The 57,671-nt window shown below is 50.5% G+C and carries 54 protein-coding genes (1 of these 54 cut by a window edge); 36 read left to right on the forward strand and 18 right to left on the reverse strand.

The window, feature by feature from the left end:
- Window positions 1-148, forward strand: partial view of a hypothetical protein gene (locus ACQE3Y_RS18010; RefSeq protein WP_426974934.1) — the 3' portion only. 761 nt of this gene lie to the left of the window's left edge; the window shows 148 of its 909 coding nt (coding positions 762-909); its start codon lies off the left edge, out of view; it ends in the stop codon at window positions 146-148.
- Window positions 149-193: 45 nt separating this feature from the next.
- Here the strand turns inward: ACQE3Y_RS18010 and tdh are convergent, their stop codons facing one another.
- Both tdh and ACQE3Y_RS18020 read right to left on the reverse strand, forming a co-directional pair.
- Entirely contained in the window at window positions 194-1,222 is a 1,029-nt protein-coding gene (gene tdh, locus ACQE3Y_RS18015; protein ID WP_426974933.1) for an L-threonine 3-dehydrogenase, read from the reverse strand.
- 11 nt (window positions 1,223-1,233) lie between these two features.
- Window positions 1,234-2,430: a glycine C-acetyltransferase gene (locus tag ACQE3Y_RS18020; protein ID WP_426982189.1), complete on the reverse strand. Its 1,197-nt coding sequence runs from the start codon at window positions 2,428-2,430 to the stop codon at window positions 1,234-1,236.
- A gap of 228 nt (window positions 2,431-2,658) precedes the next feature.
- Between ACQE3Y_RS18020 and rfaD the strand changes: the two genes are divergently transcribed.
- The 6 genes from rfaD (at window position 2,659) to ACQE3Y_RS18050 (ending at window position 9,192) form a co-directional block, all read left to right on the forward strand.
- Window positions 2,659-3,591, forward strand: coding sequence for an ADP-glyceromanno-heptose 6-epimerase (rfaD, locus tag ACQE3Y_RS18025; protein ID WP_426974931.1), 933 nt, complete (start codon window positions 2,659-2,661; stop codon window positions 3,589-3,591).
- Between the two features lie 16 nt (window positions 3,592-3,607).
- A complete protein-coding gene (rfaF, locus tag ACQE3Y_RS18030; RefSeq protein WP_426982190.1) occupies window positions 3,608-4,657 on the forward strand; it encodes an ADP-heptose--LPS heptosyltransferase RfaF in 1,050 nt (349 codons plus the stop codon).
- Entirely contained in the window at window positions 4,654-5,622 is a 969-nt protein-coding gene (gene rfaC / locus ACQE3Y_RS18035; RefSeq protein WP_426974929.1) for a lipopolysaccharide heptosyltransferase RfaC, read from the forward strand. The genes rfaF and rfaC overlap by 4 nt, the downstream gene beginning before the upstream one ends.
- Window positions 5,615-6,793, forward strand: a complete 1,179-nt coding sequence (locus ACQE3Y_RS18040; RefSeq protein WP_426974928.1) for a glycosyltransferase — start codon at window positions 5,615-5,617, stop codon at window positions 6,791-6,793. Before rfaC ends, ACQE3Y_RS18040 begins: the two co-directional genes overlap by 8 nt.
- On the forward strand, window positions 6,771-8,036 hold the full coding sequence (locus ACQE3Y_RS18045) for an O-antigen ligase family protein (RefSeq protein ID WP_426974927.1): 1,266 nt from the start codon (window positions 6,771-6,773) through the stop codon (window positions 8,034-8,036). Before ACQE3Y_RS18040 ends, ACQE3Y_RS18045 begins: the two co-directional genes overlap by 23 nt.
- Before the next feature lie 79 nt (window positions 8,037-8,115).
- Window positions 8,116-9,192, forward strand: a complete 1,077-nt coding sequence (locus tag ACQE3Y_RS18050; protein ID WP_426974926.1) for a glycosyltransferase — start codon at window positions 8,116-8,118, stop codon at window positions 9,190-9,192.
- An 18-nt stretch (window positions 9,193-9,210) separates the two neighbouring features.
- Here ACQE3Y_RS18050 and ACQE3Y_RS18055 read toward each other — a convergent pair whose 3' ends face one another.
- Entirely contained in the window at window positions 9,211-10,167 is a 957-nt protein-coding gene (locus tag ACQE3Y_RS18055) for a polysaccharide deacetylase family protein (RefSeq protein WP_426974925.1), read from the reverse strand.
- 124 nt (window positions 10,168-10,291) lie between these two features.
- Between ACQE3Y_RS18055 and rfaQ the strand changes: the two genes are divergently transcribed.
- The 9 genes from rfaQ (at window position 10,292) to coaD (ending at window position 18,550) form a co-directional block, all read left to right on the forward strand.
- On the forward strand, window positions 10,292-11,368 hold the full coding sequence (gene rfaQ, locus ACQE3Y_RS18060) for a putative lipopolysaccharide heptosyltransferase III (protein WP_426982191.1): 1,077 nt from the start codon (window positions 10,292-10,294) through the stop codon (window positions 11,366-11,368).
- Window positions 11,365-12,492: a glycosyltransferase family 4 protein gene (locus ACQE3Y_RS18065; RefSeq protein ID WP_426974923.1), complete on the forward strand. Its 1,128-nt coding sequence runs from the start codon at window positions 11,365-11,367 to the stop codon at window positions 12,490-12,492. The genes rfaQ and ACQE3Y_RS18065 overlap by 4 nt, the downstream gene beginning before the upstream one ends.
- Before the next feature lie 2 nt (window positions 12,493-12,494).
- Entirely contained in the window at window positions 12,495-13,592 is a 1,098-nt protein-coding gene (locus tag ACQE3Y_RS18070) for a glycosyltransferase (RefSeq protein WP_426982192.1), read from the forward strand.
- Window positions 13,593-13,621: 29 nt separating this feature from the next.
- Window positions 13,622-14,608, forward strand: a complete 987-nt coding sequence (locus ACQE3Y_RS18075; RefSeq protein WP_426982193.1) for a glycosyltransferase — start codon at window positions 13,622-13,624, stop codon at window positions 14,606-14,608.
- 78 nt (window positions 14,609-14,686) lie between these two features.
- On the forward strand, window positions 14,687-15,787 hold the full coding sequence (locus ACQE3Y_RS18080) for a glycosyltransferase family 9 protein (protein ID WP_426974920.1): 1,101 nt from the start codon (window positions 14,687-14,689) through the stop codon (window positions 15,785-15,787).
- Entirely contained in the window at window positions 15,787-15,936 is a 150-nt protein-coding gene (locus tag ACQE3Y_RS18085) for a hypothetical protein (RefSeq protein WP_426974919.1), read from the forward strand. Before ACQE3Y_RS18080 ends, ACQE3Y_RS18085 begins: the two co-directional genes overlap by 1 nt.
- An 80-nt stretch (window positions 15,937-16,016) precedes the next feature.
- Window positions 16,017-17,291 (forward strand): lipid IV(A) 3-deoxy-D-manno-octulosonic acid transferase, encoded by a 1,275-nt coding sequence (waaA, locus tag ACQE3Y_RS18090; protein ID WP_426982194.1) that lies wholly within the window; start codon window positions 16,017-16,019, stop codon window positions 17,289-17,291.
- Window positions 17,292-18,071: a glycosyltransferase family 2 protein gene (locus ACQE3Y_RS18095; protein ID WP_426974917.1), complete on the forward strand. Its 780-nt coding sequence runs from the start codon at window positions 17,292-17,294 to the stop codon at window positions 18,069-18,071.
- Complete coding sequence (gene coaD, locus ACQE3Y_RS18100; RefSeq protein WP_250651213.1) at window positions 18,068-18,550, forward strand: pantetheine-phosphate adenylyltransferase; 483 nt, start codon at window positions 18,068-18,070, stop codon at window positions 18,548-18,550. The genes ACQE3Y_RS18095 and coaD overlap by 4 nt, the downstream gene beginning before the upstream one ends.
- 10 nt (window positions 18,551-18,560) lie before the next feature.
- Here the strand turns inward: coaD and mutM are convergent, their stop codons facing one another.
- From mutM to radC, 4 genes are all read right to left on the reverse strand, one after another.
- Window positions 18,561-19,370: a bifunctional DNA-formamidopyrimidine glycosylase/DNA-(apurinic or apyrimidinic site) lyase gene (gene mutM / locus ACQE3Y_RS18105; protein ID WP_426982195.1), complete on the reverse strand. Its 810-nt coding sequence runs from the start codon at window positions 19,368-19,370 to the stop codon at window positions 18,561-18,563.
- 75 nt (window positions 19,371-19,445) lie between these two features.
- Window positions 19,446-19,613, reverse strand: coding sequence for a 50S ribosomal protein L33 (gene rpmG, locus ACQE3Y_RS18110; RefSeq protein WP_013094893.1), 168 nt, complete (start codon window positions 19,611-19,613; stop codon window positions 19,446-19,448).
- Between the two features lie 11 nt (window positions 19,614-19,624).
- Complete coding sequence (gene rpmB, locus ACQE3Y_RS18115) at window positions 19,625-19,861, reverse strand: 50S ribosomal protein L28 (RefSeq protein WP_038629143.1); 237 nt, start codon at window positions 19,859-19,861, stop codon at window positions 19,625-19,627.
- A 239-nt stretch (window positions 19,862-20,100) separates the two neighbouring features.
- Window positions 20,101-20,751: a RadC family protein gene (gene radC, locus ACQE3Y_RS18120; protein WP_426974916.1), complete on the reverse strand. Its 651-nt coding sequence runs from the start codon at window positions 20,749-20,751 to the stop codon at window positions 20,101-20,103.
- 202 nt (window positions 20,752-20,953) lie between these two features.
- Here radC and coaBC point away from each other — a divergent pair, with 202 nt between their 5' ends.
- The 3 genes from coaBC to slmA all read left to right on the forward strand — a co-directional run bounded on the left by coaBC (window position 20,954) and on the right by slmA (window position 23,321).
- Entirely contained in the window at window positions 20,954-22,168 is a 1,215-nt protein-coding gene (gene coaBC, locus ACQE3Y_RS18125; RefSeq protein ID WP_426982196.1) for a bifunctional phosphopantothenoylcysteine decarboxylase/phosphopantothenate--cysteine ligase CoaBC, read from the forward strand.
- Entirely contained in the window at window positions 22,146-22,604 is a 459-nt protein-coding gene (gene dut, locus ACQE3Y_RS18130) for a dUTP diphosphatase (RefSeq protein WP_426974914.1), read from the forward strand. The genes coaBC and dut overlap by 23 nt, the downstream gene beginning before the upstream one ends.
- 120 nt (window positions 22,605-22,724) lie before the next feature.
- Complete coding sequence (gene slmA, locus ACQE3Y_RS18135) at window positions 22,725-23,321, forward strand: nucleoid occlusion factor SlmA (RefSeq protein ID WP_085069285.1); 597 nt, start codon at window positions 22,725-22,727, stop codon at window positions 23,319-23,321.
- 59 nt (window positions 23,322-23,380) lie between these two features.
- Here slmA and pyrE read toward each other — a convergent pair whose 3' ends face one another.
- The 6 genes from pyrE to ACQE3Y_RS18165 all read right to left on the reverse strand — a co-directional run bounded on the left by pyrE (window position 23,381) and on the right by ACQE3Y_RS18165 (window position 29,715).
- Complete coding sequence (gene pyrE, locus ACQE3Y_RS18140; protein WP_426974913.1) at window positions 23,381-24,022, reverse strand: orotate phosphoribosyltransferase; 642 nt, start codon at window positions 24,020-24,022, stop codon at window positions 23,381-23,383.
- Between the two features lie 58 nt (window positions 24,023-24,080).
- Window positions 24,081-24,797, reverse strand: coding sequence for a ribonuclease PH (gene rph, locus ACQE3Y_RS18145; protein ID WP_085069282.1), 717 nt, complete (start codon window positions 24,795-24,797; stop codon window positions 24,081-24,083).
- 108 nt (window positions 24,798-24,905) lie between these two features.
- Window positions 24,906-26,048 (reverse strand): ABC transporter permease, encoded by a 1,143-nt coding sequence (locus ACQE3Y_RS18150; protein WP_426982197.1) that lies wholly within the window; start codon window positions 26,046-26,048, stop codon window positions 24,906-24,908.
- Window positions 26,029-26,949, reverse strand: a complete 921-nt coding sequence (locus ACQE3Y_RS18155) for an ABC transporter ATP-binding protein (RefSeq protein WP_426982198.1) — start codon at window positions 26,947-26,949, stop codon at window positions 26,029-26,031. Before ACQE3Y_RS18155 ends, ACQE3Y_RS18150 begins: the two co-directional genes overlap by 20 nt.
- Window positions 26,942-27,904 carry an HlyD family secretion protein gene (locus tag ACQE3Y_RS18160; protein WP_426982199.1) on the reverse strand — a complete coding sequence of 321 codons (963 nt, stop codon included), beginning with the start codon at window positions 27,902-27,904 and terminating at the stop codon, window positions 26,942-26,944. The genes ACQE3Y_RS18155 and ACQE3Y_RS18160 overlap by 8 nt, the downstream gene beginning before the upstream one ends.
- Window positions 27,905-28,017: 113 nt before the next feature.
- A complete protein-coding gene (locus tag ACQE3Y_RS18165; protein ID WP_426982200.1) occupies window positions 28,018-29,715 on the reverse strand; it encodes a lysophospholipid acyltransferase family protein in 1,698 nt (565 codons plus the stop codon).
- Window positions 29,716-30,332: 617 nt separating this feature from the next.
- Between ACQE3Y_RS18165 and ACQE3Y_RS18170 the strand changes: the two genes are divergently transcribed.
- The 10 genes from ACQE3Y_RS18170 (at window position 30,333) to ACQE3Y_RS18215 (ending at window position 43,268) form a co-directional block, all read left to right on the forward strand.
- Window positions 30,333-31,196 carry a YicC/YloC family endoribonuclease gene (locus tag ACQE3Y_RS18170; protein ID WP_426982201.1) on the forward strand — a complete coding sequence of 288 codons (864 nt, stop codon included), beginning with the start codon at window positions 30,333-30,335 and terminating at the stop codon, window positions 31,194-31,196.
- Window positions 31,197-31,422: 226 nt separating this feature from the next.
- Window positions 31,423-31,824 (forward strand): polyketide cyclase, encoded by a 402-nt coding sequence (locus tag ACQE3Y_RS18175; RefSeq protein WP_426974907.1) that lies wholly within the window; start codon window positions 31,423-31,425, stop codon window positions 31,822-31,824.
- Window positions 31,825-32,428: 604 nt separating this feature from the next.
- Entirely contained in the window at window positions 32,429-32,704 is a 276-nt protein-coding gene (locus ACQE3Y_RS18180; protein WP_426974906.1) for a bacteriocin immunity protein, read from the forward strand.
- An 87-nt stretch (window positions 32,705-32,791) separates the two neighbouring features.
- The gene (locus ACQE3Y_RS18185; RefSeq protein ID WP_426982202.1) at window positions 32,792-33,991 is read left to right on the forward strand and encodes an MOP flippase family protein; all 1,200 of its coding nucleotides are present in this window, start codon (window positions 32,792-32,794) and stop codon (window positions 33,989-33,991) included.
- Window positions 33,992-34,102: 111 nt separating this feature from the next.
- Window positions 34,103-36,130, forward strand: coding sequence for a type I restriction-modification system subunit M (locus ACQE3Y_RS18190; protein WP_426982203.1), 2,028 nt, complete (start codon window positions 34,103-34,105; stop codon window positions 36,128-36,130).
- Window positions 36,127-37,440 carry a restriction endonuclease subunit S gene (locus ACQE3Y_RS18195; RefSeq protein ID WP_426982204.1) on the forward strand — a complete coding sequence of 438 codons (1,314 nt, stop codon included), beginning with the start codon at window positions 36,127-36,129 and terminating at the stop codon, window positions 37,438-37,440. The genes ACQE3Y_RS18190 and ACQE3Y_RS18195 overlap by 4 nt, the downstream gene beginning before the upstream one ends.
- Complete coding sequence (locus ACQE3Y_RS18200) at window positions 37,441-40,698, forward strand: type I restriction endonuclease subunit R (protein ID WP_426982205.1); 3,258 nt, start codon at window positions 37,441-37,443, stop codon at window positions 40,696-40,698.
- Between the two features lie 4 nt (window positions 40,699-40,702).
- A complete protein-coding gene (locus ACQE3Y_RS18205; RefSeq protein ID WP_426982206.1) occupies window positions 40,703-41,971 on the forward strand; it encodes an ISL3 family transposase in 1,269 nt (422 codons plus the stop codon).
- A gap of 32 nt (window positions 41,972-42,003) precedes the next feature.
- On the forward strand, window positions 42,004-42,441 hold the full coding sequence (locus ACQE3Y_RS18210; protein WP_426982207.1) for a hypothetical protein: 438 nt from the start codon (window positions 42,004-42,006) through the stop codon (window positions 42,439-42,441).
- A 209-nt stretch (window positions 42,442-42,650) separates the two neighbouring features.
- Window positions 42,651-43,268 carry a trimeric intracellular cation channel family protein gene (locus ACQE3Y_RS18215; RefSeq protein WP_085069264.1) on the forward strand — a complete coding sequence of 206 codons (618 nt, stop codon included), beginning with the start codon at window positions 42,651-42,653 and terminating at the stop codon, window positions 43,266-43,268.
- Here the strand turns inward: ACQE3Y_RS18215 and ligB are convergent.
- Entirely contained in the window at window positions 43,243-45,006 is a 1,764-nt protein-coding gene (ligB, locus tag ACQE3Y_RS18220) for an NAD-dependent DNA ligase LigB (protein ID WP_426982208.1), read from the reverse strand. The two genes, ACQE3Y_RS18215 and ligB, sit on opposite strands and share 26 nt — an antisense overlap.
- Before the next feature lie 251 nt (window positions 45,007-45,257).
- Between ligB and gmk the strand changes: the two genes are divergently transcribed.
- The 7 genes from gmk (at window position 45,258) to ACQE3Y_RS18255 (ending at window position 54,445) form a co-directional block, all read left to right on the forward strand.
- Window positions 45,258-45,881: a guanylate kinase gene (gene gmk, locus ACQE3Y_RS18225; protein WP_250651225.1), complete on the forward strand. Its 624-nt coding sequence runs from the start codon at window positions 45,258-45,260 to the stop codon at window positions 45,879-45,881.
- Window positions 45,882-45,935: 54 nt separating this feature from the next.
- Window positions 45,936-46,211 (forward strand): DNA-directed RNA polymerase subunit omega, encoded by a 276-nt coding sequence (gene rpoZ, locus ACQE3Y_RS18230; RefSeq protein ID WP_085069262.1) that lies wholly within the window; start codon window positions 45,936-45,938, stop codon window positions 46,209-46,211.
- A gap of 19 nt (window positions 46,212-46,230) precedes the next feature.
- On the forward strand, window positions 46,231-48,339 hold the full coding sequence (spoT, locus tag ACQE3Y_RS18235) for a bifunctional GTP diphosphokinase/guanosine-3',5'-bis pyrophosphate 3'-pyrophosphohydrolase (RefSeq protein WP_250651226.1): 2,109 nt from the start codon (window positions 46,231-46,233) through the stop codon (window positions 48,337-48,339).
- Window positions 48,340-48,342: 3 nt separating this feature from the next.
- Window positions 48,343-49,038 carry a tRNA (guanosine(18)-2'-O)-methyltransferase TrmH gene (gene trmH / locus ACQE3Y_RS18240; RefSeq protein WP_426982209.1) on the forward strand — a complete coding sequence of 232 codons (696 nt, stop codon included), beginning with the start codon at window positions 48,343-48,345 and terminating at the stop codon, window positions 49,036-49,038.
- On the forward strand, window positions 49,035-51,116 hold the full coding sequence (gene recG, locus ACQE3Y_RS18245) for an ATP-dependent DNA helicase RecG (RefSeq protein ID WP_426982210.1): 2,082 nt from the start codon (window positions 49,035-49,037) through the stop codon (window positions 51,114-51,116). Before trmH ends, recG begins: the two co-directional genes overlap by 4 nt.
- A 132-nt stretch (window positions 51,117-51,248) precedes the next feature.
- Window positions 51,249-52,634 carry a nucleobase:cation symporter-2 family protein gene (locus tag ACQE3Y_RS18250; RefSeq protein ID WP_426974901.1) on the forward strand — a complete coding sequence of 462 codons (1,386 nt, stop codon included), beginning with the start codon at window positions 51,249-51,251 and terminating at the stop codon, window positions 52,632-52,634.
- 128 nt (window positions 52,635-52,762) lie between these two features.
- Window positions 52,763-54,445 carry an AsmA family protein gene (locus ACQE3Y_RS18255; protein ID WP_426974900.1) on the forward strand — a complete coding sequence of 561 codons (1,683 nt, stop codon included), beginning with the start codon at window positions 52,763-52,765 and terminating at the stop codon, window positions 54,443-54,445.
- On the opposite strand, the gene fabY is transcribed toward ACQE3Y_RS18255, so the two are convergent.
- The 4 genes from fabY to yihX are packed head-to-tail and all read right to left on the reverse strand — an operon-like array spanning window position 54,436 to window position 57,322.
- Window positions 54,436-55,365 carry a fatty acid biosynthesis protein FabY gene (gene fabY / locus ACQE3Y_RS18260; RefSeq protein ID WP_085069251.1) on the reverse strand — a complete coding sequence of 310 codons (930 nt, stop codon included), beginning with the start codon at window positions 55,363-55,365 and terminating at the stop codon, window positions 54,436-54,438. The two genes, ACQE3Y_RS18255 and fabY, sit on opposite strands and share 10 nt — an antisense overlap.
- 59 nt (window positions 55,366-55,424) lie before the next feature.
- Complete coding sequence (dtd, locus tag ACQE3Y_RS18265; protein WP_426974899.1) at window positions 55,425-55,862, reverse strand: D-aminoacyl-tRNA deacylase; 438 nt, start codon at window positions 55,860-55,862, stop codon at window positions 55,425-55,427.
- Complete coding sequence (locus ACQE3Y_RS18270; RefSeq protein WP_250651231.1) at window positions 55,859-56,722, reverse strand: virulence factor BrkB family protein; 864 nt, start codon at window positions 56,720-56,722, stop codon at window positions 55,859-55,861. The genes dtd and ACQE3Y_RS18270 overlap by 4 nt, the downstream gene beginning before the upstream one ends.
- A gap of 3 nt (window positions 56,723-56,725) precedes the next feature.
- Complete coding sequence (gene yihX / locus ACQE3Y_RS18275) at window positions 56,726-57,322, reverse strand: glucose-1-phosphatase (RefSeq protein ID WP_426982211.1); 597 nt, start codon at window positions 57,320-57,322, stop codon at window positions 56,726-56,728.
- Window positions 57,323-57,671: the final 349 nt, after the last annotated feature.

Here is a 57,671-nt window from a genome sequence, read left to right on the forward strand (position 1 = left end):
TCCGAAAGAAGTGATTGGCGCGCATGGCGGATTTCCGCTGAGCGAATGGCAGAAATATCTTCAGTCTGCGGATGCGCCGCTGCTGTTTAAAGGTCAGGACTATACGCGTAAAGTGCGTTACCTGACCGATGCAGAAAAGAAACAGTAAGCGTGCGGCTGCCCGTAGCGTGCTGATGCGGGCAGCCGATCATCATTAATCCCAGCTCAGCACCACTTTGCCTGAGCGCCCCGAACGCATTTCGTCAAATCCCTGCTGGAACTCATCAATGCTATAGCGATGGGTAATTATCGGTGTCAGGTCAAGTCCAGACTGGATCAGCGCGGCCATTTTATACCAGGTTTCAAACATCTCACGGCCATAGATCCCTTTAATAAACAGCCCTTTAAATATCACCTGATTCCAGTCGATCGCCATATCCGATGGAGGAATGCCCAGCAGCGCAATACGCCCACCGTGATTCATTGCCTCCAGCATGGTGCGGAACGCAGGCGGCGCGCCTGACATCTCCAGCCCGACATCAAAGCCCTCGGTCATGCCCAGCTCGCTCATTACCTGCTTGAGTGATTCACTGCTGACGTTAACCGCACGCGTGACGCCCATCTGACGCGCCAGCCCCAGACGATACTCATTCACATCGGTAATCACTACGTGACGCGCGCCAACGTGCTTACATACCGCCGCCGCCATAATCCCGATCGGCCCGGCACCGGTAATCAATACATCCTCTCCGACCAAATCAAAGGAGAGCGCGGTATGCACCGCGTTGCCAAAGGGATCGAAAATCGCTGCCAGCTCATCAGAGATGTTATTGGGGATCTTAAAAGCGTTAAACGCTGGAATGACCAGATATTCCGCGAAACAGCCCTGACGATTAACCCCGACGCCAACGGTATTACGGCAGAGATGCGTGCGCCCAGCGCGACAGTTACGACAGTGGCCGCAGGTGATATGCCCTTCTCCCGAGACGCGATCGCCAACAGCGAAGCCTTTAACCTCCTGCCCAATCGCAACCACTTCACCCACATACTCATGGCCGACAATCATCGGTACCGGAATGGTTTTTTGCGACCATTCATCCCAGTTATAAATATGAATATCGGTGCCGCAGATAGCGGTTTTACGGATTTTAATCAGAAGGTCGTTGTGGCCGGGTTTCGGGATCGGCGCATCGGTTACCATCCAGATCCCTTCTGTTGCTTTTAGTTTTGCCAGTGCTTTCATAGCGACTTTCCTCAGGCGATAACGCCAAGCTGTTTACCAATGCGCGTAAAGGCTTCCACCGCACGTTCAAGCTGCTGATGCGTATGCCCGGCTGAAATTTGCGTACGGATACGCGCCTGCCCCTGCGGCACTACCGGATAAAAAAATCCGGTTACGTAGATGCCTTCATCCTGCAGCAAACGCGCAAATTCCTGCGCCACCTTTGCTTCACCCAGCATCACCGGAATGATGGCGTGATCGGCACCGGCCAGGGTAAAACCTGCATCGGTTAACGCCTGACGGAAGTAGCGGGCGTTATCCCACAGGCGTTGCCGCAGGCCATCGCCGTCGCTCAGCATATCCAGTACCCGCAACGAGGCGCTAACGATCGCCGGCGCCAGCGAATTAGAAAACAGATAGGGCCGTGAGCGCTGGCGCAACCACTCTACTACCTCTTTTTTTGCCGCCGTATAGCCGCCGGAAGCGCCTCCAAGCGCTTTGCCCAGCGTGCCGGTAATAATATCGACGCGCCCCATCACCTCGCAGTATTCATGCGTTCCGCGACCACCCGCGCCCACAAAACCTACCGCGTGCGAATCATCCACCATCACTAACGCATCAAACTCATCGGCCAGATCGCAAATACCGCGCAGATTGGCGATAACGCCATCCATAGAGAAGACGCCATCCGTAGCGATAAGAATATGACGTGCGCCTGATGTACGTGCCTCTTCAAGGCGCGCGCGCAGCTCTGTCATATCGTTGTTGGCATAGCGATAGCGCCGCGCCTTGCACAGGCGCACACCGTCAATGATCGAAGCATGATTCAGCGCATCGGAAATCACCGCATCTTCCGGCCCCAGCAGAGTTTCAAACAGCCCGCCATTGGCGTCAAAACAGGAGGAGTAGAGGATCGCATCTTCCATACCGAGGAATTCAGCCAGTCGCTGCTCCAGTTGCTTATGGATATCCTGCGTGCCACAGATAAAGCGCACCGATGCCATGCCAAAACCGTGACTCTCCATCCCTTCCTGGGCCGCCAGGATTAATGCCGGGTGGTTAGCCAGCCCAAGATAGTTATTGGCGCAAAAGTTAACGACCTCCTGACCCGCCGCAAGGCGAATCTCAGCCTGCTGCGCCGAAGTAATAATCCGCTCCTGCTTAAACAAACCTTCCTGTTGCGTTACTGCCAGCTGTTGCTCAATTTGACGATAAAAATCCGCAGGCATTTTTATTCTCCGTGACCGGCTTATAGTCGGCACATCATACTGAACGCTGTCTCGCCAAACGATAATCGACGCAACAGAATGTGAATTTTGCAGCATATATCACGCCTGATGCTGGGGTTACATTTCGTTACGGACTCCTCTGGCTGCCTGTCTGCCAATGAAATGTTATGATGAACGTTATTTAGGTGTGGAACCTCCCGTTCCGCCTCACTGTTTAAGGTTAAGCACATGATTATTGTGACTGGCGGCGCCGGTATGATCGGCAGCAATATTGTTAAAGCGCTCAATGATGAAGGTATTACCGATATTCTGGTGGTGGATAACCTGAAAGACGGCACCAAATTCGTTAATCTGGTTGACCTTGATATCACTGATTACATGGATAAAGAGGATTTCATTGCCAGCGCAATGGCCGGTGATGACCTGGGTGATATTGAAGCGGTTTTCCATGAAGGCGCCTGTTCCTCCACCACCGAGTGGGACGGCAAGTACATGATGGATAACAACTATCAGTACTCGAAAGAGCTGTTGCACTTCTGTCTGGAGCGCCAGATCCCCTTCCTGTACGCTTCCTCGGCGGCCACTTACGGCGGACGCAACGACAACTTTATTGAAGAGCGCCAGTATGAGCAGCCGCTGAACGTTTACGGCTACTCGAAAATGCTGTTCGATCACTATGTGCGTCAAATTCTGCCGGAAGCGGATTCTCAGGTGTGTGGCTTCCGCTATTTCAACGTTTACGGACCGCGTGAAGGTCATAAAGGCAGCATGGCAAGCGTTGCCTTCCATCTCAATACGCAGTTGAACAACGGCGAGAATCCCAAATTGTTTGAAGGCAGCGATAACTTCAAGCGCGACTTTATTCACGTCAGCGATGTGGCTGCGGTGAATCTGTGGTTCTGGAAAAAAGGCGTTTCCGGCATTTTTAACTGCGGAACCGGCCGTGCCGAATCTTTCCAGGCCGTAGCGGATGCCGCGCTGGCTTACCATCAAAAAGGGGCGATCGAGTACATTCCTTTCCCGGAAAAACTCAAAGGGCGCTATCAGGCTTATACCAAAGCGGATCTGACTAATCTGCGGGCAGCGGGCTATGACAAACCGTTTAAAACTGTGGCCGAAGGCGTAGCTGATTATATGGCCTGGCTGAACCGCGACGCATAAGGAAGGCGCACCCGGCATGAAAATACTGGTAATCGGCCCCTCATGGGTCGGCGATATGATGATGTCGCAAAGTCTCTATCGTACGCTGAAGGCCGAGCATCCTGATGCCGAGATTGATGTGATGGCGCCAGCCTGGTGCCGTCCATTACTGTCGCGCATGCCGGAAGTCAACGAGGCGCTGGCGATGCCGCTGGGTCACGGCGCGTTAGCGCTGGGCGAGCGCTATCGTCTTGGCAAAGCGCTGCGCCATAAAAAATATCAGCGCGCCTATGTGTTACCCGGATCGTTTAAATCGGCGCTGGTGCCTTTTTTTGCCGGTATCCCACAGCGTGTGGGCTGGCGTGGCGAAATGCGCTATGGCCTGTTAAACGATCTGCGCGTGCTGGATAAACCCGCTTTCCCGCTGATGGTAGAGCGCTATGTGGCGCTGGCCTATGACGCGTCGCGCATTAAAAGCGCCCGCGACCTGCCACAGCCGTTGCTGTGGCCGCGCCTGCAGGTAGAAGAGCAGGAAAAAATCGAAACCGCAGCGCAGTTTTCTCTGAACGCTGAAAGGCCAATCATTGGTTTCTGCCCAGGCGCGGAGTTTGGCCCGGCCAAACGCTGGCCGCACTATCACTATGCCACGCTGGCGCAGCAGCTCATTGCCGCTGGCTATCAGATTGTGCTGTTTGGCTCAGCAAAAGATCGCGAAACCGGTGAGCAGATCCGTCAAACGCTGGATGAAGCCGGACGTCACTACTGCCATAACCTGGCCGGTGAAACCAAACTGGAGCAGGCGGTTATTCTGCTGGCGCACTGCCATGCAGTAGTCACCAATGATTCAGGGCTGATGCATATCGCCGCCGCGCTAAATCGTCCGCTGGTAGCGCTATACGGGCCCAGCAGCCCCGATTTTACTCCGCCGCTCTCACAGCAGGCTCGCGTTATTCGCCTGATTACCGGCTATCATAAGGTGCGTAAAGGCGAGGCGGACCAGGGCTACCATCAGAGCCTAATCGATATCCAGCCTGCGCGCGTTATGGAAGAGCTTATGACGTTATTAAGTCAGCAGGAGCGTGCATGAAGGTGTTGATTGTTAAAACCTCTTCAATGGGGGATGTCCTTCATACGTTACCGGCGCTGACCGATGCCATGCGAGAAATCCCTGATATTCGCTTTGACTGGGTGGTTGAAGAAAACTTTGCACAGATTCCAGGCTGGCATCTGGCGGTAGACCGCGTATTGCCGGTGGCGATTCGCCGCTGGCGTAAACACTGGTTCGGCAGTCAACAGCGCGAAGAACGTGTCGCGTTCAAACGAGCACTGCAGGCGCGTGAATATGATGTGGTGATTGATGCTCAGGGTTTGATTAAAAGCGCAGCGCTGGTAACCCGCCTGGCAAAAGGCATTAAGCATGGTCAGGACAGCCGCAGCGCACGTGAGCCTTTCGCCAGCTGGTGGTATGACAAACGCCACGAAATTGATAAGCGACAGCATGCCGTAGAGCGCACTCGCGAGCTGTTTGCCAAAAGTCTTGGCTATGAGAAACCGCAAACGCAGGGCGATTATGCCATTGCCTCTCATTTTCTTGCTCACCCACCCGCTGATGCGGGGCGCTACCTGGTCTTTTTGCATGCCACCACGCGTGATAACAAACACTGGCCTGAAAGCCACTGGCGTGAGCTGATTACGTTAATCGAGCCGACCGGTTTGCGGATTAAACTCCCATGGGGAGCGGAGCATGAGCATCAGCGGGCACAGCGTCTGGCTGCTGGTTTTGATCATGTTGACGTGCTGCCGAAGCTAACGCTGGAGCAGGTGGCGCAAACGCTGGCGGGCGCAAAAGCGGTGGTTTCAGTGGATACCGGCCTGAGCCATCTCACTGCCGCCCTCGATCGTCCTAATATTACACTCTACGGCCCGACCGATCCCGGTCTGATTGGCGGCTATGGACTGAATCAGCAGGCGCTGCGTGCGCCGTCAGGCGATATGCAGGATATTAATGCTAAAAGCATCTTTGCTCTGCTACAGGAAAGATTTAATGCATAAACTTCATATAATTAATTTAGAAAAGATGGGTGGCGTCGAGCGGCTTTTCCTACAGTATATTCAGGATGATTCTGCGCAAAATGATGCCATCTTTTGTATAAGTAACCATATCGGGCCGGAGATAGTAAAGCATCTTTCTAATCGCAAGATTACCTTTGTTAATCGTATTTTTAACAAAGTGAGCATTAAATATCCTGCTTTTTTACGCAAATATGCTCTACAGCTAAAGCTGCTTCTGGCACAGCCGGATGCCATTATTGTCTGGGATCTGGTACCTAACCTGTTAGCGAAGCCTAACCGCAGCAAAATTATCTATTATGATCATGGTTGCTCATGGCGTTATCGACATAATAAAAAGACTCTGCGTTTTTTCTCAATGTTGAGTGGTGTGATTTCTGCTGCCTGGGCATCAAAGCGAGTCATGGAAATACGCTTTAATCTGCCATGTCCAGTTAACGTTGTTATAAATCGTATTCTTCCACCACGTGATATATTTATGGGTATGAAGACACCACTTACTTCAGTGCGTCTGGGCATTGCTGCCCGTCAAGTTGGCTTGAAGGGCATCAGCGTAGCGTTGCAGACACTCAGAGTACTGCTGGATCGAGGCATGAATGTTACACTCGATATTGCTGGTAAAGGGCCAGACGAGGAAAAATTCAAAGCTTTATCGCACAAGCTGGGCATTGCTGATCGAGTAAGATTTATAGGTTTCCAGCAGGACTTAAGCAATTTTTTCAACCATATTCATATCTATATCAGTACGCCTGTTACTGAACCATTTGGCCTTTCATGTATGGAAGCGCTGCATTATGGCGTGCCCGTGGTTTTTCCGCTGATTGATGGTCAACCTGAAGTTGTAAAAAATGGTTATTGCGGTATTGGCATAGTGCCTGATATTTTGCCTGAAACTCATTGGCAGCAAACCGGTATTGATGTCGATTTTCCTCACTATGTTTACTATCCAAAAGAAGATAAGCTTCTGCCGCCAAAGCTTCTCTCACCAGAAGCCTGCGCGGACGCTATTGAAAATATTGCCGGACCAGACTATGAGCGTTACCGGGCAAATGCCTTTACTCATGTCAGAACTCACTTCGATCACAAAAACTTTGTGAGCGATTTCAATAAAAATATTGATGGAATTATAAATGCTCAGACAAGAAACCATTAAAAAAGGTTCTTTTAAGCAAATCGTATTAACTACTGCAATTGCTATTATATTTTTATCTCTTTACGGTATGGTTTTTAATCCGATTTACGCTCGAAAGTTTTTTTATACGGCTGGTTACGCCATTATAATTCTTGCGGTAATCGATTTTAAAAAAATCACACGACCTTTCAGAAGATTAAATATCACTTTAGCCATTCTGGGTTATTGTCTCACTCTTCTGGTATGGTTTTTACTCTACCATAACAGTGGCGAATACTCTGACATTTATCACGCTTATGAAACGTCAGGGCGTGTTCTGTTTATGTCTGCAATATTAGTCTTTATTTTGTCAAATACGCACTTTTCTTTTCCTCGGACGCTATATAGTATTATATTAATTGGTGGTGGCGTAGCGACCGACCTTTTTGCTATTTATCAGTCAAATATCATCAATTTTAGCCGCGTTGAATTAGGCTTTGATCGAGCCACAATGGCCGCATATGCTATTAGCATAATCAATATACTCATGATCAACGCTATCCTGACCTTTAACGGTAAAACGCGTTATATCCTCTATATCACAGGAATGGCGTTAAGCCTGAGTGCAATTGTTTTTACCGGTACTCGAGCCGCTATCCTTGCTTATCCAATATTGTCTATTATTCTGACGTTCTTCCATCCCAATGTAAAAAAAGCCCACCTGATAAAACTTGTTGCTTGTGTGCTGGCATTACTTATCGTCATGATATTTGCTTTTCAAAAAGAATTAGAAGGAAGAGCGATTGCATTTAAAAACGATCTGGTTAACTTTGAGAAAAATAACAGTAAAACCTCGGTAGGCGCACGTTTGGCGATGAATTGGGCAGGTTTCCATGCTGGTATGGCAGCTTTAGCAGGTCAGTCAGCCGAAAGCAGGGCAATCAATATTGATCAACAAATTCAGCGAGATCCCGCTATGGCTGGTGCAGGCGTCTTCAAGCATGTGCATATGCACAATGAAGTGATCGATAATTTTTCCCTACGCGGCTTAGCTGGAGTCATTATGCTAACGCTCTTTTATGTTGCACTTATTTATAACGCCTGGCAAGAACGTAACCTGGTACAATTTGTCATTACGCTGAGTTTGATAACTTACGGGCTAAGCGATGTTATTTTCTTTAGCCGCGAAGGAACTATCAGTTATGCTATTGCTATTCTGGCTGCTCTAACATTCTCAAAATTCAAAACACCTAACGGCACGGATAGAGATAATATTTATGTTTAACTCCAATAAATAATTATGCATGGAATAACAATATTTCGTTAGCATATTTTTTTTCAAATTTATATATGGTAATAAAGAAATGCGAAACAAAAAAATTATTATTGCAGGTTACGATCTTAGTGGGTTTGGCGGTATGGAAACAGTATGCGATAGCTTTGTACGCCTACTACGGAGGAGTCATCCACATTTGACCGTAAATTTTGTTTTTTTCAAAGAGGGCAATACTCAAGTAGATGATACCTGGTTGGCGCAGCATAACTTTACACGACTCTATTCAAGCGTTCATAACACAAAAATTCGTCGCCTTTGTTTTGCCTGGTCCTTCGCCAGGGTGTTACGTTATGAAAAAGCGGATATTGTGCTTTGTCTGGATTCCCTTTCCTGTTTTATTGCCCATAACGCGCGAAAGTTCATATTCAGAAAGTTCCCTGTTTATTCATGGGTACACTTTTCTACTCATAATATGTATAAAGCCAAATACATATGTAAAGCGGATGCGCATCTCTCTATTAGTACAATGATCTCACAACAGCTTAGAGATATGGGTATCTCATCGGAAAAAATTTTTACTGTTCATAACCCAGTTCGCAGCGTCGACAGGACGATACCACGCCCTACAAAAGTGACCCGCTTTCTCTATGTAGGCCGCATTATTGCCGACGAGCAAAAAAATATGCGTGGTCTTTTTCAGGCGCTTTCACAGATAAAGGGTTGCTGGAAACTGGAAATTATCGGGGCTGGTGAGGATATGGCTCTGCTGCAAGCATTAGCAGAATCATTAAATATTAGCGATCGTATTACCTGGCACGGTTGGCAAAAACAGCCGTGGCTCTATATACAAGAGGAGATAAAGTATATTACATGTTTATTATTGACTTCTCATTATGAAGGTTTTGGTATGGTGTTGGCAGAAGCTAGCGCAAACGGCGTCTACGCTATTAGCTCTGATTGCAAAACTGGGCCAGCTGATATTATTCAGCAAAATATTAATGGTAATCTGTATCCTGCTGGGCAGCCGGAGCAACTTGTAAAACTATTGCAGGAAATCGTAAATGGTAAATTATTACCTGACCATTTCACTATAAAGGCCGCTATTGCGGATTTTTATGAAGACAAATATATAGCGAAAATGCTTAAGGCATTAGAATTGAATTAATATACTTCTCCCAGAGGGCTATAATAGTCGGGTCTGATAGTAGTCTGCCAGGGTCATGCCCTGCACCTTTGGTTGCAACCACGAGAAAAATGCCTCTAAGTCCTCATATAATTTCTCAATGTCGCTGTCGGTTTTGAAAGTTGGACTGCCTCCCGGCATATATTCGGATGAATGTAGCATATACTCAACATAATCGCTGCCCTGAGCCAGACTTAGCTCCACGACTTTCTGCATAGCGCTGACATTTCCACCCATGGGTCTTAACCAATGAACGGAAGGTGAGCGCATTTTCCCTCTCAGTCGATCATAACCTTGCTTAATACTGTTCATCAGCGGTGAATGTTTATACTGAATACTCATTGGTACCTCCAGTAAAGGAGAGGAGCCAATGCGGCTGATATTATTTTCGTCCAGAAAATAAGCTTGAGAGGGGAAGTGACGATAATCACTGCCTCCCAAACCTTGCGGATCGCCTTTAGCGTATTGCCAGGTTATTTTTGGCGTTACCGAGCAATCAACCTGGTAACCCAGGTTGATTAAACAGCGCGCGTATAGTTCATTAAATGCCCAGCGTCCGGCACGATGACTACGCATTTTCACCTGGAAAGTATCCTCTAAAAGATTAGTCAAAAAGATAATCTTCTGGCGCATCAATTCAATCGGATATTCTATTAAATAGGGCTTATGCTTCCAGTCATCATTAGTCAGCGGTTTCAGAGGAGGACTGTTCCACGCATGCAAATGCATACCCACCTCTCCCGTGCCTCGTGCCAGAACATCCTTAGCAAACTCAATGAATACAGGATCGATGGCCATCTCATAATTGGTCAACCAGACTGGCTTGAAGCCATATTTCTCACACAACTGCTGGAAACGAGGTAGATAACGCGCGTTTTCAGTGGCGATACTGCTATGGTTTTGCCATAGGTTATCGCCTTCGGTATCAATAGTGATAAGAAATGCGGGTTTCTGCATGAAAATGTCCTCAACCGTTGAGAGCCGAACATGGTAAAGCAATTAGCTTTAAAGCTCCACAATGCTTCTCTCTTTCCATACGATCACTTAAAATCACAGATTGGTTCGCAGATTAAGAAATAAAATGGCTTTTAACCTCATCCCTTCAGCTGCTCTTAGACCAAGACGTGTTTTGATAGTCAAATTGCGTCATCATGGCGATATGTTGTTGATTACGCCAGTAATCAACGCTCTTAAGCAACAGGATGCCAGTACACTTGTTGACGTATTGTTGTATGAAGAGACACGCGATATGCTTGCTGCAAATGAGCAAATCAATTGTATCTATGGCATTGATAGAAAATGGAAAAATAAAGGGACATGCTATAAGCTACGTGAAGAAGCGAGACTGATCCGCACACTACGCCAGCAACGTTACGATACCGTTCTTAACCTCGCGGACCAATGGCGCAGCGCGCTGATTACACGCCTGACCGGTGCGAGCACCCGCATTGGATTCGATTTTCCTAAAAGGCGTCACCCCCTTTGGCGATATTGCCACACAATATTAGTGCCAACGAAAGATCATGATAATCAACATATTGTTGAACAAAATCTTTCAATTTTAACACCGCTGGGCCTGAATAATACGCCTGCCTTTGTGAAAATGGCGTATCGGCCAGAAGACTGGGAGAGAGCGCAGGCATTATTGCCCGTTTCAGTGCGTGATAATTACGTAGTGATTCAACCTACCTCTCGCTGGTTTTTTAAATGCTGGCGAGAGGATCGTATGGCAGCAGTTATTCGTGCTCTTTCCGCTGCCGGACAACATGTAGTATTGACCTCAGGTCCGGATTTACGGGAAAAAGCGATGACTGATGCCATTCTGGCGCAGTGTCAGGGTGAAAAAGTCATTTCTCTTGCGGGTCAGTTAACCTTACGACAACTCGCAGCACTTATCGATCATGCTCGTCTGTTCCTTGGGGTAGACTCTGTGCCAATGCATATGGCTGCGGCGTTAAACACGCCACTGGTGGCGCTTTTTGGCCCTTCTAAGTTAGTTTTCTGGCGCCCGTGGGGGGCGAAAGGCAAAGTTATCTGGGCGGGCGATTTTGGCGAACTACCGGATCCCGATACTATTGATACAAACACTCAAGTTCGTTACCTGGATTTAATTCCAACGGAAACTGTGATTACCGAGGCGGAGAAGTTGTTGTCGTGAACCCATTCAGACTAGCCCTGGTCAGACAAAAATATCGGCCCGATGGCGGAGCCGAACGTTTCGTATCACGGGCACTTGAAGCATTAGATAGCCATAATCTTGAACTGAATGTCATTACTCGTGATTGGCAGGGGCCAGTAATGCCTTCCTGGCATATCCATATCTGTGATCCCTTTAAGTATGGCAGAATTAGTCGGGAGCGGGGTTTTGCATGTGCTGCGCGCCAGCTTTGGCAGTCTGAAAAATTTGATTTGGTGCAGAGTCATGAGCGTATTCCTGGCTGCGATATTTATCGTGCTGGAGATGGTGTTCATCGACGTTGGCTTGAACAGCGTGCCAGGATATTACCCGGCTGGAAAGCGAAGCGCCTGTTTACCAACCGGTACCATCGTTATGTTATGGCTGCTGAACAGGAAATGTATCAGGCGCCTGAGTTGCAAGCAGTGATCTGTAATGCAGAGATGGTTAAGCGTGAAATTATGGAAGATTTTGGGCTACCTGCTAACAAAATCCAAGTGATATATAACGCCATAAATAGCCAGTTTTTTCAACCACCTACTTACGACTCCCTGTTAAAGCTACGTCAAAAATGGCAATTACCGCTGACAGCCACTTGCTTAATCTATGTCGGCTCCGGCTTTGAGCGTAAAGGACTGGAAAATGCTATTCGGGCAATTGCGGCCAGCGATCGGCACTTAATTGTCGTCGGCAAAGATAAGAAAGAACAACGTTATCGCTCGCTGACAAAAACACTTCACTGCGAAAATCGCGTTCATTTCTTTGGAATGCAGGCTGATACATTACCCTTTTATCAAATGGCAGATGGGCTACTGTTGCCGACACTTTATGATCCTTTTCCTAATGTAATTTTAGAAGCGATGGCATGTGGGCTTCCTGTCATTACCACTACAGGCTGTGGCGGCTCAGAATTCATTCATAGTGGTAAAAACGGCTTTGTCTGCGATGCTCTCGATATTAAGGCACTAAACGAGGCGATTATGACGCTGCCTACTCACGCTTTAGGATCATCTGAAGGCGAACAAGCCCGAGCGCAGGTTTTACCTTACGATGGCGAAAAGCTATCAACTCAGCTACTAACCCTTTATCAGACACTGCTGAGGTAACGATGCGTATTTTAATGATTATTGATGGACTACCTGGAGGCGGAGCCGAGAAGGTTGTTTTAACGCTGGCAGAACATTTTATTCGTCAAGGCGACAGCGTAACTCTGTTTTCATTACGTGATATTTGTCAGTATCCTTTGCCTGGAGGACTACATTATCAAGTTATTGCCGATAAATGTCGCGCTCCCTGGAGAAAGCTGACTGAATTAAAGCGTCGTGCACGTCATCTGGATCAGGCTATTGCTGAAGCCGAGCAGAGCGTACGCTTTAATCTTGTGCTTTCGCACTTACATAAAACTGACCGCATCGTGGCACACAGTAAAAAGCTGGCCCAGCATAATTTGTGGTTCTGTTTGCACGGTGTATTCTCCAAGTCCTATTTAGGGCATCGTACAGGCTTTAGCCGCTGGCTAAAGCAGCAAAAAGTTAAGCGCGTTTATCAGCATCGTAATATTATTTGCGTTTCAGACAGTGTCGGTCGTGATCTGGTGTCAGAGTTTTCAGTAACCCCTGCAAGACTAGAAACTATCTATAACCCATTTGATATTGAAGCAATCCGCAAAAGCGCTGATGAATCCTGCGAATTAGCAGGAACAGATTACCTGATTCACGTTGGTCGATTTCATCAAACAAAGCGTCATGACCGTCTGTTAGAAGCTTATGCTAAAAGTGGTCTTCAGTCTCCTCTGGTTTTACTCGGTCAGGGTAAACCCGAACAGGAAGCACAGCTTCGTCAACTGGCCGTCAGACTTGATATATCAGACCGAGTAATTTTTAAAGGCTTCCAGCTTAATCCGCTGCCCTGGATTCGTCATGCCAAACTGCTTGTTTTAAGTTCTGATAGTGAAGGCTTTGGTAATGTTCTGGTTGAAGCGCTTTTGTTGGATACACCGGTCGTCAGCACCCGCTGTCCTGGCGGCCCGGCCGAAATCCTGACTGGCGAACTAGCTCGAGGTTTATGTGAGATGAATGCTGATGCTCTGGCGTATGCAATTCGAGATATTTACCTATCACCTCCTGTTATCGATCAAGCCCTTCTGCAGCAGCGCTATAACGTCGAAAACATATGCGACCAGTATCGGCGCCAGGCACGTTTATAATCACCATAAAGTGATACCCGGCTATATATATGTCTAACAAACCATTGCTTAGCTTGATTATTGCCGTTTATAACGGCGAAAAATTTTTGGCTACTTTTTTCACCAGCATTGAGCAACAATCACTATCTAATTACGAATTAATTGTTGTCAATGATGGTTCTACCGACGTAAGCGCGAAAATTATTGCGACATGGCAATCAAAATTTGATGCTATGCAAGTTATTAATCAGTCTAACCAAGGCGTATCCGTGGCGCGCAACAGCGGAATGGCTGCAGCGACAGGGAAATATATCGTCTTTCCAGATATTGACGATAAGATTTATCCAGGCATTTATTTAACTCTACTGGATATGGCGGAAAAGGGGGCGTTAGATGTGGCTACCTGTAACGGACGTTACGTCTATCAGCATGGCAAAGCGAGACATTCGATATTTCCTCTTGAACGTCTGTATTCTACGCCAGTATTGCTTGGGCCCGTATGGCTAAAACAGGCGTTAGATCCGCGTAAATTTCTGCATGTTACCTGTCTTAATATCTATTGTCATGATTTTCTTACCGCGCATAATTTTATTTTTGAACCCGGGTTACGCCATCAGGATAACCTCTGGACCACAGGAATATTCCTGACATCAGCCTGCGTTCAGTATACCGATCAGATCTTTTATGATCATTATATTCATTCTGAATCTGTCTCGCACGAGCCTGATACTGATGAAACACTTATGTGCTCAGCTCGACCTTATATGAAAATCATTTATATGCTGGATCAGATAAACCGACGTCATATTGAGCAAACCCGCTCTATTCGCGCATGCCGCTGGCAAATTGCCAAAGAAGGTCCTGGGATTATCCATACCTTTGACAACATGCAAGAACACCACTATAAGCATTTGATTATTAAAGAATTTTTTGATAAAGGCAGCTGGAATCTTATTTGGCGTTATGCTCAGGACTTAAGATTGCGTTGGTGTCTGTCTCGCCGCTATCTTCGCCTGAGAAAGGCATTAATCCATTGAAAGATAAATACCAAAATTAACTTAAGACAGCAGCAACAAAAATAGTAGGCTACATGAAAGGAAAAATGAAGGACCCTTATGAAAAAGTTAGTTAAATGTATCTTTGCCGCGGCCTTCCTTGAAGCGTGGAAACTGACCGGCTTTCGCGTAAAGAAGATAAATAACGTTGCTGACTTCGGCAACCCTCAAAACATAGCCATTTTTTCAACCACAGCCTTGGGCGACTTTTTTTTCAATACCCCCGCCATCTATTTTATTAAATCCTACTGGCCACATGCGAAAATCACACTGGTTATCAACAAGCGCAATATGCAATTAGTTGATGGGAGTAGCTTGTTTGATAAAATTTTATTCTGGAACGGCAAAATTAATGGTCTGGCTCCCCTGATTTCAGAGTTAAAGAAACAGCATATTGATGCAACATTTCTTCTTCACTCCCGATCTCCTTACGATATTATCGCAGCTTCTCTGTCGCGCTCTCGTATTATTTTAAAAGATGTTTACTATAACGATTATCAAGGCAGGAAACATTTTTTCCTGGCTCGCTATCTGTCGTCCCATTTTGATAATCGACAGGAAGGAGCTATTCATTGCATTGAGCAGAAGACTAAACTGCTTGAATCTGTAGGCATTGAGGTGAAAAAACCTTATGAAATGCGTGTTCCATCTCCTTTCATTCCTTTCCCACGCGAAAAGATTACTATTGGTATACATGCTGGCGCTTCAGGCGAATCGCGCTGCTGGCCGACGGAAAAATTTGCACGCTTGATTGAATTGTTGCTGGAAAGTTACTCTCATATTGAGATAGAACTACTCGGTGGTCCAGGTGAAGCTGAACGCAACCAAAAAATTATTCAACAAGTTAATGTTCCCCATGATCGTATCACTAACCTGGCGGATAAAACCGGCTTGAAACAGTTAATAGAACGTATTGCTACTCAATCCTGTCTCATAGTAGGTGATACCGGTCCGCTACATATTGCGGTCGCATTAAAAACGCCTGTTGCTGCATTGTTTCCTGGCACGCTGTCAGCTATTGGTGGAAGACCATTGCAGGACCCAGAGCTGCATAGCGTATTGATTTCACCGGACGAAAACCAAGGTATTGCTGCTCTTACTGTCGACAGTGTTTTCTTAGCTGTACAGGAAAAGTTGCGTGATGATAATGATATGCGCTGATGAAAGTTTTAACGTTAAACAAGCCACAGCATTGCAACCTAGGCGATGCCGCACGTGCCAGAATAACGCCTTATACGCCACAGCGATTAGGTGCAGAACTGCACGCGCTTTATCTACAGCTGCTGGCGGGCGCGGCGGAAGAAAGATGAGTGCAGGCAAGTTATCTGCTAACATGCCGCATTCCGCATATTTTGCTTAAGTCTGACGCATCAGTGTCGTAAAGATCGGTATGACAACGATTTACACCGCCCTGCTTTACCTCATACAGCCTCTGATCTGGCTGCGCCTGTGGCTGCGCGGCCGCAAAGCACCTGCCTATCGCAAACGCTGGGCGGAGCGCTACGGCTTTTGTGAAGGCAAAGTGAGCCCTGGCGGCATCCTGCTGCATTCGGTTTCAGTGGGGGAAACGCTGGCTGCCGTACCGCTGGTGCGGGCGCTGCGTCATCGTTACCCAACGCTGCCCATCACCGTCACCACCATGACGCCCACCGGCTCGGAACGTGCCCAGTCCGCCTTTGGGAAAGATGTTCATCACGTCTATCTGCCTTACGATTTGCCCGACGCAATCAACCGTTTTCTCAATACTGTCGATCCCAGACTGGTCATCATTATGGAGACCGAACTGTGGCCCAACTTTATTAAAGCGCTGCATGAACGTCAGGTGCCGCTGGTTATCGCGAATGCGCGTCTGTCGGCCCGTTCAGCGAAGGGCTATAAAAAACTGGGGAAATTTATGCGCCAGCTGTTGCAGCGCATTACGCTTATCGCAGCGCAGAATGAAGAGGACGGCGCGCGCTTTGTCGAGCTGGGGCTGAAGCGGTCTCAGCTGGCAATTACCGGCAGCCTGAAATTTGATATTTCCGTTACGCCCGAACTGGCGGCACGCGCAGTTACGCTACGTCGCCAGTGGGCGCCCCGTCGCCCTGTGTGGATCGCCACCAGTACTCATGAAGGGGAAGAGGCGATCGTACTGGATGCACATCGTCGCCTGCTGGCACATTTTCCCGATCTGCTCTTGATTCTGGTTCCGCGTCATCCGGAACGCTTTGATACCGCGCGGGAAATGACGCAGAAAAGCGGCTTCAGCTATACCTTGCGCAGCAGCGGCGAAATTCCTTCCAGCGGCACACAGGTGGTTATCGGCGATACCATGGGCGAGCTGATGTTACTGTACGGTATTGCCGATCTGGCCTTTGTTGGCGGCAGCCTGGTAGAGCGCGGCGGCCATAATCCTCTGGAGCCTGCGGCACATGCTATTCCGGTGCTGATGGGCCCGCACACATTTAATTTCAAAGATATCTGCAGCAAGCTGAAGCAGGCGGATGGTCTGATTACGGTAACCGATACCGCTACGCTGGTGCATGAAGTGGGTAATTTGCTGATTGATGATGATTATCGACGCTATCATGGTCGTCACGCTGTTGATGTACTGCATCAGAACCAGGGCGCGCTGCAACGCCTGCTGCAGTTGCTTGAACCTTATTTGCCGCCACGGAATCATTAAATGACCGTACGCCAACGCCTGTCAGTGGTCATGATCGTGAAAAACGAAGCGGAGCTGCTGCCGGATTGCCTGGCTTCAGTGAGCTGGGCCGATGAAATTATCCTGCTGGATTCCGGCAGTCAGGACGCCACGCCTGCCGTAGCGGAACAGTATGGCGCTAAGGTTTTTCGCTCCCAGGAGTGGCCCGGTTATGGCCAGCAGCGCCAGCGCGCGCAGGCATACGCCAGTGGTGAAATGATTTTGATGATTGATGCGGATGAGCGTGTCACGCCGGAACTGCGCGCTGAGATAGAACAGGTGCTGCAGGCTGCGCCGCAGCCGGATAAGGTTTACAGCCTTGGGCGGCTGAACCTGTTTTTAGGACGCTTTATGCGTCACAGCGGCTGGTATCCCGATCGCGTGGTGCGTCTCTATCCACGCACCTATAGTTATAACGATCATCAGGTACATGAATCTCTGGAGACGGAGCAGGCGCAGGTTGTGCCGCTGGCGGGACATCTACAACATCTCACCTGTCGCGATTTTTGCGCCTTTCAGCGTAAACAACTCGCCTATGCGGAAGCCTGGGCACTGCAGCGTCATCAGCAGGGTAAACGCTGCGGCATTTTCTCTGTGTTCAGCCATACGCTGGGCGCATTCTGCAAAACGCTGCTGCTGCGCGCCGGTTTCCTTGACGGAAGCCAGGGCTGGCTGCTGGCGGTAGTGAATGCGCAATACACCTTTAATAAGTACGCGGCGCTGTGGGCGCTGGGTCAGTCGACTAGCGGAGACAACAAATGAGTACCAGGGCTATCTATCCCGGCACCTTTGATCCTTTTACTCTGGGTCATCTGGATATTCTGAGCCGCGCAGCGCTGATGTTTGATCATATTATTCTGGCTATCGCCGCCAGCCCAGGCAAGAAACCGCTATTCAGCCTGGAAGAGCGCGTTGCGCTGGCGCAGCAGGCCACGGCCCATTTACCCAATGTGGAAGTCACCGGCTTTAGCGATCTGATGGCGAATTTCGCCCGCGATCGCCAGGCCAATGTTCTGGTGCGCGGCCTGCGGGCGGTATCTGATTTTGAATATGAAATGCAGCTGGCGCATATGAACCGCCACCTTCTCCCGACCCTGGAAAGCGTTTTTCTGATGCCTGCGGAAGAGTACTCTTTCATCTCTTCTTCGCTGGTAAAAGAAGTGGCCCGGCACGGCGGCGAAGTAAAAGCTTTTCTGCCAGAGTCAGTCTGGCAGGCGCTACTGGCAAAACTGGCCAGCTAAGTCGCCAGCGTTATTTCTGGCAGCTACGGCAGAAAAAGGTGCTGCGCTGCCCATGTTTAGCGCTTTCGATCGGCGTACCACATACGCGGCAAGGCTCACCGGCGCGGCCATAAACCTGTAACTCCTGAGCAAAGTAACCTGGCTTGCCATCGCTCTGCAGAAAATCACGTAGCGTGGTGCCGCCCTGCTCAATTGAGCGCAGCAGTACTGCTTTAATCACCTTAACCAGCAGCACGATCTCTTCATGATTCAGCGACATGGCTGGTCGATCGGGCAAGATCCCGGCGGCAAACAGCGACTCGCTGGCATAAATATTACCTACGCCCACCACCAGCTTATTATCCATCAGCCAGGGTTTGATAGCGGTACGTTTCCCGCGTGACTTTTCCAACAGATAGTCGGTATTAAACTGCTCGCTTAACGGCTCAGGACCCAGATGCGCCAGCACATTGCTCGCCTGCAAATCCTTACTCCACAGCCAGGCGCCAAAGCGGCGAGGATCGGTATAGCGCAGCACTTTACCATTGCTCATCACCAAATCGACATGATCGTGCTTTGCCGCAGGAATTGCCTCTGGCAGTACGCGCAGGCTGCCCGACATGCCAAGGTGAATAATAATCCAGCCTTCAGGCAGCTCCAGCAGCAGGTATTTTGCGCGACGCTGTACGCTCAGCACCGGCTGATCGCTCAATGCATGAATCTCCTGCGACACAGGCCAGCGTAAACGCGGATTACGCACCACCGCGTGCAGAATGGTTTCGCCTACCAGGTGCGGTTCAATGCCGCGACGGCTGGTTTCTACCTCAGGTAATTCAGGCATGACAGCTCCTCACGTTTTACGGTTTCATAAAAACAAAAAACCCGGCCGAAGCCGGGTTTTTCATGGAAGCTGCAATTATTTAATTTTAGCTTCTTTGTACATCACGTGCTGACGTACAACCGGATCGAACTTTTTCAGTTCCAGTTTTTCCGGCTTAGTACGTTTGTTCTTCGTGGTGGTATAGAAGTGACCTGTACCAGCAGAGGAAACCAGCTTGATCTTCTCACGAATACCTTTAGCCATGATTCAGTTCCTTAGTACTTCTCACCACGGGCACGCAGATCGGCCAGAACCGTATCGATGCCCTTCTTATCAATTACACGCATACCTTTAGCAGATACACGCAGAGTAACGAAACGTTTCTCGCTCTCAACCCAGAAACGGTGAGAGTGCAGGTTCGGCAGGAAACGGCGTTTCGTCGCGTTCATTGCGTGGGAACGGTTGTTACCGGTCACCGGACGCTTGCCAGTTACTTGGCAGACTCGTGACATGTCAATTCTCCAAAAATCAAATCAGCTCGAGCTTTAAAAATTAGGTCTTGGCCGCCTCGTCAGGCTTGTAGCCCATCCAGGCGAGTTCCATGTGAACCCGCTGAGCAGGCCTAAACGCCAAACCCGAGATTCTCAAAGGTGGCGTAGTATACGCCTTGTATTGCCAGCGCTCAAGTCCCGAACAGATAAAGATCCCTCTGGATCGCCGAAATAGCACAGAAAACAGGCATTTTTTTCTCTTAAAGCCAGCCGCGCTCGGCGAAAGAAACGTATTCTCCCCTGCCAATCACTAAATGGTCGAGCACACGAATATTCATCAGCAGGCAGGCTTGCTTTATACGCTGGGTAATATCCCGATCGGCGGCGCTTGGCTCGGCATGGCCAGACGGGTGATTGTGCGCCAGAATCAGCGCCGCGGCATTAAGTTTTAGCGCCACACGCACAATTTCGCGTGGATGTACCTCTACGCTGGCGATGGTGCCGGTAAACATCTGCTGAGCCTGCAGCACCCGATGCTGATTATCGAGAAAGATAGCCATAAAAATTTCGCGCTCCTGATGTGCCAGCACGCTTTGCAGATACTGCTGCGTCAGTTGAGGATTCTCCAGTACGTTTTCCCGCGCCAGCTGCGCATGGAAAAAACGTCGACCCAGCTCTGCTACGGCATGCAGCTGTGCCAGTTTGGCATTTCCCACGCCTTTAATTGTATCGAATGCGCTTTTTTCAGCGCTCATTAGCAAATAGAGAGAGCCAAACGTCGCCAGCAATTCATGCGCCAGGGCCATAACCGGCTTGCCGCATGTGCCGGTACGTAAAAAAATAGCCAGCAACTCCGCATCGCTTAGTGCTGATGCACCCATCTGCTCTAACTTTTCCCGGGGTTTTAACACGCGCCTCTCCTGCTGGCTGTTGTTACTATCTGGCCACTACTCTGCGCCTGCCAAAGCGATGCAGCCAGCGGCAGGATTTAACTTTTCGGGACAACTCGCAAAGGTGGCTGGATGCTAAACAGCATGGTCAACAGAATGTGTTAAAATCGCGCCATTGTGGCAGGCCTGGTTCGTCAAGAGGTCAATAAGGGCAGAAGCGAATATGATGGGATTAACCGGTAAACATATTGTATTGGGCGTCAGCGGCGGCATTGCGGCGTATAAAACGCCTGAACTGGTGCGGCGCTTGCGCGCTCGCGGCGCGGAAGTTCGCGTGGTGATGACCGAGGCCGCTAAAGCCTTTATCACACCGCTGTCGCTTCAGGCGGTTTCCGGTTACCCGGTTTATGATGATCTGCTTGATCCGGCGGCAGAGGCCGCAATGGGTCATATTGAGCTGGGTAAATGGGCAGACCTGGTGATCCTGGCACCCGCTACGGCGGATTTAATTGCACGCGTAGCGGCAGGCATGGCTAACGATCTGGTTACCACGCTCTGCCTGGCCACCGCTGCACCCATTGCCGTGGTGCCCGCCATGAATCAGCAAATGTACCGCGCCCTGGCCACCCAGGAAAACTTGCAGCGCCTCGCGGGACGCGGTGTGTTGATCTGGGGGCCGGATAGCGGCAGCCAGGCGTGCGGCGATGTGGGGCCGGGCCGCATGCTCGACCCGCTGGCAATAGTTGACCGCGCGGTAGCCTGGTCAATGCCCGTCAACGATCTGCAACACCTTAATATTATGATTACCGCTGGCCCAACGCGCGAAGCGCTGGACCCGGTGCGTTATATCTCTAATCACAGCTCGGGTAAGATGGGCTTCGCTATTGCCGCCGCTGCGGCCGCGCGTGGCGCCAATGTTACCCTGGTCGCTGGTCCGGTCGCGATGGCGACGCCCGCAGGCGTAACGCGTATCGACGTTACCAGCGCGCTAGAGATGGAAAAGGCGGTAATGTTGCATATTACGCAGCAAGATATTTTCATTGGCAGCGCAGCCGTGGCAGACTACCGCGCAGCAGAGGTCGCGTCAGAAAAAATCAAAAAGCAGGGTGATGAAATTACGCTGAAAATGGTAAAAAACCCCGATATTGTCGCAGGCGTTGGCGCTATGCAGGAAGGACGCCCCTATGTTGTAGGGTTTGCTGCTGAAACCCGTAATGTGGAAGAATACGCTCAACAAAAACGTGCGCGGAAAAATCTGGACCTGATCTGCGCCAATGATGTATCCAAATCCGGGCAAGGTTTCAACAGCGATACTAATGCTCTTCACCTTTTCTGGCAGGAGGGAGAAAAAGTTTTGCCTCTCGCAGATAAAACTCTCCTTGGCCAGCAATTATTAGACGAGATTGTCAGCCGTTATGATGAAAAAAATCGACGTTAAGATTATTGATGCGCGCGTAGGTAAAGAATTCCCTCTGCCGACCTATGCCACTTCCGGCTCCGCAGGCCTGGATTTGCGCGCCTGTCTTGATGCCCCGCAGGAGTTGGCGCCCGGCGCCACAACGCTACTGCCAACCGGCCTGGCGATTCATATTGCCGATCCCTCTCTGGCCGCCGTTATTTTGCCGCGCTCAGGCCTGGGTCATAAGCATGGCATTGTACTGGGCAACCTGGTTGGGCTGATTGACTCTGATTATCAGGGGCAGCTAATGGTTTCCGTATGGAACCGCAGCCAGGAGAGCTTTACTGTCCAGCCTGGCGAGCGCATTGCTCAACTGGTTTTCGTGCCGGTCGTGCAGGCAGAATTTAATCTGGTTGAAGATTTTGATGCCAGCGCGCGTGGTGAAGGCGGTTTCGGTCACTCCGGCCGGAATTAAACGCACAGCAACACCCTCCGCAACCCGACTTGTTTATTTTTCAGCACCGTGAGATGCCTTCTCACGGATGTTGCGTGGGCCTTTGCCCGTTTATGATAAATCTCAGGGGTTTATAACGTCATGGCAGAAAAAAAGAGCGCGAAAAGGAATCGTCGCGATGAAATCCTGCAGGCTCTGGCGCAAATGCTGGAATCCAGCGACGGGAGTCAGCGTATTACTACCGCTAAGCTGGCCGCTACGGTAGGCGTCTCCGAAGCTGCGCTTTACCGTCATTTTCCCAGTAAAACGCGCATGTTTGATAGCCTGATCGAGTTTATTGAAGATAGCCTGATTACCCGCATCAACGCGATTCTGAAAGATGAAAAAGAGACCATGACGCGTTTGCGTATGATCGTGCAGCTAATTTTAGGTTTTGGCGAGCTTAACCCTGGTCTGACGCGTATTCTTACCGGTCATGCGCTGATGTTCGAACAGGATCGTTTGCAGGGCCGCATTAACCAGCTTTTCGAGCGTATCGAAGCGCAGTTGAGGCAGGTGATGCGCGAGCGCAAAATGCGTGAAGGGCAAGGCTTTGCCACCGACGAAACGCTGCTTGCCAGCCAACTGCTGGCTTTTTGTGAAGGTATGCTGTCGCGCTTTGTGCGCTCAGAGTTCCGCTATCTGCCTACACAGGAGTTTGACGTACGCTGGCCGCTGTTAGCAGCACAGCTGGTATAGCGCGAGTGCATAAATGTCGCCGGGTCAGCACAAGCCCGGCGACACAGTAGCATCTACGCTTAGATACCGTAGGTTTGACGATAGCTACGTACTGCAGCCAGATGGTCAGCCATTTCAGGCTTTTCTTCGAGATATTCGATCAAATCACTTAGGGTGATAATGGCGGTAACGTGGCATTGATAGTCGCGCTCTACTTCCTGAATCGCTGATATTTCACCACGCCCCCGCTCCTGACGATCCAGTGAAATCAACACGCCGGCCAGGCTGGCCCCGTTAGTCGCGATAATTTCCATTGATTCACGGATGGCAGTGCCAGCGGTGATGACATCATCGACCAGCATTACGCGTCCCTGTAACGGACTGCCTACTAACGTTCCGCCCTCGCCGTGATCTTTGGCTTCCTTACGGTTAAAGCAGTAAGGCACGTCGCGCTGGTGATGATCCGCGAGCGCAACGGCCGTGGTCGTGGCGATGGGAATGCCTTTGTAAGCCGGGCCAAACAGCAAATCGAAGTCGACGCCGGAATCAACCAGCGCCTGCGCGTAAAAGCGGCCCAACAGTGCCAAGTCGCGTCCGGTATTAAACAGGCCAGCATTAAAGAAGTAGGGGCTTTTACGTCCCGATTTCAGGGTAAATTCGCCAAACTTTAATACCTGCTTGTTTAATGCAAACTCAATAAACTCACGCTGCCAGGCTTTCATCTTTACTCTCCTCGAAATTTAACGATAAAAAAGGCGACTCTCTGGTCGCCTGAAATAATTAGTTGCTTAGCGCCGCCTTCTGCGCCTGAATCAAGGTATCGATGCCGTCTCGCGCTAACGCCAGCAGCGTCAGCAATTCTTCGTGGCTGAAAGGTTCGCCTTCGGCTGTGCCCTGAACTTCAATCATGCGGCCATCTTCCATCATCACCACATTCATATCGGTTTCAGCCGCAGAGTCTTCGACATATTCCAGATCGCACAGCGCTTCGCCGTTAACAATGCCAACGGAAATCGCCGCTACCATGCCTTTCATCGGATTTTTTGCCAGCTTGCCGGCAGCAACCAGTGCATTCAGCGCATCTGCTAACGCCACACAGGCACCGGTAATGGAAGCTGTACGGGTACCGCCATCAGCCTGCAGCACATCGCAATCAAGAGTAATGGTATATTCACCCAGTGCTTTGAGATCCACTGCGGCGCGCAGCGAGCGCGCAATCAGACGCTGGATCTCAAGCGTACGTCCACCCTGTTTACCTTTTGCGGCTTCACGCGCATTGCGGCTGTGGGTTGAACGCGGCAGCATGCCGTATTCGGCGGTAATCCAGCCCTGTCCCTGACCTTTAAGGAAGCGCGGCACGCCCTCTTCTACGGTCGCGTTACAAAGCACTTTGGTATCGCCGAATTCAACCAGTACAGAACCTTCTGCATGTTTGGTGTAGTGACGAGTCAGGGTAACGGGACGCACCTGCTGTGTGAGACGGCCTGCTGGACGCATGGTTTTTCTCCGGCTTGCTAATATTGGCTGCGCATTATACGGTTTTAGCGCTGCTCTGCCTACCGGCCCCGGGCAAGCTTCCGGCTTAATAATTATCACAGCCCGCTGTCAGTCCAGCGTTTTACGGAAGGATTTCAACGCAATTCCTACCACAATAAGCGTAAGCAGACCCAGCGGCAGCAGATCGGTAAGCAGATCGCTAAAGCCATAACCTTTCAACATAATTCCCTTAGTCAAACGAATAAAATAGGTTAAGGGAAGGCATGACCCTATCCATTGCGCCCAGAATGGCATGCTAATAAAAGGGCTAATGAAACCGGAAAGCATAACGGAAGGAATAAAATAGAAAGAGGACATCTGCAAAGCCTGAAGTTGGTTTTGCGCGAGGCTTGAGATAGTAATGCCAATCGACAGACAGAGAAAAACGTAGATAAAGAGCACAAAAAAAAGCAAAAGAACACTTCCCAGCAGCGGAATATCAAATATATAAACGGCAAAGAGAAGAATCAGCAATGACTGAAAAATGCCGATTAGAACATAGGGAATAATCTTACCGGTAATAATTTCAAAGCTGGTCAAAGGTGAAATAAGCAGGTTCTCAATAGCACCGTTTTCCCGCTCTCGGGTAATCGCCAGCGCGGTCATTAGCACCAGCGTTGTACTGAGTATCGAGCCGATGATACCGGGGATAGTATTATATTGCGTGATCCCTTCTGGATTAAACATACGATGAATAACTAATTCAATATCATCTGGCTTTAATTCATTACGCAGCGAAGGGGGAAGATCATGCTGAAACATTGTTATTGCCGCCTGCGTCACTGCACTTAACGCACTGCCGATGGTTAATGGATCGATAGCGTCGCCCTGTATCAGTATCTGCGGCTTTTCTCCCCGCAGCATTTTATGAGTGAATCCCTGTGGAATAGTGATTATAAATATAACATTGCCCCGAACAAATGCAGAACGCGCCTCTATCTCTGACTCAACCGGAATCATCGAAAAATAGCCTGTATTTTGTGCCGCAGAAACAAAAACCTGGCTCAATTGCTCTGTATCATAATTTAACAGTGCGGTGGGAATATTCCGCGCATCCATATTAACCGCATAGCCAAGAATGGTTAGCTGAAGCAGCGGTGTAATTACTACCATAGCCATACTGATTTTATCGCGTCGCAGCTCATGAATTTCTTTAATCACTACGCCTATCCAGCGTAAAAAGGAAAAATTATTACTTATTGTTTTTAGCATTGTTTTTCATTAACCAGGTAAAGGCATCTTCCAGCGTCGTTTGCACTTTGCAAAACTCATAATCAGAAGCAACAGCGTGTGACAGTATTAGGTTTAATACCTTTTCATCTTTCGCCGTAACAAAGAGGCTATTACCGAAAATAACCGTTTGTTCAATACCTGGCATTTTCAGCAGCTCATTCTCCAGTTCCGTCAACCTTTTCCCGCTTATTTTGACCGTGGTTAAATTTTTCTGATGGATAATTGACCCAACGCTACCGTTAGCTAACAGATGCCCATAAGAAAGGTAGGCGACTTTATGGCATCGTTCAGCCTCATCCATATAATGCGTACTGACAAGGGTTGAGATACCCCGATCGGAAAGCTGATGAAGAATTTGCCAGAACTCGCGGCGCGCTTTGGGATCGACGCCGGCGGTGGGCTCATCCAGAAAAAGCAAAGCGGGATGATGCAGCGTGCAGGCAGCAAGTGCCAAACGCTGCTTCCAGCCGCCGGACAGAAATTTTGCCAACTGATGCTGGCGCGAGGTAAGCCCCAGCTCCTCTAATGTTTGATCCACACGCGCTTTACCCCGGGCCAGATTATAAATGCGCGTGATAAACAAAAGATTTTCCCGGATTGTTAAGTTGCCCCACATGGAAAAATGCTGGGTCATATAGCCGATATGATGTTTAATCTGTTCCCGCTGGGTAAATATATCCATGCCAAGACAGTGGCCTTTCCCTGAATCAGGGGTAATCAGCCCGCACATCATACGTATTGATGTTGTTTTCCCGCTGCCGTTTGGCCCTAGAAAACCATATATTTCGCCTTTCCTGACCGTCAGTGAAAAATCTTTTACTACATGATTAGCGCCAAAATATTTGTTCAAATTACTGACTTCAATGCATACATCACTCATTAAAAACAACCTCTATATTTACAGGCTGTCCTGTTTTTATATAGGGAAGATCTTCTTTCACGGGAATGGCCTCAGCCATAAACAAAAGCGTCTCTCTGCGCTGAGTACTGTAAATAACGGGCGGGGAAAACTCTGCCTGAGAACTAATATAGTTGATATGAGCTGATAACGTTTTGCTGCAGCCGTCGCAGTAAATCTTTAATTTCGTTCCACTATTTAATTCGCCCAGTCGATTTTCCGGCACATAAAAGCGCACCTTAATACTCTCAGGCGAAAGTAAACTCATAACGGGCTTACCCGCTGCAGGACGCTCTCCCGGCTGATAAAGAATGTCATAAACGGTCGCATTCTGTGGAGCAAACAGCGTTCTTTGTTGCAGATCCCAGCGTGCCTTATCGCGTTGTAATTTAGCCGACTCAACGCGCGATTTTTGATTATTAATTTCAGCCTGACGAGCAGGTAGCGCTTTTGCTTCCAGCTGGTATAGCAGCTCCTTAACCTGCGCTTTTTTTTGAACATACTCCTCTTTCGCGCGTTCCCATTCAGCAGTAGATATCATCTCTTCCGTATAAAGCCTCTGCTGCCTGTTAAATTGCCTCCTGGCCAGGCTGGCAGCCGACTTTGCTTTCTCAAGCTGTGCATAGATGACTTTCAGGGCAGACTCCCGCTCGCCCGTTTCTAAATTGTGCAGCAGCGCCTCTTCAGCGCGGACCTTCTCTTGCGCTATGCGAAGCGCATTTTCTGCTGGAAAATCATCCAGATGCATTAATTTCTGACCTTTATTTACCGTTTGACCTTTACTAACGTACAGCTCTTTTACTTCGCCGCTGAAAGGAAAAGAGAGATAAGTAAATTCTCCATAGGTATAGCCTGCCTGAACAAAAGAGCCGGAATCCTTACATCCGGGTAACAAGAATAAATAACACAAAAAAACAACAAGCTTTTTCTTTATCATATTTATGATTCCGGACACGCTATCGGGATAGAATAGCAAGTCTGTCTTAATGAACTTTAAAAATTGGGGCAGAGTTTGATCGCATCCAAAACTTATCTTTACTAAAGATATATTTATTTTTGAATCAAATAACGCTTCCCATAGTTTTCCTTAAGCTTATTTATTTCACAGATATTTAGCCCAGCAATAGAATTAAAGCTTTCATCCTCAACAAAACATAATAATTTCGATCCGCCTGTGCTATACCACTTAGCCGCTTGCTTATAAGGCCAGGGAAGATCGCAACCCTGCTCGCGCAACGTTGTATTAAGCTTTTTCCACTCCTCATTAAAGTTCTCACCGCTAAAAAAGTTAGCAATCTCCTCATCATCAACATTACTGTATTTCCGGGAAGGCGAACAAAAATCCTCATCTGAAGAGAGATAGCGTTGAAAGAAAGCCATCATCAGTTTTTTGGCATATTCTGGGAAATCTTGAGGAATGGTGAGGACACCCAGAAGGTACTTATAGTTTTTATGCTTTAACGCAACATGGAAGATGCCTTTCCAAAGCGCATCAAGAACATGGGTTTTTTGATATTGTTTTTGAATGAAACCCCGGCCAATTTCAATACTCTGACTCGCTATTAGTAAGAAGCTCTCTTTATAATTAAATAGTTCGTTACTATAGAGCCCTTTGAGTCCTTTTTTGGAAAGCTGCTCACCCGCCAGTACAAACCGATATGACCCAGCAATTTCTTGCTGTTCAGGATCCCAAACTATAATATGTTGATAATCCTTATCATAAACATCATTGTCATAACTATTTCCTGTTCCAGCCCCTATGTCACGGAAAGATATTTCTCGCAGGCGGCCCAGCTCTCGCAGAACAGGGGAATATTCCTCCCCCTGATGGCGATACAGTAAAACACTTTTCCCATCACGCAATGTTTTTAACACCTCACACTCTGTCAGCATCGCATTTAATCGTTGTTTGTCTACCGGAGCGGCAATCGGGGCGAGAACCGGCAAAGTGCCGGGAAGATTTTTTCCTGCTTTTTCAATGTGCTCCGGAAAGGATGCAGCAATAACTGCTGCAGACTCTCTATTAATGTCGAGCCTGGATACGTTTATCGGCTGAAGGATCTTTATCTGCAATGACTTACCTTTATGACGCAAGCATTCTCTGATAATCATCAAGTTAGAAAAAGGACGCCAGATCTTTGCCGTAATATAGTAGCGCCAGCTATTTAAGCCTTTGATGTTTACCGGAACTAAAATTGCATTATTTTTTTTCGCCAGGTGAAGGAAGCCAGAGTTCCAGGGAGCTTCCTGTAGTCCTGATCTTTGTAAGCCAGCTAATCTGCCCGAAGGAAAAATAATCAGCACGCCGCCTTTTTTAAGATGCGTATTCATTTCGCGGTACTGACCTGCGCTCATTTTTCCCTGCATATTCCTGATGCCAATCGTAAAATCGCCTGTTTTTGGCAGCATATAGGTAAGCACATGATTAGCCACTATTTTAATATCGTGCCTTACGCTGGAAACAGCCACTATCAAACCCAGACCATCTATAACTGTAGGATGATTAGCCACGATAATAACAGGCCCTTTGCGGGGCAGGTTGTTATAGCCTTTCGGATCCACATCCAGATGAATACGTAGCCTCTCAGCTACGGCCACTAACCACTCGATGCCGTTTTTGCTTTCAGCCTCTTTTATGCAGCGATAAAGTATATCTTGACCCACGGCCCACTTTGCTAATTTACGCAGAATAAAAGATAATTTTTTCCCGGGGAAGAACTCCTTGAGAATACTATCAGTTACATCCATTGTATTGTTGTCTCCTTAACATCCCTTTCATTTATTCATCTAACTCCCTTCAATTCATTTAATAATAAATCTTTAACCTTATCTGCATCCAACAAATTATTAGCCATTACTTATTTATTATCAGAAAAATATCCTTGAAGAAAAATACTTCAATAAAAAATATTTTTAAATCATAAATTTATTAAATCTCATTTAAAAACCGAAAGCAGGATCACTATTTATCAAGTAATGATTTCAGGCATCTGCACGATAAAGAAACAAGTCATTAAATCATTACTGACGCTTTCTAATAATGGGAATTTGGCAATCCATTTCACTCTTCACTAAACATGAATTTATTCATGAGCTATAAAATATATTCTCACCATTGCCATCCATTTTATTAAAAAGCACTATATCAGATCACTTCTATTTATTATCTTTACCTGCTTGTCAGGCTTATCATGTTCTTTTATTTAAGTCATCGATTGGCCTTCCGGTAGTAACACAGAATATAAACGCTCTGCTTAACTTTACTGCCACTTTTCACTTACTGTTTATAATTCCTATTTTTACCTGTTAAGAAGGAAGAGGCGTCGCTATAATCTATTAAACTTTCTTTAATACGGGTATGCAAAATGATTCGCAGTATGACCGCCTACGCCCGGCGTGAAACCAAAGGCGCATGGGGCAGCGCAGCATGGGAGCTGCGTTCCGTGAACCAGCGCTATCTTGAAACGTATATTCGCCTGCCGGAGCAGTTCCGCAGCCTGGAGCCGGTAATTCGGGAGCGCCTGCGTAATCGTCTGACGCGCGGAAAAATTGAATGCAATCTTCGCTTCGATGCCGATCCAGGCGCGCAAAGCGCATTAATCCTGAATCAGCCGCTGGCAAAGCAGCTACTGGAAGCCGCACAGTGGGTGAAACAGCAAAATGTTGATGGTGAGATTAACCCGGTTGATATATTGCGCTGGCCTGGCGTGATGTCCGCTCAGGAACAGGATTTAGATGCGATTAATGCGGAACTGATAGCCACCCTGGAGCTGGCGATTGATGATTTTATCGCCGCGCGTGAAAGCGAAGGCGCCGCGCTGAAAGGCATGATTGAGCAGCGCCTTGAGGGCGTGAACACTGAAGTGAAGAAAGTACGCGCCTGGATGCCGGAGGTGCTGAAATGGCAGCGCGAGCGGCTGGTGACTAAGCTTGAAGAGGCGGAGTTACAGTTGGACAACAATCGCGTTGAACAGGAGCTGTTGATGATGGCTCAGCGCATTGATGTTGCCGAGGAGCTTGACCGCCTCGAAGCGCACGTTAAAGAAACTTTTAACATCCTGAAAAAGAAAGAGGCCGTTGGCCGCCGTCTCGACTTCATGATGCAAGAGTTCAACCGTGAATCGAACACGCTGGCATCAAAATCAATTAACGCTGATATTACTGCTTCAGCAATTGAACTGAAGGTGCTGATTGAGCAGATGCGTGAGCAGATTCAGAATATTGAATAACGCCGCCAGTTAGCGAACCTGGTAACAGCTACCTTCATTGCCCGCTTTAATCGCGGGCTTTTTTATTTTCAATGGTTACCGCGTTACTCGCTTCAATCTGCGTTTGCTGACAAATAACCAGCAAACGGGACGTGAATGATTTCTGCACAAGATTTTACGCCTTTGCCTCATTCCCTTACGCTTTACGCAATGCTTAAATCGTTTCAGGCCCAATTTCGGAGGTAACATGCTGCCATCACACACACTAAGTCTGACCATTACACGCCATTGGCTGGATCTCTATGAAACTATCTGGAAACCAGAATATTTCCCAAAATGGGTTTCCCAGTTAGGCGAAGCGCCGTTACAGGCAGAAGGCAGTTACTGGAAAGCCAAAGGCACTGATGGAGCGTTAAAGGTCCGCTTTTCCGAGCACAACACCTATGGGGTAATGGATTACTGGATTGATAATGGTTTTGGTAAGGAGATCTATATGCCGATGCGTATTGTCCCTAATCAGGAAGGTGCGCAGGTGCTGCTGACCCATTTTCGTCAACCTTTAACCTCCGATGAAAAATTCCAACAGGAATTAGCACTACTGGAGCAGAACCTGCAGCGGCTTTATCAAGGCGTAACGGCCAGTTCCTGATATCGAAGCGCCAGAAAGCGTCATCCTGTTGACGCTTTTCCGCGTTATTAAGAAAGCAGCCCTGACGTCGCGTTTCATAAATATAATCAGTCGCGATACCAGATGCTCTTATCCTGCTGATTTTATCCAGGGCTGGGTTGGTAAAGAGTAATGTCATGACTCTGTTATACCGCCCTTATCAGATGGCACAGACGGCATTCAGGCTGCTTTTTAACCACTCTTTTTAGCTACCTCCGGATCTGATAAAAACTTAGCATGGAATAACCGTGCAGAAAGATTACACATTTCCATGTAAAATACAGGGATTTTGTTAACTCAACTTATCTATGAAGAATGCGATAAATCTGAAGTCTCAACTAAAAAAAATCAAATAATCAATAAACTAAACTCAAAACCCATGAATTTCCTCTCAACTCATTAAAGACTACTTAAGCGTTACTATTCCTTTTCTTAGCTGTTTTTTTTAATACATTCATTTCTAACATCCATTTACTACTGGATCTTTAGTTTCAGATATTTCTCATGGTGATTCTTAACAGGAAAAAAGTTATAAATCTTCCTGCACACAGCAATTTCTAATAATCAGACATTCCAGGAATTTCCTATGGAACGCATATCGCTGCAAGACTTTACTGAGCAAGAATTTGTTAATATTGCACGTAAAATATTATCAGCTGATTTCGAAACTACCGAAGGACTATTGCAAGCAGTGACGGAATTTGTTCTGTTAGCAGGACATCCAGCTGGTACCGATCTTATTCTTTATCCTCAGGATTTTAATATCAGCACACCACAAAGCATGGTGGATGTGATAAAAAGCTGGCGGACTCAGCATGGACTGCCTGGTTTCAGGGATGATTACCTTGCTATAGCCTTATAATAAAAAGCATTTTCATTTCTATAAAATAAAAATAATTTTAGGGTGTTACCTTTCCAACACCGCTCTTTTTAGCACCACGGATATACGATGTCTTTGAAACAAAAAGCAATTAATGGCGCAAAATGGTCAGCCATTTCTTCAGTAATGACGATTGGGCTTGGCATTTTGCAGCTAGCTCTGCTTGCCAGAATGATTGATCCGAAACAATTTGGTTTATTAACTATTGCTTTGGTTATTTTGACGCTGGTCGATACGCTTTCCGACTTTGGTTTATCCAACTCAGTTATACAGCGGAAAAGTATGTCTGAAACGGAGCTATCAACTTTATACTGGCTAAATATTTTTATTGGTCTGGCCGTTTTCGCCATTATCTATTTGAGTAGCCATGCTATTAGCGTATTACTTCAGCAACCAGAACTGAATGAGCTTATTGAGACGCTATCTGTTGCCTTTCTTATCATTCCGCAGGGACAGCAGTTTCGGGCTTTATTGCAAAAAGAGCTGGCCTTTACACTTATAGGGCGTACCGAGGTTATAGCAGCAATATCAGGTTTTGCTGTGACGTTACTTTCTGCTGTATGGTCACCCTCGGCACTTTGCGCTATCTGGGGATACCTGACAATGGTTTCCATACGCATGCTGCTGTTTTGTTACTACGGTGGAAAAATATACCGCCCTCAATTTGTTTTTGAGTTGAAGAGCGTACGCAGTAATTTACGTTACGGCGGCTATCTGACGGCAGATAGTTTGATTAACCAGCTTGGTATGAATATGCCTACTATACTGCTGTCACGCCTGCTGGGTGCGGTTGCAACCGGAGGATATAACCTGGCTTATAACCTTGCCGTTATGCCGCCTGCAAAGATCAACCCTATTCTGTCACGCGTGTTATTTCCCGCCTTTGCGCAGATGCAGGATGACCAGCCACGTTTACGACATAACTTCTATAAGATGTTATCAATCATGAGCCTGCTGAATTTCGTTGCGCTGTTGGGTATGGCTGGCATCGCTCATAATTTAGTGCTGAGCTTGTTTGGCGAGCGCTGGTTGTTTATTGCTCCGGTCCTGCAGATATTGTGTATCGCAGGCATTATGCGAGCCATTAACAACCCTGTAGGCGCCCTGGTAATGGCAAAAGGTGCGGTTGATATCAGTTCAAAGCTTAATGCGCTTCGGTTGGCGCTTTCTGTACCGGTTATCTGGGTAGGCGCGCAGTGGGGCGGGCTGACAGGTGCCACTATCGGTTTTACTGCGTTACAAATTTTGGCTATTTGCATTCTGAGGTAGGATCGCAAATTTAGCCAAGAATTGAAATCCATCCCCTTTTGTGCAAAATCTGGTTGACATTCGCAGATTGACTACAGTACCGTTCCGTGCAAAAGGTGGTTGGAGTCCAGAATGAACGAATTTACGGGATTGGCAGCTTCACAGGCTGACTTTATTTGGAAGAATGCGGAAGACCTTTGGGGGGACTTCAAGCATACGGATTTTGGCAAGATCATTTTGCCGTTTACCTTGCTGCGCCGCCTGGAGTGTGCGCTGGAGCCGACCCGCGAGGCGGTGAGAAAAGCGCATGACGCTTTCAAGGATGCCGATGTTGAGCTGGATACCATTCTGCGCTCAACCGCTGAATACCCCTTCTACAACACCTCTGAATACTCCCTCGGCACCTTGGGTAGCACCAAGACGCGCCGCAATCTGGAAGACTACATCGCCCTGTTTTCGGATAACGCCCGCGCTATCTTCGAGGAGTTTGAGTTTGGCAATACGGTGATCCGGCTGGAGAAAGCAGGCTTGCTGTACAAGATTTGCCAGAACTTCGCCAAGATCGACTTGCACCCGGACGTGGTTCCGGATCGGGTGATGAGTAACATCTACGAACACCTAATTCGCCGCTTTGGTGCCGAGGTCAATGAAGGGGCCGAGGACTTCATGACGCCGCGCGACATCGTTCACCTGGCGACCGCAATGCTACTTGACCCGGATGATGCCCTGTTTGAGGCCAGCCCCGGTTTGATTCGTACTTTGTATGACCCGACCTGTGGCACGGGTGGCTTCCTCACCGATGCCATGAACCATGTGGGCGACTACGGTAACCGCGACAAGATCCCGCCAGTACTGGTGCCGCACGGGCAGGAGTTGGAGCCGGAAACCCATGCGGTTTGTGTGGCCGGTATGCTGATCCGCCGTTTGGAGTCCGACCCTGGCCGAGATCTGTCGAAGAACATTCGTCAGGGCAGCACGCTGTCAAACGACCAGTTTGCCGGTGAGCGTTTCCACTACTGCCTGTCCAATCCGCCTTTCGGCAAGAAATGGGAGAAGGACAAAACCGCCGTCGAAGCGGAACACAAAAAAGGCGAGCTGGGCCGGTTTGGTCCGGGCCTGCCGAAAATTAGCGATGGCTCCATGCTGTTTTTGATGCATCTGGCGAGCAAGCTAGAACTGCCGATCAACGGCGGTGGCCGCGCCGCTATCGTGCTGTCGGGTTCGCCACTGTTTAACGGCGGTGCTGCGTCTGGCGAATCGGAAATACGCCGTTGGTTGCTGGAAGACGACCTGATTGAAGCCATTGTAGCTCTGCCAACGGATCTGTTCTTCCGCACCAATATCGCCACCTACCTGTGGATTCTGTCCAACAAGAAGCCGCAGGAGCGCAAAGGCAAGGTGCAGTTGATCAACGCTACCGACCTGTGGACTGCAATCCGCAACGAGGGCAACAAGCGCCGTATTGTCAGCGATGAGCAGCGCCGCCAGATTCTGGACATCTACGCCGCAGGCGAAACCGGTGCGCTTTCCCGGATGCTGGACTACCGTACCTTTGGCTACCGCCGAATCAAGGTCCTGCGCCCGCTGCGCATGACCCTGGAGCTGGATAAGGTGGGCATGGAGCGGCTGGAAGCCGAAGCTGCCTGGGAAAAGCTCTCTGACGCGCATCAGACATTCTGGCGCGAAGCCCTCAAGCCGTTGATCGGGCAAACGCAGCCCTATAGCTGGGCAGAAACCTTTGTTAGGAACTCGATCAAGTCCGACGAAGCCAAGCAGCTCAAGGTCAAATCCAGCAAAACATTGATCATCGCGCTGATCAACGCCTTTGGTCACAAAGACCCGAAAGCCGAGCCAGTCACGGATTCCAACGGCGAGCTGGTGCCAGACACAGATTTAACTGATTACGAGAAGGTCCCCTATCTGGAGGACATCGACGACTACTTTGCTCGCGAAGTGCTTCCTCATGTGCCGGATGCCTGGATGGATGAGAGCTTTACCGATGCCAGAGATGGTCAATTGGGCCGCGTTGGCTACGAGATCAACTTCAACCGCTTCTTCTACCAGTACCAGCCGCCGCGCAAGCTGCAAGATATTGATGAAGACCTGAAGCAAGTAGAAGCCGAGATTGCCGCGCTACTGGCGGAGGTGGCCAGCGAATGAGCCAGTACAGAGCATATCCCGCGTATAAGGATTCCGGTATTGAGTGGATTGGGCAGGTGCCTGAGCATTGGAAGGTAGCGAGAGTCAAGCGACTGGCGTCATTGCGCAATGAACGACGAAATGATGTATCTACTGATACCATTTATATCGGACTTGAGGATGTAGAAGCAGGATCAGGGCAGTACAAGCCAACGAATGGAAGCTCTCGTCAATCAGAAGATTCAACTGTAGGCATCTTTTATGAAGGGGATGTCCTGTACGGTAAGCTGCGTCCATATTTGCGAAAAGCCATTATTTCAGAGATGGCAGGGTGCTGCTCAACAGAGTTTTTGGTTCTGAGGGCTGAAAAAACAGAACCCAGATGGCTGCAAGAATGGCTTTTAACTCCTGATGTAACGCATCAAATAGAGTCAGGATGCGAGGGAGCCAAAATGCCTCGTGCAGATTGGGGGCATATCGGTTCAATTGAAGTTGTATACCCAGATCAGCCTGAGCAAGCGCAAATACTAACCACCCTCGACCGCGAAACCGCCCGTATTGATGCGCTTGTCGAGAAGAAAACCCGCTTTATCGAGCTACTGAAGGAAAAGCGTCAGGCGCTGATTACCCATGCGGTCACCAAGGGGCTAGACCCCAACGTGAAGATGAAGGATTCCGGCGTTGAATGGATTGGGCAGGTGCCGGAACATTGGGCGGTCCCAGCGCTAAAATTTTTGCTATCAACTCCAATTACAGATGGCCCTCATGAGACGCCGGTTCCGGCAGAACCGCAGAATGGCATCGTGTTTATATCTGCCGAGGCAGTGTCATCCGGAAGAATCAATTTCAGCAAAGCTTGGGGATATATATCTCGAGCCGACCATAAGCGTTATTCACGAAAGTATAAGCCGCAACAAGGCGATATTTACATGGTCAAATCGGGTGCAACAACCGGAATCACAGCCATGGTTGAAGATAATCGCGAGTTCAACATATGGTCTCCTCTTGCTGCTATTCGCGCCAATTCCGAGACGGCACCAAAATTCTTGCTATATGCATTGCGCTCAACAGAGTTTCAAGCCGGTGTTACGCTGAACTGGAGCTATGGAACGCAACAAAACATAGGCATGAATGTTCTGGAGAATTTGCCATTGCCAATTCCTCCATATAAAGAACAAGCCACCATCGTGGCCACCCTCGACAGTGAAACAGCCCGCATTAATGCTCTGATTAGCAAGGCTGAACAAAGTATCACCCTGCTCAAAGAACGCCGCGCCGCCTTTATCACCGCCGCTGTCACCGGCCAGATTGATTTGCGAGGAAAACAATAAATGCAATCAGCAGCACATCAGGAAAAACACTTCCAGCAATACATCATCGACCGGTTGGTAGAGCAGGGCTGGAAGCTGGGTGATTCCAAGTTCTACGACACCGCGCGGGCGGTGTACCCCGAAGACCTGGAAAACTGGATCAAAACCAGCGGCCAGCAGGAAAAATGGGACAAGCTGGAACGGCTCAACGGGGCCAAAACCCTTGAAGTGCTGATGGACCGCTTGGATAAAGCACTGGAGAAACAAGGCACCATGCAGGTGTTGCGCCAGGGCTTTTCTATTGCCGGTTGCGGCCTGATCGAGATGACCGAGGCCGCACCGGAAGACAAGCGCAATGCAGCAGTCATTGAGCGCTACCAGGCCAATATCCTGCGCGTGGTGCCGGAGCTGAAGTATCACCCGGCCCGTGAATTTGCCATTGATCTGGTGCTGTTTATCAATGGTCTGCCGGTGGCAACCGTCGAACTGAAGACCGACTTCACCCAGTCCTGCGAAGCGGCCATGGATCAGTACCGCAATAATCGCCTGCCATATGACGCCAAGACCAAACGCAGGGAACCGCTGCTGACCTTCAAGCGTGGGGCGGTGGTACATTTCGCCATGTCCGACTCTGAAATCATGATGGCGACCAAGCTGGATGGAGAAAACACCTTCTTTCTGCCGTTCAATAAGGGGCGCAAGAACGAAAGCGGCACGGTACATGCGGGTAACCCGCCAGGTGAGATTAAGGCCGATGGTACTCAGGAATACCCTGTAGCCTACTTCTGGGAGGAGGTCTGCCAGCCGGATGCCTGGCTGCGGATTTTCCATAGCTTTGTCTACGTCGAGAAAAAGGACGTGGTGGATATTCAGGGCAACTGGTCGAAGAAAGAAACCCTGATTTTCCCGCGCTTTCACCAATGGACGGCAGTGAACCAGATGCTGGCCGATGCCCGCGAAAACGGCGCAGGCATGACCTACCTGTGTGACCACAGCGCCGGTTCCGGCAAGACCAGTACCATTTCCTGGACGGCTCATGACTTGGTGAAACTGCGCGAAGATAACGGCGACGCGGTATTTAACAGCGTGATCATTGTCACCGACCGTAATGTGCTGGACGGCCAGCTTCAGGACGCGGTGAAGCAGATTGACCATCAGTTTGGGGTGATCGCCGCCATTGACCGGCAGAAGTCATCCAAGTCCAAGAGCAAGCAGCTCTCGGAGGCCTTGTTGTCTGGCACGCCGATTGTGGTGGTAACGATCCAGACCTTCCCCTACGCGATGGAAGCTATCATCACTGACAAGGCCTTGAAAGGGAAAAACTTTGCTGTGATCATTGATGAGGCGCATAACTCGCAGACAGGCTCTACCGCTGCTAAGCTGCAAGCCGCGCTGGGGATGAGCGGACAAGGCAAGATGTCCACCATGACGGTGGATGAACTGCTAGAGCAACTGCAAAAGTCCCGCGCCCGCCCGGACAATATCAGCTACTTCGCCTTTACCGGCACGCCCAAGCACTCCACTTTGATGCTGTTCGGTCGCCCGACAGATCCAAGCCAACCGGCCTCAGACGATAACCCGCCGCAAGCCTTCCACCTGTACACCATGCGCCAGGCCATTGAGGAGAAATTCATTCTCGATGTGTTGAACGGCTATGTGCCCTACAAAACGGCCTTCAACCTTTCCAAGCAGCTTGAAGACAGCAAGCGGGTAAGCGGCAAGGCCGCCAAACGCGCCCTGGCACAGTGGATGTCATTGCACCCCACCAATGTGACCCAGAAGGTACAGTTTATCGTTGAGCACTTCACCAAGAACGTCGCCCACCGGCTGGATGGCAAGGCCAAGGCGATGGTCGTGACCAGCTCCCGTGCCGCTGCCATTCGCTACAAGAAGGCGTTTGACCGCTATATCGAGCAGCACAGCGAGTACGGCTTTATTCATTCACTGGTGGCCTTCTCCGGCAAGATGACCGGTAAGCAGGTGATGCACCAGGATGACAGCGAGTTCAAGGATGATGTGTTTATCGTCGATGAGAACGAGGAGTTCACCGAGCAGAGCATGAACCCGGATGTCCACGGGCAGGATTTGCGCTTTGCCTTTGACCGCCCGGAATACCGGGTGATGTTGGTGGCCGACAAGTTCCAAACCGGCTTTGACCAGCCCAAACTGGTCGCCATGTATGTGGACAAGAAAATCGCCAACCATGTGGAGATTGTGCAGACCTTCGCCCGCCTGAACCGGACGGCACCTGGGAAAGATGAGGTCTTTATCATCGACTTCGTGAACGATCCGGAGAACGTGCGTAAGGCCTTTGCCACCTATGACAAGGGCGCTCACATCGGCGAAGTGCAAGACCTCAATGTGGTCTACGAGATCAAGGAGCGACTGGACGAGCACGGCCTGTACGACGAGAAGGACTTGGCCGCGTTCAAAGAAGCCCGCTTCAAGACCATACGCGACATCACCCATACTAAATCGCCACAGCACAAGGCGCTGTATGCCGCTACGGCTGGAGCGACGGCCTTGTATAACGACAAGATGAAAATGCTGCGCGATGGCATGGCAACCTGGGAAGCAGCGTTTGAGAAGGCCCGTGCCAAGGGTGACGAGGCGGGCATGAAGTCTGCTGATCACCACCAGGATGAGTATGCCGAGCAAATCAAGGCGCTGATGGGCTTCAAGTCGGACCTGGGGCGCTTCTGCCGTACCTATTCCTATATCGCCCAACTGATTGATTTTGGCGACCCGGAGTTGGAAAACTTTGCCGCTTTCGCCAAGCTGCTGCAAAAGCGCCTTCAGCACGAAGCACCGGAAACCGTGGACTTGACAGGCCTGGTGCTTACTGGCTTTGACATCAATGCTCGACCCGATGACGTAGAAGACGAAGGCAAAACCCCGGTATTGCAACCAGCAGGTGCAGGCGGTGGTGGCGCGGCAGGCGACAAGCCTAAATTCGTCAAAGAAATTATCGAGAGGCTCAACAGCCTGTTTGGTGAGGCGACGCCGATCCATGATCAAGTGGCTTTCGTTAATCAGATTTCAGCGATTACCGGTGAAAGCGATGTCGTCATGGCTCAGGTGGAAAGCAACACCCGTGAGCAGGCTATGAAAGGCAACCTCCCCGGTGCTGTTCAGCAAGCGGTTGTTCGTGCTTTGTCCAGTCATCAGAAGCTGGCAACCCAGGTGCTCAAGTCTGACCGTCAGGGCATGACCGCATTGGTTGATATGGTGTATGACCTGCTGCGCGAAGGCAAAGACATCGACCTGGATATGGATTAAGCCTATGCTTGACCTGCTGAATCTGCCAGGCATCAAGCCGGTCGATATGCGCCACGAAAGCAAGTGCCTTGTGATAGTTGCTGAGCCGGTAACGGTCGAGGTGCCGTTATGTGGGAACTGCAACACCCCTATGCACAGACACGGTACGCGCAAAAACAAGTTCATGGACACGCCGTTGTACATGGAGCCCGTCCGCCTTGAAGTTCAGCGCCCGCGCTTTCGCTGTGAGTCGTGCGGAAAAATGTCCATGCCGGAGTTGAGTTTTCTGGATGATAAACGCCGAGCCACCAAACGGCTGATCGATGTTATTCGGCAACAGTGCCTGGGAACCACCTTCCATGCTTTAGCCGAGCAAACCGGTGTGGCGGTGAACACCGTCAAGAACATCGCTCACGATCTCATTGAGGAACTCTCCCAAACCGTTCGTTACGAAACCCCGGTCATCATGGGTATCGACGAAGTGAACCTGGCCGGCGGGTATCGCTGTGTAATCACCAATCTGGCAACCAACAACGTCTTTAATATGTTGGAGCATCGTACTCAAGAGCACCTGAAGCCCTTCTTCAAGGATTTGCCGGATGCTGACAAGGTGGAATGGGTCTGTACGGATATGTGGCGACCCTTCAAGCGTTCCTTTGCTCAGTATCTGCCCAACGCCAAACTGGTGATCGACAAGTTCCATGTCGTCAAGATGGCCTCTGAAGCCCTGGAAGCGGAGCGCAAGAACTATCAGGCACAGTTAAGCAAAGAAGATCGGATTTATGTCAAAAAGTCCATTCGCTGGCTCACCCTGAAGCGGCCCGGCAACCTGACGCCCGCGGAGCAAAAGGCGCTGGAGGTTGTAAAGCAGGCGATCCCAGAACTTGCCGTGGCCTATGACTTCAAGGAAGCCTTCTTCTGCATCTACGACGAACCCGACAAACAGAGCGCTCAGAACGCCTTTGAGGCTTGGGAGAACAGCCTGCCGCCTTATGGCATGGAGCCTTTCAAAAAACTGGTGAAAACGGTACACAACCATTACGACGACATCTTTGCCTACTGGGATGCGCCGTTCTCAATCACCAATGGCTATACCGAAGGGCTCAACGGCTTGATCAAGATGTCCAACCGGTTAGGTCGGGGTTACAGCTATGACATCATCCGTGCAAAGACGTTGTACTCCAAAGAAGCCCGCAAGGTCGGCAGTGGTATTCGAGCAGGACGAGGCAAGGTCGAGTATGGGCCGCACATTCCGACATTGTTGAAGCAGGCAGAAGGTGGAGAGTTGGATTAACGCGAGAGAGGGCGCGTCTGAGAATCCAACCAATGTTAGATTCTCGCAGGGTGGTGAAAAACAGAAAAATCCAACCAGAAGCAGTTTTTTGTCCGACTAAGAATCAAGGGTTAGAATGGATGAATTCCAACCCTAGAATGCAAATAGCCCAAATTTTCACCGCGCTAACAAACTATTTTGTATTAATACGCCCAATTCTGGGTGCCAGCGCTAAAGCTTATTTAACCAGCCAGTGGCTGCCGCTGCGTATGGCGCTGCCAACGCTTTGCATCAGCTACGCGCTTGGCTACGGATTAGAAGAGCTGCTGACGGTTGCGCTTACGCTTACCATTCAAATTGCCGCTGGCGGACTGGTTTGGGTTTTAATGCTCTTAAGGAGTCAGGATCCGCTGATACTTGAACTCAAACAGATTGTGTTGCGTAAAACGAGCACAGCCAGGACGTTAAAAAACAATGAAAAATTAATATAATAATAAAAGCTGTTAATGGGTGGATAAATGCCTGTAAACAGGTATTTTTATTAAGCGCGCTACTACAGCGCGCTTTTTTTATTTTTTGGCGTTCTTTCTCCCCGCTTCGCATAAACAAAGATAATCCGAAAGCGAATGCCTTAGAAATTTTCACTCGTCTACACTCAGAGAAGCGCTGTAGGCTTGCCACCGTTTCCCTGGAGCTGGCTATGTTACTGACCGTACTCTATATCATTGGCATTACTGCCGAAGCGATGACCGGCGCGCTTGCTGCCGGACGACGAAAAATGGATCTCTTCGGCGTTATTATTATTGCGTCGGTAACCGCCATTGGCGGTGGTTCAGTGCGTGACATGCTGTTAGGTCATTACCCGCTCGGTTGGGTAAAGCATCCTGAATACATCATGATTGTTGCTGCCGCAGCCGTAGTTACCACGGTTGTTGCTCCTCTGATGACTCATCTTCGCAAGGTATTTCTGGTGCTGGACGCATTAGGGTTAGTGGTTTTTTCCATTATTGGCGCTCAGGTTGCGCTTGATATGGGACACGCTTCCATTATTGCTGCTATTAGCGCGGTCATTACCGGTGTGTTCGGCGGCGTGCTGCGTGATATGTTTTGCAACCGGATTCCGCTGGTGTTTCAGAAAGAACTGTATGCCGGGATCGCTTTTGCCGCAGGCTGGCTCTATATCTTGCTGCTAAAAACGCCGCTATCTCATGAAACGGTCATCCTTATTACCTTGCTGTTCGGTTTTCTTTCCCGTCTATTGGCGCTGCGCTTTCGTCTGGGGCTGCCCATTTTCAATTATCCACATCCGGAACATTAGCAGGCTGACTTACCGGCAACGCCAGCGGTTCGGAATCAGGTAACGACGCCTCTCCCTTGCCTTTTCGTGCCGCTTGCCACTGCTGAATAATATCGATCATTTCTTTTACCTGCTTATCCTTTAGCCAGAGATCAATGCGCTGTGCCAGCGTTTTGCCGACGCCAGGCAACTGTTGCCAGCTTTGCAGGCTGCGCGACAGCAGCTGAGGCCAGTTATTATCCGGTAACACGTTGAGCGCGGCAGTGGGTAAAGGAACACCAAGCGCCTTTACCCAACGGCGAAAAGGCTGATGCTGCACTTGGTTAAAGTAATGTACGATTTGCCTGGCTCGTTGCGGCGTTATACCCGGCACGGCTGAAAGCTGCTCACTACTCATATTGAGCCAGGAAAAAAGATGTACGAAATCCGGATGCAGCAGCAGGCGCTGCCAGGTGCTGCGCTGAATTCCCGGTAAATCGAGCCCTTCTCGCTGGCTTAACCAGCTCAGACGGGAAAGCAGCTGTTTCCGACACTCCGCACTGTTATAAAAGCAGCTCAGGCTGTGATAATTCTGCGAATCGGGTGGTTCCGGCCGATGGCGATGCATAACTCGCCAGATCACTTTTTCAAGATGCGGGATGCCCTGTCCTGCCAGACTGATTGCTACCTGATCGCCGGGAACAATATCTAATGCCTGCCATCGCGCCAAAGAACCCAGGCTCACTCGACGCACGGTTTTATCATCCAACTGCACGGGCACAACGTTTAACACTACCGAGATTTTCCCGGTGCGTCCTATCGGAAAATCAATGGACTGCACTTCGCTGCTGATAATCGGCGGGTTATATTTCCAGGCAGCCACTTCTTCACTGTTTCCGGGCAACCATTGCTTACCGGCTGAACGGCGATCCTGATGAATCACCACGCCATCAGTGACAAAGGGCAGCGGCGCGCGAAACCAACGCGCACGCCACAGGGCCACCTCTTCTTCACTGTTTACCGGCTGCGTCCAGGCGCTGGCTAAGCCAAAGCCTAACTGCTTAAGTGCCGTTTGCCGCTGCGCCATGGTTTGTGGCCCATCTGGCCACGCCCAAATAAAGATACCCAGCCGTGAAAGCAAGGGCGAAGGCTGCTGGCGCATTAGCGCGCCCGCGACCTGAGCACGCGCATTTTTCCCGCCATCTGTGGCCTGTTGATGATCGGTCACGGTTAAGAAGAGTTCACCCTGCAGTACCAGCACGGGCCTTTTATCGGGAATGACCTGCGGAAGCGTGGGAATATAAGCGGCTTTATTCAGCCAGTTCTGCCCTTTTAGTCCATCGCCACGGCTAATCAACGAGGCCAGTTTTCCCTGACGATAAACTAACGTTACGGCGACGCCATCAACTTTCGGCTGTATCCATAACGGTCCTTTGCCCTGCATCCAGTAGGCTACCGCCAGCTTATCCGGTAGTTTTTTTACTCCTGTATGAGCAACAGGATGATCGACCGTACCGTTATCTGCCCAGACCGAACGATCTGGCGCTGTTGCGGGTTGAAAACAGCGCTGCCATTGCCGTAACCGCTGTTGCAGGCTGTCATAAAGCGCATCATCAATCAGCGTCTGGCCGTCACGATAGTAAGCATTGTCCCAGTTGCGTAGCTGCTGCTGAAGATGAGCGATCTCTTCCGATGCCCTTGCCGGCGTCCAGCGAGGGCACAGCGCCTGCGCTGTACCGGCAAACAGACACAGCAGCCATAAGGCCGTCTTTCCTGACATAGTTCCTCCTTGCTTTCAACGGCCTCAGTAAAACGGATTAAAGGCAACGCAGCGAGAAGCAAAGAATGAAACTGGAAAACCATGCAGGGATTTTTACTGCAAAGCGTGCAAACCGCTCCGCCTTACGCGGCATACTTTCCATAAAACAAGAAAAACCACAGCGGAACGGCGCAAACGCTGCATGGCGGCGGCAAGCCGTGTATACTGTGCAGGAAACAGACTCCGCTCTTTCACACACTTCAAGAACTATCATGGCTCAAGGCACGCTTTATATAATTTCCGCCCCCAGCGGCGCAGGCAAATCCAGTCTGATTCAGGCTATGCTGAAAACGCAGCCGCTCTACGATACCCAGGTATCCATTTCGCATACCACGCGCGGAATGCGTCCCGGCGAGCAGCACGGCGAGCACTATTATTTCGTTTCTAAACAAGAGTTTGAAACGATGATTGCGCAGGATGCTTTTCTTGAGCATGCTGAAGTGTTTGGCAATTATTACGGCACTTCGCGTGTGGCCATTGATCAAGTGCTGGCAACCGGCGTTGATGTCTTCCTGGATATTGACTGGCAGGGCGCGCAGCAGATTCGGCAAAAAATGCCTTCGGCACGCAGTATTTTTGTTTTGCCGCCTTCAAAAGAGGAGCTGGATCGCCGCTTACGCGGTCGCGGTCAGGATAGCGAAGAGGTTATTGCCCGCCGCATGGCCCAGGCCGTAGCCGAAATGAGCCACTATGCCGAGTACGACTATTTAATTGTTAATGATGATTTTGATCTGGCGCTATCGGATCTCAAAACCATTATTCGCGCTGAGCGTCTGCGTATGGGCCGTCAAAAAGCCCGGCATGATGCATTAATCAGCAAACTATTGGCAGACTGAAGTCACTTTCAGTATTATGCCCAGTCATTTCTTCACCTGTGGAGTAGCACACTTATGGCACGCGTAACCGTTCAGGACGCAGTAGAGAAAATTGGTAACCGTTTTGACCTGGTTCTGGTCGCCGCACGTCGCGCACGTCAGATGCAGGTGAGCGGTAAAGATCCGCTGGTACCGGAAGAGAACGATAAACCGACCGTTATCGCTCTGCGTGAAATCGAAGAAGGCCTGATCACCAATCAGATCCTTGATGTTCGTGAGCGCCAGGAACAGCATGAGCAAGAAGCCGCCGAGTTGCAGGCTGTTACCGCTATCGCTGAAGGTCGTCGTTAATTAGCCGGAAGGCTCGCCCTTGTATCTTTTTGAAAGCCTCAATCAGCTGATTGAACAATACTTGCCTGAGGAGCAGATCAAGCGCCTCAAGCAAGCTTACCTTGTCGCACGTGATGCTCACGAGGGGCAGACTCGCTCCAGCGGTGAGCCTTATATCACCCATCCCGTCGCCGTCGCCTGTATCCTGGCGGAAATGAAGCTCGACTATGAAACGCTCATGGCCGCGCTACTGCATGACGTGATTGAAGACACTCCCGCCACCTATCAGGACATGGAACAGCTGTTCGGCAAAAGCGTCGCCGAACTGGTTGAAGGCGTATCCAAGCTGGATAAGCTGAAGTTCCGTGATAAAAAAGAGGCGCAGGCGGAGAACTTCCGCAAAATGATCATGGCGATGGTGCAGGACATTCGCGTCATCCTGATCAAGCTGGCCGACCGTACGCATAATATGCGCACGCTGGGCTCGCTGCGGCCCGATAAACGGCGACGCATCGCACGTGAAACGCTGGAAATTTACAGTCCGCTGGCGCACCGCCTGGGTATTCACCATCTGAAAACCGAGCTGGAAGAGCTGGGTTTTGAAGCGCTCTATCCCAACCGTTATCGCGTGATAAAAGAAGTGGTGAAAGCCGCGCGCGGTAACCGTAAGGAGATGATCCAGAAAATCCTGGCGGAGATTGAAGGGCGTTTGCAGGAAGCCGGTGTTCCCTGTCGCGTTTTTGGCCGTGAAAAGCATCTCTATTCCATATACTGCAAAATGCACCTGAAAGAGCAGCGCTTCCACTCCATTATGGATATTTACGCGTTTCGCGTGATCGTCTGCGATGTGGATACCTGTTATCGCGTGCTGGGTCAGATGCACAGCCTGTATAAGCCGCGTCCGGGGCGGGTGAAAGATTATATCGCCATCCCGAAGGCAAACGGCTATCAGTCGCTGCATACCTCGATGATTGGTCCGCACGGCGTGCCGGTTGAGGTGCAAATCCGTACGGAAGATATGGATCAGATGGCGGAAATGGGGGTGGCGGCGCACTGGGCTTACAAAGAGCAAGGCGAGAGCGGCACCACAGCCCAGATTCGCGCGCAGCGCTGGTTACAAAGCCTGCTGGAATTGCAGCAAAGCGCCGGCAGCTCCTTTGAATTTATCGAAAGCGTTAAATCCGATCTTTTCCCGGATGAGATTTACGTTTTCACCCCGGAAGGGCGCATTGTCGAACTGCCTGCTGGCGCCACGCCGGTGGACTTTGCCTATGCGGTGCATACCGATATTGGTCATGCCTGCGTGGGCGCCCGCGTCGATCGTCAGCCCTATCCCCTTTCGCAGCCGCTGGCCAGCGGCCAGACGGTGGAAATCATTACCGCGCCCGGCGCGCGTCCCAATGCCGCCTGGCTTAACTTTGTTGTCAGTTCGAAAGCGCGCGCCAAAATCCGTCAACTGCTGAAAAACCTCAAGCGCGAAGACTCAGTGAGTCTGGGACGACGCCTGCTTAACCATGCGCTGGGCGGTAGCCGTAAACTGGCTGAGATTGCGCCGGAAAGCATTGAGCAAGAGCTGGAGCGGATGAAGCTGGCGTCGCTGGACGACCTGCTGGCGGAAATCGGCCTGGGCAACGCGATGAGCGTTGTGGTGGCGAAAAATCTGCTGGATACGGCAGGCGGCGCTTCCACCAACTCCACATCGCGCAGCAAGCTGCCTATTAAAGGCGCTGATGGCGTGCTGATTACCTTTGCCAAGTGCTGCCGTCCTATTCCTGGCGACCCGATTGTGGCGCATGTCAGTCCCGGTAAGGGATTGGTGGTTCATCATGAATCGTGCCGTAACATTCGTGGCTATCAAAAAGAGCCCGAGAAGTTTATGGCGGTGGAATGGGATAAGGTGACCGAGCAAGAGTTCGTCGCTGAGATCAAAGTTGATATGTTTAACCATCAGGGCGCGCTGGCGAACCTGACGGCGGCAATTAACACAGCCAAATCGAATATTCAAAGCCTGAACACAGAAGAGCGTGACGGCCGCGTTTACAGCGCCTTTATTCGTTTGACGGCACGCGATCGCGTTCATTTGGCAAATATTATGCGCAAAATTCGCGTAATGCCGGACGTGATCAAAGTTCACCGTAACCGAAACTAACGCATGAATGCTCAACGTTTTGCTCGTATACGCGAGATGCTGGCCGCGCGCCAGCATGATCTTACCGTATGCATGGAGCAGGTACATAAACCCCATAACGTGTCCGCCATCATTCGTACGGCGGACGCGGTGGGCGTGCATGAAGTTCACGCCATCTGGCCTGCTAACCGGATGCGCACCGTGGTTTCCTCTGCTGCCGGCAGCAACAGCTGGGTACAGGTGAAAACCCACCGTACGATTGCTGATGCGATAACCCATCTGAAGCAGCAGGATATGCAGATTCTGGCGACCAACCTTTCCGCTAAAGCGGTCGATTTTCGTGAAATCGACTATACGCGGCCAACCTGTATTTTAATGGGTCAGGAAAAAACTGGCATCACGCAGGAAGCGCTGGCACTGGCCGATCAGGATATCATTATTCCTATGGTGGGCATGGTGCAGTCGCTGAACGTTTCAGTCGCCTCCGCGCTGATTCTGTATGAGGCACAGCGCCAGCGGCAAAACGCTGGCATGTACCAGCGCGATATCAGTACGCTGCCGCATTCAGAACAGCAGCGCCTGTTGTTTGAAGGCGGTTATCCGGTACTGGCGCGCGTGGCGAAACAAAAAGGGCTGCCCCGCCCCGAGATCGACGACAATGGCGAGGTGGTTGCCGATGCCGGGTGGTGGGCCGCCATGCAGTCAACGGCGAAACGATGAAAGGCCGCCTGCTGGATGCCGTTCCGCTCAGCGCGCTTTCCGGCGTAGGCGCCAGCCAGGCCGGAAAGCTGGCGAAAATCGGGCTGCATACCGTGCAGGATTTGCTGCTGCATCTGCCGCTGCGCTATGAAGATCGCACACAACTCTATCGCATTAATGACCTGCTGCCGGGGATCTGGGCGACGGTTGAAGGCGAAGTGCTGCATACCGACGTAACCTTTGGTCGCCGCCGGATGCTGGTCAGCCAGATTAGCGATGGTTCTGGCGTAGTGACATTGCGCTTTTTCAATTTCAACGCAGGTATGAAGAATGGACTTTCACCCGGCGCGCGCGTGACGGCTTATGGCGAGATCAAACGTGGCCAGCGCGGTGCCGAAATGATCCATCCGGAGTATCGTATTCAGGGCGAGCACAGCGTCACTGAGCTACAGGAAACGTTGACGCCGGTTTATCCCACTACAGAAGGAATTCGCCAGGCCACACTGCGTAGCCTGACCGATCAGGCGCTTCAGTTACTGGATACCTGCCCGATTGCTGAGCTGCTGCCTGCCGAATTAAGCGGCGGTCTGCTTAGCCTGCCTGATGCGTTACGCACGCTGCATCGACCACCGCCAGATATCCAGTTGGTTGATCTGGAAAGCGGTCGCCATCCCGCTCAACGTCGTTTAATCCTTGAAGAACTGCTGGCGCACAATCTGAGTATGCTGGCGGTGCGCGCTGGCGCTCAACGCTATCATGCACTGGCAATGCCGCCGCGCCACGCATTGCGCGATCGTCTGCTGGCGGCGCTGCCTTTTAAACCGACCGCTGCTCAGCAGCGGGTGGTTAAAGAGATTGAGCAGGATCTTACCCACGATTATCCCATGATGCGGCTGGTTCAGGGCGATGTTGGCTCTGGCAAAACGCTGGTTGCGGCCCTGGCTGCGCTGGATGTGATTGCGCATGGTAAGCAAGTTGCGCTGATGGCACCGACCGAGCTACTGGCTGAACAGCATGCTAACAATTTCCGGCAGTGGTTTGCCCCGCTGGGCATCGAGGTAGGCTGGCTGGCGGGCAAACAAAAAGGCAAAGCGCGGCTGGCGCAGCAGGAAGCGATTGCCAGCGGCCAGGTTTCTATGGTGGTGGGCACGCACGCTATTTTTCAGGAGCAGGTGCAGTTTAACGGTCTGGCGCTGGTGATTATCGATGAGCAGCATCGCTTCGGCGTCCACCAGCGGCTCGCGCTGTGGGAAAAAGGCGAGGAGCAAGGGTTCCATCCTCATCAGTTAATTATGACCGCAACACCGATCCCGCGAACTCTGGCAATGACCGCCTATGCCGATCTGGATACCTCGGTTATTGATGAACTTCCTCCGGGACGCACGCCGGTCACCACGGTGGCCATCCCTGATTCGCGACGCGCTGAGATTATTGAACGGGTAAAAAGCGCCTGTCACACAGAGGGCCGCCAGGCTTACTGGGTATGCACCCTGATTGAAGAGTCTGACCTGCTGGAAGCGCAGGCAGCGGAAGCCACCTGGGAAGAGTTAAAGCTGGCGCTGCCTGATTTACAGGTAGGCCTGGTTCATGGCCGCATGAAGCCGCAGGAAAAGCAGGATGTGATGCAGGCTTTCAAACAGGGCAAGATGCAACTGCTGGTCGCGACCACGGTCATTGAAGTCGGCGTGGATGTCCCCAACGCCAGCCTGATGATTATTGAAAACCCGGAGCGTCTGGGCCTTGCTCAGTTGCATCAGCTTCGAGGTCGCGTTGGCCGTGGTGCGGTTGCCTCTCATTGTGTACTGCTCTATAAATCCCCACTGAGCAAAACGGCGCAAAAGCGCCTGCAGGTACTGCGCGACAGCAATGACGGCTTCGTTATCGCCCAGTGCGATCTGGAAATTCGTGGGCCTGGAGAGCTGTTGGGCACACGGCAAACCGGCAATGCGGCGTTTAAAGTGGCCGATCTGCTGCGCGACCAGGCCCTGATCCCTGACGTACAGCGTATTGCACGCCATATCCACCAGCATTATCCGCAACAGGCGCAGGCGTTAATTGAACGCTGGCTGCCGGAAACCGATCGCTACACTAACGCCTGACCTCTCTTTTCTGATCCCGGACAACTCCTGTTTAAATAACCGGTGTGCCATAGATGCGGTTGCTGAGCAAACGATTGCTTTTAACATGCAGTGAATTACAATCGCCACTTTGTTTCTCAGGGAACCCTAATCATGTCCGCCAATCCTCATGAAATCGCCCCGTCCGCCGCCGGCGTGACGCCGAAGAGCGAACTCATTTATCGTCTGGAAGATCGCCCACCGCTGGCGCAAACCCTCTTTGCCGCCTGCCAGCATCTGTTGGCAATGTTCGTGGCGGTGATTACTCCTGCGCTGCTGATTTGTCAGGCCCTTGGGCTGCCTGCTCAGGATACGCAGCACATTATCAGCATGTCGCTGTTTGCCTCTGGCGTGGCGTCGATTTTGCAGATTAAAACCTGGGGGCCGGTAGGCTCAGGGCTCCTCTCTATTCAGGGCACCAGCTTTAATTTTGTAAGCCCACTGATTATGGGCGGTCTGGCATTAAAAAATGGCGGTGCCGATGTCCCCACGATGATGGCCGCGTTATTCGGCACGCTTATGGTCGCCTCCTGCACTGAAATGATTATTTCCCGTGTACTGCATCTGGCGCGCCGGATTATTACGCCGCTGGTTTCCGGTATTGTGGTAATGATTATCGGTCTGTCGCTGATTCAGGTGGGCTTAACTTCTATTGGCGGCGGCTTTGCCGCGATGAACGATCACACCTTTGGCGCGCCGAAAAACCTGCTGTTGGCAGGCGCGGTTCTGGCGGTGATCATTATCCTCAATCGTCAGCGGAACCCTTACCTGCGCGTTGCCTCACTGGTGATTGCAATGGCGGTGGGCTATTTGCTGGCATGGGCGCTGGACATGCTGCCGGAAAACACCGCACCAGCCAACAGTGCGCTGGTGGCTGTGCCGATGCCGCTCTATTATGGCCTGGGCTTTGACTGGAACCTGCTGATTCCGCTGATGCTGGTATTTATGGTGACCTCGCTGGAAACCATCGGCGATATTACCGCCACCTCTGATGTCTCAGAGCAGCCGGTTAGCGGACCGCTTTATATGAAACGTCTGAAAGGCGGCGTGCTGGCGAATGGTTTTAACTCTTTTGTCTCTGCGCTGTTTAACACTTTTCCTAACTCCTGCTTCGGGCAGAACAACGGCGTTATCCAGCTGACCGGCGTTGCCAGCCGTTACGTCGGCTTTGTGGTGGCGTTAATGCTGATCGTGCTGGGTCTGTTTCCTGCGGTAAGCGGCTTTGTACAACATATTCCGGAGCCGGTACTGGGCGGCGCGACGATTGTGATGTTCGGCACCATTGCCGCATCCGGCGTGCGTATTGTCTCGCGCGAGCCGCTAAATCGTCGGGCAATTATGATTATGGCGCTCTCGCTGGCAGTAGGGCTTGGCGTGTCGCAGCAGCCGCTGATCCTGCAGTTTGCGCCAGAGTGGTTAAAAACCCTGCTCTCCTCCGGTATCGCCGCCGGCGGTATTACCGCAATCTTGCTGAACCTGTTTTTCCCTCACGAGAAGTAACCCTGGCGGGGCGGGCTTTGGCTCGCCCTCCGCCACGTATTTATTCCGGCTTTACAACCAGGCGGTTGAGCTATGCCAGTAATTAAGGCATAACAGGCGATACCGGAAATTCATACGGAAGGATGCAAATGAAATTTATCGGAAAGTTAACGCTTTCGCTGCTGTTGCTACTGCTGCTGACGCTGGTAACAATCTATCTTTTGCTGCAAACCCGTTGGGGTGCGGAGTGGGTCAGCAGACGCATAAGCGACGATACCGCCTGGCATCTCTCCGTCAGTAAAATAGAGCATAACTTTTCCGCGCCTGGTCTGCTGACCTTACGTAATGTGAGTTTTGGTCACGATGGCCAGCCCGCCGTGATGGTGGCAAAAACTGTTAATCTTGGTTTGACCTTCTCTCTGTTTAGCGAAGCGCCACGCTTTACGCGCATTGAGTTGCAGGATGGCGCGCTGAACGCCGCCAATATGTCAGCAAATATGACCTTGCCGTTACAGGCCGATCGCCTTCAACTACGCAATATGCAACTCCATAGCCCCCGGCAGGCGTTCAACGCGATAGCGTTAAACGGCGGCGTGATCCCCTGGCAGCCGCGCGCGGGTAATATTTTGGGTGATAAGGCCAGCTTTCAGGCCAGTGCAGAACGCGTAACGTTACAGGGAGTGAAGGTGACCAATGCACTGGTACAGGGAAAAATAAACGACAACGTGCTGGTGATTAATAATTTCGGCGGCGACCTGGCACGTGGCTCGGTAACCGGCAGCGCCCAACGTGATGCACAAGGTAAATGGGATGTATCTGCGCTGCGCCTGAATGATATTCGCCTGCAAACAGACAAATCACTTAGCGCATTCTTACAGCCGCTACGTAGCTTGCCTGCGGTATACTTTTCTCGCGTGGATGTGACGAATACCCATCTGCAGGGGCCGGACTGGGCAGTAGCCGATCTCGATTTGCTGTTGAAAAGCGTCACGTTAAGCAATGGCGACTGGCAAAGCGATGACGGCTCGCTGGCGCTGAATGCCGACAACTTTATCAACGGTCAGCTGACGTTAAACGATCCGATTCTGAATCTCGACTTTTCTCCACAAGGCATTACGGACGCACGGTTTAGTTCACGCTGGGTTAACGGCTTAATCCGTGCACAAGGCAGTTGGCAACGTCAGACCAAGCGGCTTACGCTGGATGAGGTGGTGCTGGCCGGGCTGGAATACACGCTGCCGGAAAACTGGCGCGAGCGCTGGATGGCATCTCTGCCAGCCTGGCTTGATAGCGTGTTGGTGAAAAAGCTAAGCGGCAACCGTAATCTGATTATCGATGTAAACCCTCAGTATCCCTTTCAGATAACCGCACTGGATACCAACGGTTCCGATCTGTTACTGGCGCAGCATCGTCAGTGGGGTATCTGGCAAGGCTCTCTTAATCTGAATGCGGCGGAAGCCACATTCAATCGAACCGACGTTCGACATCCTTCGCTGGCGTTAAATGCCGATGCTGAACAGATCGCGGTAACGGAGATGAGCGCGTTTGTGGATAAAGGCATGCTGGAAGGTGTGGCAACGCTGGATCAAACGCCGGCGCGCCATCTTTCGTTAACGCTGAATGGCCGGGCTGTACCGGCGGATGTGTTACAAAACTGGGGTTGGCCAGCGCCGCCGCTCACCGGTCAGGCCACACTACAGTTGCAGCTGAATGCGCGCCTGGCGGCAAAGACGCCGTTAAAAAGCAGCGCTAACGGCACATTAACGCTTTCCACAGACGGCAAAACCTTGCAACAGTCAATGACTCAGGGCGAAGTCAGCACTCATCCGTGAGGCTCCAGCGGCCCGTCGGGATCGGCGGGCAGCACAATATAGACACCGCTAAAGACCGCCCCGCACTCCTCGTTACCAAACAGCTCCACTTCCAACTGCACGCGCGCTTTACGTCCGCGCGCCAGACGGTCAAGGTCGCCGCTGAGTGAGCCCAGATCGGCAGAAGCACTGGGCTTGCCGCTGACAGGCTTGCTGTAACGGATATGGGCATCGGCCAGGATAATCGTGCCGCCTAAATGACGCTCACGCAGCAGCAGCCAGATCAATCCCCAGCCGGTGAGCGTGGCCAGGGAAAAAAGACTGCCTGCAAAAAGCGTATGGTGTGGGTTTTGATTGCCGGTTTCCGGCATGGTGGTCATAAATTTTTGACCGGTATATTGCGTAATGCGCACGCCCATTTTTTCACTGAGCGGAATGTGCTCATACCAGGCCTGTTGCAGTTGCCCGCACCAGTCAGCGCGATGCAGGATATCATCCAGCGTGATCACGGGTTTAATCATTAAAAAGTGGCGTACCGGCGTGCTGAGCGGTGCGGTAATCTCGCCCTGATTAACGTAGCCCAGCTTGGCAAAGAATTCGACCGCATCCTCACGCGCGCTACACACCACTCGCTTAACGCCTTCCTGACGGGCGACCGATTCCAGCGTCATCGCCACCAGCGTACCCAAACCCTTGCCCTGTACGGTAGGATGTACAGCCAGAAAGCGAATAGAGGCTTCATTGTCCGCATTGATATAAAGACGCCCCGCAGCGACAGGTTTTCCCTGTTCATCCACCACCATTTGATGATGCGCCATCGCATCCCAGGCGTCCCGCTCGGAACCCTGCGGCTGACGCAGCGGCTTACGTAACATTTCCCAGCGGAACTGGTAATACATTTCCAGCTCTTCGGCAGTTTCCGGCACTCGTAGATGATACATAAAAGGATTCTCTCATTCGGCGTAGGCGTGGTTGTTCCAGACGGCTATGACTATCGGCATTATACCTGTAGCCAGAAGGTCACCGGTCCATCATTCACTAAGGCGACCTGCATATCTGCGGCAAAGCGCCCGTTCTCTACGGGTAGATTTTTCTGTCGGCAGCAGTCGCTGAAATAGTGGTAGAGGCGTTCCGCCTCCTGCGGCTCAGCGCCACGGGAGAAGCTGGGCCGCATGCCCTTTTGTGTGTCGGCAGCCAGCGTAAACTGCGAAACCACCAGAACGCTCCCGCCCGCCTGCTGGACATTGAGGTTCATTTTGCCATTTTCATCGCTAAAAATACGATAGCCCAACACGCGATCGCACAGGCGTTGCGCTTTTTGCTCATCATCTTCTTTTTCCACACCCAGCAATATCAGCAAACCGGGACCAATCTTGCCCACCGTTTCATCTGCTACCGTAACGCTGGCGCTCAGCACCCGCTGAATTAATGCAATCATGCTTCCTCGCTGCCTTTTTCTTGTTGCTGCTGCTGACGATACTCGCCCAGCGTGACGGTTATCTCCGCCCCTAATAATACGATACACCACGTCCAGTAAACCCACAGGAACAGGATCGGGATCACGGCCAACACGCCGTAAATCAACTGATACGAAGGGAACATGGTGACGTAAAGCGCAAACGCTTTTTTACCTAATTCAAACAGCAAGCCCGCAACCAGCGCTCCGATTAAGGCGTCGCGCTGCGGCACCCGCGTGGTTGGTACCAGACTATATAACAGCCAGAAGGCCAGCCATGAAAGCAGTAGAGGGAAAAGACGCAGCGTCTGATCGATAAGCCCGGTTACCCCGCTCACGGCCATCCATTTTAACGACAAAAGCCAGGTGCTAATTGCCAGGCTGGCCCCGGCCAACAGCGGCCCCAGCGTCAGGATCATCCAATAGACCGCAAAAGAGTAAACCAACGGGCGCTTTTTCTTGCTGCGCCAGATGGCATTCAGCGCGCTGTCGATAGAGTGCATCAGCAGCAGCGCAGTGACTATCAGCCCAACCGCGCCTACCACTGTCATTTTATTCACGTTGGCGACAAACTGATCGAGGTAATCCTGCACCACATTGCCTGCAGCCGGGACAAAATTATTAAAAATAAAGTGCTTTAGCTGTACGCTGATCTCGGCGAACACCGGAAAAGCGGCAAACAGCGAAAAGACCACCGCCACCAGCGGCACCAGGGCCAGCAAGGAAACAAAGGCCAGGTTGCCCGCTTCGGTAGTCATGCCATCGTGTTCGATACGATGCCAGAGGAGTTTGAGCCAGGTACCCGCAGCGCGGATACGTGGACGTAAAAAAAATTGCGCCATCAGCTAACCACGATGGGCAAACCAGTTCGGCACGACCTGCGCATCGGTAACATGCACGGCGGTTATACCCACCTGGCGCGCCGCCTCAATGTTCTCAAGATTATCATCAAAGAACACGGCCTCATCAGGCTTAAAGCCCTCTTCTTGCAGCACCCGCTGGAAAATACGCGCTTCCGGTTTGCGCATTCCCAGATCCTGCGAGAGATAGAGCTTATCAGCAGCCTGCTGCACTTTCGGATACTGTGAAGGCCAGTAATCGCAGTGCAGTCGGTTGGTGTTAGAGAGGATGACCACGCGTTCGCCACGGCTGCGCAGTTGTTGCATCAGGGTAATCACTTCTGGTCGCAGACCCACAAACACCGCCTGCCAGCCCGCCGTAAACTGTTCGTAACTGAGCGCGATATCCAGCTCAGCACAAAGGTTAGCAGCGAACTGCTCATCGCTTATTTCGCCACGCTCATGCTGCTCAAAATTTTCGCCCATCTGAAAACGACTTTTTAACAACGCCAGCGGAACGCGACCCAGATCGCTCCAGACGCCTAATACCCGGCTAAAGTCGATATCTACAATGACATTACCTAAATCAAAGATATACAGCATAGCCATCTCCTTCCCGTCGTAGAGGAGTAACTTTAGCGGGAAAGCATCACTTTGACTATGCGGCATTGCGCATCATGCTCACACAAGGTGAGGAAACCGCACCGGGTAAAGGGTCACCTGACCGGCCGAAAAGGGGAATTATGTTTCGGTTAATTCCTCACTGGCTGAAGTCGTGACGGGCACGATTTCAACCCGGCTGGATTTCAGCAGATGCTGTAAGGCAGGCCCCGGCAATACAGCTCCCATTATCACGCATGGTACTGATAAAGCTGGTGGGCAGGCAAAAGCCATTCTTCATTAGCCAGCCCGTGGCCTGTTTTGCTTATCGGGAACAAAGGTGGATTACGGC

Origin of the sequence: Pantoea sp. FN0305, from assembly GCF_050113845.1 — a bacterium.
GTDB lineage: Bacteria > Pseudomonadota > Gammaproteobacteria > Enterobacterales > Enterobacteriaceae > Mixta > Mixta alhagi.

Excerpts from the sequence above, each read along its gene's own strand:
- tdh (WP_426974933.1), bottom strand. The coding sequence starts at position 1,222 with ATGAAAGCACTGGCAAAACTAAAAGCAACAGAAGGGATCTGGATGGTA.
- ACQE3Y_RS18020 (WP_426982189.1), bottom strand. The coding sequence starts at position 2,430 with ATGCCTGCGGATTTTTATCGTCAAATTGAGCAACAGCTGGCAGTAACG.
- rfaD (WP_426974931.1), top strand. The coding sequence starts at position 2,659 with ATGATTATTGTGACTGGCGGCGCCGGTATGATCGGCAGCAATATTGTT.
- rfaF (WP_426982190.1), top strand. The coding sequence starts at position 3,608 with ATGAAAATACTGGTAATCGGCCCCTCATGGGTCGGCGATATGATGATG.
- rfaC (WP_426974929.1), top strand. The coding sequence starts at position 4,654 with ATGAAGGTGTTGATTGTTAAAACCTCTTCAATGGGGGATGTCCTTCAT.
- ACQE3Y_RS18040 (WP_426974928.1), top strand. The coding sequence starts at position 5,615 with ATGCATAAACTTCATATAATTAATTTAGAAAAGATGGGTGGCGTCGAG.
- ACQE3Y_RS18045 (WP_426974927.1), top strand. The coding sequence starts at position 6,771 with ATGCTCAGACAAGAAACCATTAAAAAAGGTTCTTTTAAGCAAATCGTA.
- ACQE3Y_RS18050 (WP_426974926.1), top strand. The coding sequence starts at position 8,116 with ATGCGAAACAAAAAAATTATTATTGCAGGTTACGATCTTAGTGGGTTT.
- ACQE3Y_RS18055 (WP_426974925.1), bottom strand. The coding sequence starts at position 10,167 with ATGCAGAAACCCGCATTTCTTATCACTATTGATACCGAAGGCGATAAC.
- rfaQ (WP_426982191.1), top strand. The coding sequence starts at position 10,292 with ATGGCTTTTAACCTCATCCCTTCAGCTGCTCTTAGACCAAGACGTGTT.
- ACQE3Y_RS18070 (WP_426982192.1), top strand. The coding sequence starts at position 12,495 with ATGCGTATTTTAATGATTATTGATGGACTACCTGGAGGCGGAGCCGAG.
- ACQE3Y_RS18075 (WP_426982193.1), top strand. The coding sequence starts at position 13,622 with ATGTCTAACAAACCATTGCTTAGCTTGATTATTGCCGTTTATAACGGC.
- ACQE3Y_RS18080 (WP_426974920.1), top strand. The coding sequence starts at position 14,687 with ATGAAAAAGTTAGTTAAATGTATCTTTGCCGCGGCCTTCCTTGAAGCG.
- ACQE3Y_RS18085 (WP_426974919.1), top strand. The coding sequence starts at position 15,787 with ATGAAAGTTTTAACGTTAAACAAGCCACAGCATTGCAACCTAGGCGAT.
- waaA (WP_426982194.1), top strand. The coding sequence starts at position 16,017 with ATGACAACGATTTACACCGCCCTGCTTTACCTCATACAGCCTCTGATC.
- ACQE3Y_RS18095 (WP_426974917.1), top strand. The coding sequence starts at position 17,292 with ATGACCGTACGCCAACGCCTGTCAGTGGTCATGATCGTGAAAAACGAA.
- coaD (WP_250651213.1), top strand. The coding sequence starts at position 18,068 with ATGAGTACCAGGGCTATCTATCCCGGCACCTTTGATCCTTTTACTCTG.
- mutM (WP_426982195.1), bottom strand. The coding sequence starts at position 19,370 with ATGCCTGAATTACCTGAGGTAGAAACCAGCCGTCGCGGCATTGAACCG.
- rpmG (WP_013094893.1), bottom strand. The coding sequence starts at position 19,613 with ATGGCTAAAGGTATTCGTGAGAAGATCAAGCTGGTTTCCTCTGCTGGT.
- rpmB (WP_038629143.1), bottom strand. The coding sequence starts at position 19,861 with ATGTCACGAGTCTGCCAAGTAACTGGCAAGCGTCCGGTGACCGGTAAC.
- coaBC (WP_426982196.1), top strand. The coding sequence starts at position 20,954 with ATGATGGGATTAACCGGTAAACATATTGTATTGGGCGTCAGCGGCGGC.
- dut (WP_426974914.1), top strand. The coding sequence starts at position 22,146 with ATGATGAAAAAAATCGACGTTAAGATTATTGATGCGCGCGTAGGTAAA.
- slmA (WP_085069285.1), top strand. The coding sequence starts at position 22,725 with ATGGCAGAAAAAAAGAGCGCGAAAAGGAATCGTCGCGATGAAATCCTG.
- pyrE (WP_426974913.1), bottom strand. The coding sequence starts at position 24,022 with ATGAAAGCCTGGCAGCGTGAGTTTATTGAGTTTGCATTAAACAAGCAG.
- rph (WP_085069282.1), bottom strand. The coding sequence starts at position 24,797 with ATGCGTCCAGCAGGCCGTCTCACACAGCAGGTGCGTCCCGTTACCCTG.
- ACQE3Y_RS18150 (WP_426982197.1), bottom strand. The coding sequence starts at position 26,048 with ATGCTAAAAACAATAAGTAATAATTTTTCCTTTTTACGCTGGATAGGC.
- ACQE3Y_RS18155 (WP_426982198.1), bottom strand. The coding sequence starts at position 26,949 with ATGAGTGATGTATGCATTGAAGTCAGTAATTTGAACAAATATTTTGGC.
- ACQE3Y_RS18160 (WP_426982199.1), bottom strand. The coding sequence starts at position 27,904 with ATGATAAAGAAAAAGCTTGTTGTTTTTTTGTGTTATTTATTCTTGTTA.
- ACQE3Y_RS18165 (WP_426982200.1), bottom strand. The coding sequence starts at position 29,715 with ATGGATGTAACTGATAGTATTCTCAAGGAGTTCTTCCCCGGGAAAAAA.
- ACQE3Y_RS18170 (WP_426982201.1), top strand. The coding sequence starts at position 30,333 with ATGATTCGCAGTATGACCGCCTACGCCCGGCGTGAAACCAAAGGCGCA.
- ACQE3Y_RS18175 (WP_426974907.1), top strand. The coding sequence starts at position 31,423 with ATGCTGCCATCACACACACTAAGTCTGACCATTACACGCCATTGGCTG.
- ACQE3Y_RS18180 (WP_426974906.1), top strand. The coding sequence starts at position 32,429 with ATGGAACGCATATCGCTGCAAGACTTTACTGAGCAAGAATTTGTTAAT.
- ACQE3Y_RS18185 (WP_426982202.1), top strand. The coding sequence starts at position 32,792 with ATGTCTTTGAAACAAAAAGCAATTAATGGCGCAAAATGGTCAGCCATT.
- ACQE3Y_RS18190 (WP_426982203.1), top strand. The coding sequence starts at position 34,103 with ATGAACGAATTTACGGGATTGGCAGCTTCACAGGCTGACTTTATTTGG.
- ACQE3Y_RS18195 (WP_426982204.1), top strand. The coding sequence starts at position 36,127 with ATGAGCCAGTACAGAGCATATCCCGCGTATAAGGATTCCGGTATTGAG.
- ACQE3Y_RS18200 (WP_426982205.1), top strand. The coding sequence starts at position 37,441 with ATGCAATCAGCAGCACATCAGGAAAAACACTTCCAGCAATACATCATC.
- ACQE3Y_RS18205 (WP_426982206.1), top strand. The coding sequence starts at position 40,703 with ATGCTTGACCTGCTGAATCTGCCAGGCATCAAGCCGGTCGATATGCGC.
- ACQE3Y_RS18210 (WP_426982207.1), top strand. The coding sequence starts at position 42,004 with ATGTTAGATTCTCGCAGGGTGGTGAAAAACAGAAAAATCCAACCAGAA.
- ACQE3Y_RS18215 (WP_085069264.1), top strand. The coding sequence starts at position 42,651 with ATGTTACTGACCGTACTCTATATCATTGGCATTACTGCCGAAGCGATG.
- ligB (WP_426982208.1), bottom strand. The coding sequence starts at position 45,006 with ATGTCAGGAAAGACGGCCTTATGGCTGCTGTGTCTGTTTGCCGGTACA.
- gmk (WP_250651225.1), top strand. The coding sequence starts at position 45,258 with ATGGCTCAAGGCACGCTTTATATAATTTCCGCCCCCAGCGGCGCAGGC.
- rpoZ (WP_085069262.1), top strand. The coding sequence starts at position 45,936 with ATGGCACGCGTAACCGTTCAGGACGCAGTAGAGAAAATTGGTAACCGT.
- trmH (WP_426982209.1), top strand. The coding sequence starts at position 48,343 with ATGAATGCTCAACGTTTTGCTCGTATACGCGAGATGCTGGCCGCGCGC.
- recG (WP_426982210.1), top strand. The coding sequence starts at position 49,035 with ATGAAAGGCCGCCTGCTGGATGCCGTTCCGCTCAGCGCGCTTTCCGGC.
- ACQE3Y_RS18250 (WP_426974901.1), top strand. The coding sequence starts at position 51,249 with ATGTCCGCCAATCCTCATGAAATCGCCCCGTCCGCCGCCGGCGTGACG.
- ACQE3Y_RS18255 (WP_426974900.1), top strand. The coding sequence starts at position 52,763 with ATGAAATTTATCGGAAAGTTAACGCTTTCGCTGCTGTTGCTACTGCTG.
- fabY (WP_085069251.1), bottom strand. The coding sequence starts at position 55,365 with ATGTATCATCTACGAGTGCCGGAAACTGCCGAAGAGCTGGAAATGTAT.
- dtd (WP_426974899.1), bottom strand. The coding sequence starts at position 55,862 with ATGATTGCATTAATTCAGCGGGTGCTGAGCGCCAGCGTTACGGTAGCA.
- ACQE3Y_RS18270 (WP_250651231.1), bottom strand. The coding sequence starts at position 56,722 with ATGGCGCAATTTTTTTTACGTCCACGTATCCGCGCTGCGGGTACCTGG.
- yihX (WP_426982211.1), bottom strand. The coding sequence starts at position 57,322 with ATGCTGTATATCTTTGATTTAGGTAATGTCATTGTAGATATCGACTTT.